Annotated in this window: 51 protein-coding genes (2 of these 51 cut by a window edge); 27 read left to right on the top strand and 24 right to left on the bottom strand. The window is 72.0% G+C overall.

Annotated features, from left to right (window positions below; all coding sequences use genetic code 11):
- Nucleotides 1-691, top strand: the 3' portion of a protein-coding gene (locus tag EXU48_RS01260; protein WP_133105759.1) for an HpcH/HpaI aldolase/citrate lyase family protein. 149 nt of this gene lie to the left of the window's left edge; only the last 691 of its 840 coding nucleotides appear in the window; its start codon lies off the left edge, out of view; its stop codon occupies nt 689-691.
- 54 nt (nt 692-745) lie between these two features.
- On the opposite strand, the gene EXU48_RS01255 is transcribed toward EXU48_RS01260, so the two are convergent.
- The gene (locus EXU48_RS01255; RefSeq protein ID WP_133105758.1) at nt 746-1,198 is read right to left on the bottom strand and encodes a SufE family protein; all 453 of its coding nucleotides are present in this window, start codon (nt 1,196-1,198) and stop codon (nt 746-748) included.
- Between the two features lie 61 nt (nt 1,199-1,259).
- Nucleotides 1,260-2,159 (bottom strand): sulfurtransferase, encoded by a 900-nt coding sequence (locus EXU48_RS01250; RefSeq protein WP_133106065.1) that lies wholly within the window; start codon nt 2,157-2,159, stop codon nt 1,260-1,262.
- Between the two features lie 417 nt (nt 2,160-2,576).
- Here EXU48_RS01250 and EXU48_RS01245 point away from each other — a divergent pair, with 417 nt between their 5' ends.
- The 7 genes from EXU48_RS01245 (at nt 2,577) to EXU48_RS01215 (ending at nt 8,808) form a co-directional block, all read left to right on the top strand.
- Nucleotides 2,577-3,290, top strand: coding sequence for an ABC transporter ATP-binding protein (locus EXU48_RS01245; RefSeq protein WP_133105757.1), 714 nt, complete (start codon nt 2,577-2,579; stop codon nt 3,288-3,290).
- The gene (locus EXU48_RS01240; RefSeq protein ID WP_133105756.1) at nt 3,290-4,159 is read left to right on the top strand and encodes a hypothetical protein; all 870 of its coding nucleotides are present in this window, start codon (nt 3,290-3,292) and stop codon (nt 4,157-4,159) included. The genes EXU48_RS01245 and EXU48_RS01240 overlap by 1 nt, the downstream gene beginning before the upstream one ends.
- A 45-nt stretch (nt 4,160-4,204) precedes the next feature.
- Nucleotides 4,205-5,467, top strand: coding sequence for a sensor histidine kinase (locus EXU48_RS01235; RefSeq protein ID WP_133105755.1), 1,263 nt, complete (start codon nt 4,205-4,207; stop codon nt 5,465-5,467).
- Nucleotides 5,464-6,120, top strand: coding sequence for a response regulator transcription factor (locus EXU48_RS01230; RefSeq protein ID WP_133105754.1), 657 nt, complete (start codon nt 5,464-5,466; stop codon nt 6,118-6,120). The genes EXU48_RS01235 and EXU48_RS01230 overlap by 4 nt, the downstream gene beginning before the upstream one ends.
- 306 nt (nt 6,121-6,426) lie before the next feature.
- Entirely contained in the window at nt 6,427-7,368 is a 942-nt protein-coding gene (locus EXU48_RS01225) for an ABC transporter ATP-binding protein (protein WP_133105753.1), read from the top strand.
- The gene (locus tag EXU48_RS01220; RefSeq protein ID WP_133105752.1) at nt 7,365-8,234 is read left to right on the top strand and encodes an ABC transporter permease subunit; all 870 of its coding nucleotides are present in this window, start codon (nt 7,365-7,367) and stop codon (nt 8,232-8,234) included. Before EXU48_RS01225 ends, EXU48_RS01220 begins: the two co-directional genes overlap by 4 nt.
- 91 nt (nt 8,235-8,325) lie before the next feature.
- Entirely contained in the window at nt 8,326-8,808 is a 483-nt protein-coding gene (locus EXU48_RS01215) for a nucleoside deaminase (RefSeq protein ID WP_133105751.1), read from the top strand.
- Between the two features lie 23 nt (nt 8,809-8,831).
- Here the strand turns inward: EXU48_RS01215 and EXU48_RS01210 are convergent, their stop codons facing one another.
- Both EXU48_RS01210 and EXU48_RS01205 read right to left on the bottom strand, forming a co-directional pair.
- Nucleotides 8,832-9,494, bottom strand: coding sequence for a response regulator (locus EXU48_RS01210; RefSeq protein WP_133105750.1), 663 nt, complete (start codon nt 9,492-9,494; stop codon nt 8,832-8,834).
- Nucleotides 9,491-10,645, bottom strand: coding sequence for a sensor histidine kinase (locus tag EXU48_RS01205; protein WP_133105749.1), 1,155 nt, complete (start codon nt 10,643-10,645; stop codon nt 9,491-9,493). The genes EXU48_RS01210 and EXU48_RS01205 overlap by 4 nt, the downstream gene beginning before the upstream one ends.
- Nucleotides 10,646-10,854: 209 nt before the next feature.
- Here EXU48_RS01205 and EXU48_RS01200 point away from each other — a divergent pair, with 209 nt between their 5' ends.
- The 4 genes from EXU48_RS01200 to EXU48_RS01185 all read left to right on the top strand — a co-directional run bounded on the left by EXU48_RS01200 (nt 10,855) and on the right by EXU48_RS01185 (nt 14,409).
- Nucleotides 10,855-11,787: an ABC transporter ATP-binding protein gene (locus EXU48_RS01200; RefSeq protein ID WP_133105748.1), complete on the top strand. Its 933-nt coding sequence runs from the start codon at nt 10,855-10,857 to the stop codon at nt 11,785-11,787.
- A gap of 12 nt (nt 11,788-11,799) precedes the next feature.
- Nucleotides 11,800-12,582 carry an ABC transporter permease gene (locus EXU48_RS01195; RefSeq protein ID WP_133105747.1) on the top strand — a complete coding sequence of 261 codons (783 nt, stop codon included), beginning with the start codon at nt 11,800-11,802 and terminating at the stop codon, nt 12,580-12,582.
- A 16-nt stretch (nt 12,583-12,598) separates the two neighbouring features.
- Entirely contained in the window at nt 12,599-13,207 is a 609-nt protein-coding gene (locus EXU48_RS01190) for a DUF998 domain-containing protein (RefSeq protein WP_207947568.1), read from the top strand.
- Nucleotides 13,208-13,422: 215 nt separating this feature from the next.
- Nucleotides 13,423-14,409 (top strand): DUF1266 domain-containing protein, encoded by a 987-nt coding sequence (locus EXU48_RS01185; RefSeq protein WP_133105746.1) that lies wholly within the window; start codon nt 13,423-13,425, stop codon nt 14,407-14,409.
- A 94-nt stretch (nt 14,410-14,503) separates the two neighbouring features.
- On the opposite strand, the gene EXU48_RS01180 is transcribed toward EXU48_RS01185, so the two are convergent.
- On the bottom strand, nt 14,504-15,379 hold the full coding sequence (locus tag EXU48_RS01180; RefSeq protein ID WP_133105745.1) for an SDR family oxidoreductase: 876 nt from the start codon (nt 15,377-15,379) through the stop codon (nt 14,504-14,506).
- Between the two features lie 199 nt (nt 15,380-15,578).
- Here EXU48_RS01180 and EXU48_RS01175 point away from each other — a divergent pair, with 199 nt between their 5' ends.
- The gene (locus tag EXU48_RS01175) at nt 15,579-15,992 is read left to right on the top strand and encodes a winged helix-turn-helix transcriptional regulator (protein ID WP_133105744.1); all 414 of its coding nucleotides are present in this window, start codon (nt 15,579-15,581) and stop codon (nt 15,990-15,992) included.
- A 32-nt stretch (nt 15,993-16,024) separates the two neighbouring features.
- Here the strand turns inward: EXU48_RS01175 and EXU48_RS01170 are convergent, their stop codons facing one another.
- A complete protein-coding gene (locus EXU48_RS01170) occupies nt 16,025-16,498 on the bottom strand; it encodes a VOC family protein (protein WP_133105743.1) in 474 nt (157 codons plus the stop codon).
- A 245-nt stretch (nt 16,499-16,743) separates the two neighbouring features.
- Between EXU48_RS01170 and EXU48_RS01165 the strand changes: the two genes are divergently transcribed.
- Nucleotides 16,744-19,104 (top strand): HelD family protein, encoded by a 2,361-nt coding sequence (locus EXU48_RS01165; protein WP_207947567.1) that lies wholly within the window; start codon nt 16,744-16,746, stop codon nt 19,102-19,104.
- A 217-nt stretch (nt 19,105-19,321) separates the two neighbouring features.
- Nucleotides 19,322-20,686: a PA2928 family protein gene (locus tag EXU48_RS24390; RefSeq protein WP_165962644.1), complete on the top strand. Its 1,365-nt coding sequence runs from the start codon at nt 19,322-19,324 to the stop codon at nt 20,684-20,686.
- 25 nt (nt 20,687-20,711) lie between these two features.
- Here EXU48_RS24390 and EXU48_RS01155 read toward each other — a convergent pair whose 3' ends face one another.
- From EXU48_RS01155 to EXU48_RS01130, 6 genes are all read right to left on the bottom strand, one after another.
- A complete protein-coding gene (locus tag EXU48_RS01155) occupies nt 20,712-21,317 on the bottom strand; it encodes a YdeI/OmpD-associated family protein (protein WP_133105742.1) in 606 nt (201 codons plus the stop codon).
- A gap of 47 nt (nt 21,318-21,364) precedes the next feature.
- On the bottom strand, nt 21,365-22,345 hold the full coding sequence (locus tag EXU48_RS01150) for a hypothetical protein (RefSeq protein WP_133105741.1): 981 nt from the start codon (nt 22,343-22,345) through the stop codon (nt 21,365-21,367).
- 57 nt (nt 22,346-22,402) lie between these two features.
- Nucleotides 22,403-23,194, bottom strand: a complete 792-nt coding sequence (locus EXU48_RS01145; RefSeq protein WP_133105740.1) for an ABC transporter ATP-binding protein — start codon at nt 23,192-23,194, stop codon at nt 22,403-22,405.
- The gene (locus EXU48_RS01140; protein ID WP_133105739.1) at nt 23,194-24,105 is read right to left on the bottom strand and encodes an ABC transporter permease; all 912 of its coding nucleotides are present in this window, start codon (nt 24,103-24,105) and stop codon (nt 23,194-23,196) included. Before EXU48_RS01140 ends, EXU48_RS01145 begins: the two co-directional genes overlap by 1 nt.
- 10 nt (nt 24,106-24,115) lie before the next feature.
- Complete coding sequence (locus tag EXU48_RS01135) at nt 24,116-25,108, bottom strand: ABC transporter substrate-binding protein (RefSeq protein WP_133105738.1); 993 nt, start codon at nt 25,106-25,108, stop codon at nt 24,116-24,118.
- A gap of 183 nt (nt 25,109-25,291) precedes the next feature.
- Nucleotides 25,292-25,936: a LysE family translocator gene (locus EXU48_RS01130; protein ID WP_133105737.1), complete on the bottom strand. Its 645-nt coding sequence runs from the start codon at nt 25,934-25,936 to the stop codon at nt 25,292-25,294.
- 63 nt (nt 25,937-25,999) lie between these two features.
- Here EXU48_RS01130 and EXU48_RS01125 point away from each other — a divergent pair, with 63 nt between their 5' ends.
- A complete protein-coding gene (locus EXU48_RS01125; RefSeq protein ID WP_133105736.1) occupies nt 26,000-26,809 on the top strand; it encodes an MBL fold metallo-hydrolase in 810 nt (269 codons plus the stop codon).
- A gap of 48 nt (nt 26,810-26,857) precedes the next feature.
- Here EXU48_RS01125 and EXU48_RS01120 read toward each other — a convergent pair whose 3' ends face one another.
- The 3 genes from EXU48_RS01120 to EXU48_RS01110 all read right to left on the bottom strand — a co-directional run bounded on the left by EXU48_RS01120 (nt 26,858) and on the right by EXU48_RS01110 (nt 31,530).
- A complete protein-coding gene (locus EXU48_RS01120; protein ID WP_133105735.1) occupies nt 26,858-28,681 on the bottom strand; it encodes a hypothetical protein in 1,824 nt (607 codons plus the stop codon).
- Nucleotides 28,682-28,839: 158 nt separating this feature from the next.
- Nucleotides 28,840-30,129 (bottom strand): APC family permease, encoded by a 1,290-nt coding sequence (locus EXU48_RS01115; protein ID WP_133105734.1) that lies wholly within the window; start codon nt 30,127-30,129, stop codon nt 28,840-28,842.
- A 276-nt stretch (nt 30,130-30,405) separates the two neighbouring features.
- Nucleotides 30,406-31,530 carry a substrate-binding domain-containing protein gene (locus tag EXU48_RS01110; RefSeq protein ID WP_133105733.1) on the bottom strand — a complete coding sequence of 375 codons (1,125 nt, stop codon included), beginning with the start codon at nt 31,528-31,530 and terminating at the stop codon, nt 30,406-30,408.
- 206 nt (nt 31,531-31,736) lie between these two features.
- Between EXU48_RS01110 and EXU48_RS01105 the strand changes: the two genes are divergently transcribed.
- The 6 genes from EXU48_RS01105 to EXU48_RS25265 all read left to right on the top strand — a co-directional run bounded on the left by EXU48_RS01105 (nt 31,737) and on the right by EXU48_RS25265 (nt 37,482).
- Nucleotides 31,737-32,747: a hydroxyacid dehydrogenase gene (locus tag EXU48_RS01105; RefSeq protein WP_235856770.1), complete on the top strand. Its 1,011-nt coding sequence runs from the start codon at nt 31,737-31,739 to the stop codon at nt 32,745-32,747.
- Between the two features lie 82 nt (nt 32,748-32,829).
- Entirely contained in the window at nt 32,830-34,134 is a 1,305-nt protein-coding gene (locus EXU48_RS01100; RefSeq protein WP_133105732.1) for an ABC transporter substrate-binding protein, read from the top strand.
- Between the two features lie 74 nt (nt 34,135-34,208).
- Complete coding sequence (locus EXU48_RS01095; RefSeq protein ID WP_133105731.1) at nt 34,209-35,138, top strand: carbohydrate ABC transporter permease; 930 nt, start codon at nt 34,209-34,211, stop codon at nt 35,136-35,138.
- A complete protein-coding gene (locus EXU48_RS01090; RefSeq protein ID WP_133105730.1) occupies nt 35,138-36,025 on the top strand; it encodes a carbohydrate ABC transporter permease in 888 nt (295 codons plus the stop codon). The genes EXU48_RS01095 and EXU48_RS01090 overlap by 1 nt, the downstream gene beginning before the upstream one ends.
- 5 nt (nt 36,026-36,030) lie before the next feature.
- Nucleotides 36,031-36,741, top strand: a complete 711-nt coding sequence (locus EXU48_RS01085; RefSeq protein ID WP_133105729.1) for a DUF624 domain-containing protein — start codon at nt 36,031-36,033, stop codon at nt 36,739-36,741.
- 150 nt (nt 36,742-36,891) lie between these two features.
- The gene (locus tag EXU48_RS25265) at nt 36,892-37,482 is read left to right on the top strand and encodes a TetR/AcrR family transcriptional regulator (RefSeq protein WP_133105728.1); all 591 of its coding nucleotides are present in this window, start codon (nt 36,892-36,894) and stop codon (nt 37,480-37,482) included.
- Between the two features lie 92 nt (nt 37,483-37,574).
- On the opposite strand, the gene EXU48_RS01075 is transcribed toward EXU48_RS25265, so the two are convergent.
- Together EXU48_RS01075 and EXU48_RS01070 are read right to left on the bottom strand one after the other, a co-directional pair.
- Nucleotides 37,575-38,138 carry a hypothetical protein gene (locus tag EXU48_RS01075; RefSeq protein WP_133105727.1) on the bottom strand — a complete coding sequence of 188 codons (564 nt, stop codon included), beginning with the start codon at nt 38,136-38,138 and terminating at the stop codon, nt 37,575-37,577.
- 58 nt (nt 38,139-38,196) lie between these two features.
- A complete protein-coding gene (locus EXU48_RS01070; RefSeq protein ID WP_133105726.1) occupies nt 38,197-38,913 on the bottom strand; it encodes an MFS transporter in 717 nt (238 codons plus the stop codon).
- A gap of 164 nt (nt 38,914-39,077) precedes the next feature.
- Between EXU48_RS01070 and EXU48_RS24385 the strand changes: the two genes are divergently transcribed.
- Nucleotides 39,078-39,221 (top strand): hypothetical protein, encoded by a 144-nt coding sequence (locus tag EXU48_RS24385; RefSeq protein ID WP_165962643.1) that lies wholly within the window; start codon nt 39,078-39,080, stop codon nt 39,219-39,221.
- Between the two features lie 126 nt (nt 39,222-39,347).
- Here EXU48_RS24385 and EXU48_RS01065 read toward each other — a convergent pair whose 3' ends face one another.
- From EXU48_RS01065 to EXU48_RS01055, 3 genes are all read right to left on the bottom strand, one after another.
- Nucleotides 39,348-40,247 (bottom strand): phosphotransferase enzyme family protein, encoded by a 900-nt coding sequence (locus EXU48_RS01065; protein ID WP_133105725.1) that lies wholly within the window; start codon nt 40,245-40,247, stop codon nt 39,348-39,350.
- 69 nt (nt 40,248-40,316) lie between these two features.
- Nucleotides 40,317-40,916 (bottom strand): potassium channel family protein, encoded by a 600-nt coding sequence (locus EXU48_RS01060; RefSeq protein WP_133105724.1) that lies wholly within the window; start codon nt 40,914-40,916, stop codon nt 40,317-40,319.
- Nucleotides 40,897-42,246, bottom strand: coding sequence for a hypothetical protein (locus EXU48_RS01055; RefSeq protein ID WP_133105723.1), 1,350 nt, complete (start codon nt 42,244-42,246; stop codon nt 40,897-40,899). Before EXU48_RS01055 ends, EXU48_RS01060 begins: the two co-directional genes overlap by 20 nt.
- A 384-nt stretch (nt 42,247-42,630) precedes the next feature.
- On the opposite strand from EXU48_RS01055, the gene EXU48_RS01050 reads away from it, so the two are divergent.
- Both EXU48_RS01050 and EXU48_RS01045 read left to right on the top strand, forming a co-directional pair.
- The gene (locus EXU48_RS01050) at nt 42,631-42,939 is read left to right on the top strand and encodes an ArsR/SmtB family transcription factor (protein WP_133106061.1); all 309 of its coding nucleotides are present in this window, start codon (nt 42,631-42,633) and stop codon (nt 42,937-42,939) included.
- Between the two features lies 1 nt (nt 42,940).
- Nucleotides 42,941-43,426, top strand: a complete 486-nt coding sequence (locus EXU48_RS01045; RefSeq protein ID WP_133105722.1) for an SRPBCC family protein — start codon at nt 42,941-42,943, stop codon at nt 43,424-43,426.
- Nucleotides 43,427-43,503: 77 nt separating this feature from the next.
- Here the strand turns inward: EXU48_RS01045 and EXU48_RS01040 are convergent, their stop codons facing one another.
- Nucleotides 43,504-45,867: an arylsulfatase gene (locus EXU48_RS01040; protein ID WP_133105721.1), complete on the bottom strand. Its 2,364-nt coding sequence runs from the start codon at nt 45,865-45,867 to the stop codon at nt 43,504-43,506.
- A gap of 239 nt (nt 45,868-46,106) precedes the next feature.
- Here EXU48_RS01040 and EXU48_RS01035 point away from each other — a divergent pair, with 239 nt between their 5' ends.
- Entirely contained in the window at nt 46,107-48,278 is a 2,172-nt protein-coding gene (locus EXU48_RS01035; RefSeq protein ID WP_235856769.1) for a LuxR C-terminal-related transcriptional regulator, read from the top strand.
- A 6-nt stretch (nt 48,279-48,284) separates the two neighbouring features.
- Here EXU48_RS01035 and EXU48_RS01030 read toward each other — a convergent pair whose 3' ends face one another.
- Nucleotides 48,285-48,602, bottom strand: a complete 318-nt coding sequence (locus EXU48_RS01030; RefSeq protein WP_133105719.1) for a carboxymuconolactone decarboxylase family protein — start codon at nt 48,600-48,602, stop codon at nt 48,285-48,287.
- A 198-nt stretch (nt 48,603-48,800) separates the two neighbouring features.
- Between EXU48_RS01030 and EXU48_RS01025 the strand changes: the two genes are divergently transcribed.
- Nucleotides 48,801-49,190 carry a hypothetical protein gene (locus EXU48_RS01025; RefSeq protein ID WP_133105718.1) on the top strand — a complete coding sequence of 130 codons (390 nt, stop codon included), beginning with the start codon at nt 48,801-48,803 and terminating at the stop codon, nt 49,188-49,190.
- Between the two features lie 16 nt (nt 49,191-49,206).
- Here EXU48_RS01025 and EXU48_RS01020 read toward each other — a convergent pair whose 3' ends face one another.
- Both EXU48_RS01020 and EXU48_RS01015 read right to left on the bottom strand, forming a co-directional pair.
- Entirely contained in the window at nt 49,207-51,741 is a 2,535-nt protein-coding gene (locus EXU48_RS01020; RefSeq protein WP_133105717.1) for a polysaccharide lyase family 8 super-sandwich domain-containing protein, read from the bottom strand.
- A gap of 109 nt (nt 51,742-51,850) precedes the next feature.
- On the bottom strand, nt 51,851-57,010 hold the 3' portion of the coding sequence (locus EXU48_RS01015; RefSeq protein WP_133105716.1) for a DUF5979 domain-containing protein. 2,169 nt of this gene lie beyond the right edge of the window; the window shows 5,160 of its 7,329 coding nt (coding positions 2,170-7,329); its start codon lies beyond the right edge, outside the window; its stop codon occupies nt 51,851-51,853.

Below are 57,010 nucleotides of genomic sequence, written 5' to 3'. Positions count from 1 at the left end.
GCGCAAGACCCAGGCCCGGGCAGCGCTTCGCGCCGAACCACTCGATCCGGCCGACACGATCGTGCGGGTCAACCCCGCCGGTGGTCCGGAGTTCGAGGCCGACCTCGAGGCCCTCGCCGGCACCGACTACCGCACGGTCATGCTGGCCAAGGCGGAATCGCCGGCGCAGGTCGCCCGCCTCGACGGCTTCGACGTGATCGCCCTGTGCGAGACCGCGCTCGGGGTGCTGGCCGCGCCAGTGCTGGCGGCCGCCCCAGCCGTGCACGCCCTGATGTGGGGCGCCGAGGACCTGCTGGCCTCCCTGGGCGGCACGACGAGTCGCGGCCCCGACGGCGCGTATCGGGACGTCGCTCGAACGGCCCGTTCCGCGGTGCTGCTCGCCGCGGGCGCGTATGGCAAGGCAGCGATCGACACGGTCCATCTGGACATCGCCGATCTCGACGGGCTCGCCCGGGAGGCCGAGGACGCCAACGCGAGCGGGTTCAGCGCGACGGCCTGCATCCATCCCGGGCAGGTCGAGACGATCCGCGCGGCGTATCGACCCGGCCCGGATCAGGTCGCGTGGGCCAGGGAAGTCCTCGCGGCCGCGGGGGCCCGACCGGGAGTGTTCCGGCACCGGGGCCGGATGGTCGACGAGCCGGTCCTGCGTCAGGCCCGCGCGATCCTCGACCGGATCCACACCCCGGACTGATCGAGGTCAGGGGCCCGCGGACTGCTCGGGCCCGATCCGCCGAACCAGCCGAGGTCAGATCCCGGACTTCTCCCGCACCTGCCGCTTGATCCGGCCGAGCATGCCGGCCATGCCGCGCAGGCGCAGCGGGCTGACGGCATCGGCGAGTGCGAGCCGGTCGGAGATGTCGTTCGGCACCGCCAGGGCGTCCGCGACGGAGAGCCCGTCCAGGCCCTCGTGCAGGATCCCGGCGAAGCCCCGGGTCGTCGGCGCTTCCGCCGGGGCCGAGAAGAACAGGTGCACCACCGCGTCCGGGCCGGAGCCGTCGACCTCGACGATCAGGAAGATCGGCGACTGGCACTCCGGCACGCCCTCGAGCAGCTCCGGGTGCGCCGCGTACCGTTCGGGCAGCTCGGGCAGACCGGTGGAGAACTCGAGCAGCAACTGCAACCGGTCCGCCGTCGTGAGCGCGTTGAAGTCGTCGACGATGCCCGCCAGGGCCGTGGGCAGGTCGGACGTATCGATCATGGAGCCAAGTCTGCCATCGCGGCCATCGGGCCGCGTCCGGCGCCGGTCCCCGCGGGGGCCGTCATCGAGCGTGGATCTCCCCGGGCTCGGTGCCGCGCGCGATCGGCACCCGCACGGAGTTGCCCCACTCGGTCCAGGAACCGTCGTAGTTGCGGACGTCCGGGAAGCCCAGCAGGTGCTGCAGGACGAACCAGGAGTGCGCGGAACGCTCCCCGATGCGGCAGTAGGCGATCACCGGCTCCGTCGGGGTGAGGCCCTTCTCCTGACGGTAGATCGCGTCCAGCTCGGCGCGGGAGCGGAACGTGCCGTCCTCGTTCGCGGCCCGGGCCCACGGCACCGATTGCGCACCGGGGATATGGCCGCCGCGCACGGTGCCCTCGTCCGGGTAGTCGGGCATGTGGGTGCGCTCGCCGGTGTACTCCGGGAGCGACCGGACGTCCACGAGCTGTCCACCGAGGAAGCCGAGCACGTCCTCCTTGAACGCACGCACGCCGTCGTCCTCGCGCGGGACCACCGGGTAGTCGACGGGCGCCGGGCTCGGCACGTCGGTGGTGAACTCGCGACCCTCGGCCACCCACTTGGCCCGGCCGCCGTCGAGCAGGCGCACGTCCGGGTGTCCGAACAGCGTGAACACCCACAGGGCGTAGGCGGCCCACCAGTTGTTCTTGTCCCCGTAGATCACGACGGTGGTGTCCCGGGAGATGCCCTTGCCGCCGAGGAGTCTCGCGAAGCCTTCGCCGTCCACGTAGTCGCGCGTGACCGGGTCGTTCAGGTCGAGGTGCCAGTCCACCTTCACCGCACCCGGGATGTGGCCCGTCTCGTACAGCAGCACGTCCTCGTCGCTCTCCACGACGGCCAGCCCGGGGTCGCCGAGGTGGTCGGCGAGCCACTGCGTGCTCACCAGCCGCTCCGGGTTGGCGTAGGCCGTGAACTTCGGGTCGTCGTCGTGGGGCAGCGCCATCGTGGTCTCCTTGCTCGGGGTTGTGTCCATCCTGACACCGGCCCTCGCCGGTGACCGAGCCGGAACACCGGTGTCCGGATGCTGGTCAGCGGTCGCGCCCGACGCCCTCACCGACCCGGTCGGGTATCCGGCGGATCCGGTGATACCTCCGGGTCGGTCGAGGGTCACGGTGGGACCTCCGGTTCAGCCCGCTGACCACACCCCCTCCGGTCGGGGACCGCAACGGACACCGCCCCGACCCGCCTCGGACCCGGTGTCCCGCACTCGGCAGCCGCGTCGTCCCGCGTCCACCACCCGCCCGTGTCCGCCCGCGTGTCCGCCAAAGGTTGGCGCCCAGGTTCCCCCCTGCGCCAGACGATTCCGCGCGCGGATCCGGACAGGCTGAACACGTCAACCCACCCATCGCCGGAGGAACCCATGCACGCGATCGAGATCACGGATCTCCACAAGTCGTACGGACCCGTCGAGGCCTTGCGCGGCGTCAGCTTCACGGCCGCGGAGGGGCGCGTCGTCGGGCTCCTCGGCCCGAACGGGGCCGGCAAGTCCACGAGCGTCAACATCCTGCTCGGGCTCGCCCGGGCCACGTCGGGCACCGCCGCGATCAACGGCCGCGCCTACGGAGACCTGGACCACCCGGCCGGCACCGTCGGCGCCCTGCTCGACACCGGCGGCCTGCACCCCGGCCGCACCGGCCGCGACCACCTGCGGGTCCTCGCCGCCGCCGCCCGACTGCCCGAGGCGACGGTCGCCGTCGTCCTCGAGAAGGTCGGGATGGCCCGCGCCGCGGACCGCCGCGTCGGCACCTACTCCCTCGGCATGCGCCAGCGCATCGGGCTCGCCGGCGCGCTGCTCGGCGACCCGCGGATCCTCGTCCTGGACGAGCCCGCGAACGGGCTCGACCCCGCGGGCATGGCCTGGCTGCGCGGCATGCTGCGCTCGTTCGCCGACGGCGGAGGCACCGTCCTGCTCGCCTCTCACGTTCTCGCCGAGGTCGCCCAGGTGGCCGACGACCTCGTGGTCATCGGTGAGGGGCGGGTGCTCGCCGACGGGCCGCTCGCCGACGTCATGGCGGGCGACACCCTCGAGCACGCCTACCTCGACCTGACCGCCGCCTCCGAAGGGATGCTCTGATGTACCGCTCCGAACTGCTCAAGCTCCGGACCACCCGGGCCGCCTGGATCATCGCCGCCGTCGCCTGGATCGGGATGATCGGGGTCCAGGGCCTGACCCTGGCCCTGCCGCGCCTGGTCACCTCCTTGGGCTCGGGAACCAGCGACCTGCCGCCGGAGGTCGCGGCCGAACTCGTCCCGGACCTGGCCACGCTCACCGACCTCGGCAGCCCCGCCCTGCAGCGCTCCCTGCTGGACCTGCTCGCGCTCGGCCCGGGCAGCTCGAGCGTCGGGCTCACCGTGATGGCCGTGCTGGTCCTCGGCGCCCTCGTCGCGACCACCGACCTGCGCACCGGCGGCATCGTGCCGACCGCGCTGATCACCCCGTCCCGCCCCCGGATCCTGGCCGCGAAGGCCGCCGCGGGCGCCACGGTCGCGGGCATCGTCGGGGTGGGGCTGGTGGTCCTGACTGCGCTCGGGCTGTTCCTCGCGGTCACCATCACCCCCGGTGCGGAACTCGCGCTGAGCCCGGGTGAGGTCCTCGGGATCTGGGGCCGCGGGCTCGCCGTCCTGGTCCTGTTCACCTGGCTCGGGCAGGCGATCGGCACCCTGATCCGCGGCCAGGTCGCCACCCTGATCACCGTCGGCGCCCTGATCGTCGCCGAGCCGATCCTGCGCGGCATCGTGAGCTTCATCGGCGGGGGTGGTCCTGCCGTCACCGACTGGCTGCCGCTCGGGCTCGGCTCGCTCGCCTCGGTGGGCCCGGGCGCCGGGATGCTCGCCGGCCCGGCCGGTCTCGGAGCCCTCGGCGGGCTCGTCGCGCTGGGCGCGTGGGTCCTGGTGCTCGGCTTCGGAGCGCTGGAGACCTTCCGGCGCCGCGACCTCGCATGACGCGGCTCACTACGCTGGGCCGAACGATGAACGAGGGGCGATGAGGTGACCGAACCGGTGCGGGCCCGGCTCACCACCCTGCGCCCGCGCACGACCACCGGCCGCGACACCGTCGTGGCCGGTGTGGTCGCGCTCCTCAATGTGATCGGCTTCGCCGGGCTCGAGGTCCTGGTCGCCGGCGGCATGGCCGAGGAGCTCGGCCTGGACGTCGAGGCCCTGTCCGGCACCCCTCGCGCCGTGGTGTACGCCCTGCTGGTGGCCCAGTCCGCGGCCCTGATCCTGCGCCGCCGGGCGCCGGTGCTCTGCTTCGGGCTCGCCGTCGGCGCCCAGATCCTGATGGCCCCGCTGCTGCCGGACCTGGTCAGCTTCCGGGGGCTCGCGACCCCCGTGGCCGCCTACGCCCTCGGCGCCTATGCGCCCCGGCGCACCGCCGCCGTCACGGTCGCCGCTGCTGCCGTGGCCGAGGCCCTGCTGAACGTCACCCTGGGCGGGCCGGAGGCGATTCCCGACGGCGGCCCGGTCGTCAACTTGTTGGGCTCGCTCGCGTCGGCGCTCGCCGTGTACGGCATCGCGTGCTTCGTCGGCGTGTACATCGGCACCCGTCGGCAGCTGCTCGCCTCGCTCCAGGCCCAGGTGGACGCGGCCGCGGCCGAGCAGCAGAGCCGGGCCGCGCAGGCCGTGGCCGCCGAGCGGTCCCGGATCGCCCGGGAACTGCACGACGTGGCCGCCCACCACCTCTCCGGGATCGTGGTGCAGGCGGCCGCGGCCGAACGCCTGATCGGCGCCGACCCGGCCCGGGCCCGCGAGTCGATGCGCTGGATCCGGACCCAGGGCCGCGAGACCCTCGACAACCTGCGCCTCGTCGTCGGGCTGCTCCGCGGCGAGGGTGGTGCCGAACAGACCCCTCAGCCGGGCCTCGCGGACGTCGACGACCTGATCGACGGCGCCCGGGCCGCGGGCGCGCGGGTCTCGGCCCGGGTGGACGGCGAGCCGTGGGACCTGGGCCCGACGGCGGAGCTCACCCTGTACCGGGTGCTGCAGGAGGCCCTCTCCAACGCGCGGCGCCACGCACCCGGCCGCGGCATCGACATCCGCCGCGAGTACACGCCCTCCGCCTGCGTGCTCACGGTGCGCAACCCGGCGACTCCGCCACCGCCCGCCGACGGCCGGCCGGCCGCCACGGGGCACGGCCTGGTCGGGATGCGCGAACGCGCCCAGATGCTCCACGGCGACCTCTCCGCCGGCCCGGTGGCCGGCGGAGCCTGGCAGGTCCAGCTGACCATCCCCCGACCGGGAGGAACCTCATGACCACCGTGGTGCTCGTCGACGACCAGGCCGTGGTGCGGGCCGGCTTCGAGGTGATCCTGCGCTCCGAGGGCATCGAGGTGGTCGGGCAGGCGTCCGGGGGTGTCGACGGTGTCCGGATCGCGCGGGAACTACGCCCGGATGTGGTCTGCATGGACGTGCGGATGCCCGGCGGTGACGGGATCACGGCGACCCGCGCGCTCGCCGGCCCGGACGTCGCCGATCCGATCCCGGTGCTGGTGGTGACCACGTTCGATCTGGACGACTACGTGTTCGGTGCACTCGAGGCCGGCGCGAGCGGGTTCCTGCTCAAGGACGCCGACCCCGACGTCCTGGTCGACGCCGTCCGGCGGGTCGCGTCCGGCGAAGGCCTGGTGGACCAGAGCCTGACCAGGCGGGTGCTGCGGGAGTTCGCCACGCGCCGGTCCGCGACACCGCGTGACGTCGCCGCGGCCCGGCTGCTGACGGCCCGCGAGCACGACATCCTCGGGCTGCTCTGTCGGGGCTCCTCGAACGCCGAGATCGCGGCCGCGCTGCACCTGGAGGCGAGCACCGTGAAGACGCACCTGTCTCGGATCATGACGAAGACCGACACCCGGGACCGGGTGCAGCTGGTGGTCTGGGCGTACGCGCGGGGCATCGCCGAACCCACCTGAGCAGCGGAGTGTGAACCCTGGCTCGATGAGCCTGCGCCTGTGCGCTCCGACCCACCGGCACCCTGACTCGCGCCGACACGCGGGTCAGGGTTCACCCCGGGCCGGGCGGTCGATTCTTCATCCGTTCGGTCGATGGTCCGGCTCTGTCGTTTCCGTCTCGAGCGCGATCCGCCCGCAAGGCCTGAGCCGTAGCGTCGACGGCAGCCGAGACCCGCGACAACCCTCGCATCGAGGTCCGGACGGCCCGTCGGGGGCGGACCCCACGTGGGCCTGCCACGACCGCTGACCACGAGAGAAGAGATCCCCATGATCGAGGCACACGAGCTCACCAAACGCTACGGCGACAAGACCGCCGTCCACGGCATCAGCTTCACGGTCCGGCCGGGCACCGTCACCGGCTTCCTCGGCCCGAACGGCGCCGGCAAGTCCACCACCATGCGCATGATCGTCGGACTCGACGCACCCACCTCCGGCCGGGTCACGGTCAACGGCAAGCGCTACGCCGAGCACCGCACCCCGCTGCGGGAGGTCGGCGCCCTGCTCGAGGCGAAGGCCGTGCACCCGGGCCGCTCCGCCCGGGCCCACCTCGCCGTGATGGCGGCGACCCACCACATCAGCCCGAAACGCGTGGACGACGTCATCGAGCTGACGGGCCTCGCCACGGTCGCGAACAAGCGTGTCGGCGGGTTCTCCCTCGGCATGGGCCAGCGGCTCGGTATCGCTTCCGCCCTGCTCGCCGACCCGCAGACCCTCATCCTCGACGAGCCCGTCAACGGCCTCGACCCCGAGGGTGTGCAGTGGGTCCGTACGCTCGTGCGCCAGCTCGCCGCGCAGGGCCGCACGGTGTTCCTCTCCTCGCACCTGATGAGCGAGATGGCCCAGACCGCCGACCAGCTGCTCGTGATCGGCAAGGGCCGGATCATCACGTCCGGTCCGGTGCAGGAGGTCATCGACGGGGTCTTGGACAGCACGGTCCGGGTGCGGTCGCCGCAGGCCACGGATCTCGCAGCGCTGCTCCGCGCGGCCGGTGGCACGATCACCTCACCGGAGCCGGGCGCGCTGGAGGTGCGTGGTCTGAGCGGGGAACTCATCGGCGACACCGCGGTGGCCCACCGCATCGCCGTGCACGAACTCGCCACTCAGCAAGCGTCGCTCGAAGCCGCCTACATGGCGCTCACGCAGGACGCCGTCGAGTACCGATCCGATACCACCGCACCCGAACCGATCCTCACCGGAGCGACCCGATGACCGCCATGACCAGCACCCCTCGACCCGCCACGCAGGTGGCGCAGTCCGTTCCCCGCGTGCGGCCGCTCGTGCCGGCACGGCTCGACTTCGCCGGCGTCCTGGGCGCCGAAGGCCGGAAGCTCTTCTCGCTCCGCTCCACGTGGTGGACGCTCGGCCTCACCGTCGCGCTGCTGGCGCTCATGGCCGTCGGCCAGGCTGCCGCGATCGCGGACAGTCTCGGCTCGCCCGAGGGCGCCGCGGCATTCGCGGACGTGCACGGCGCCGAGCTCGTCACCGGCGGCTACCAGTTCGGCATGCTCACGATCGCAGTGCTCGGCGCCCTGCTCATCACGAACGAGTACTCCTCCGGCATGATCCGCTCCACGTTCGCCGCCGTGCCTACCCGGCTGCCCGTGCTCGCGGCGAAGGCGATCGCGCTCGCCGGGGTCACGGTGGTCACGAGCGTCATCGGATTCGCGGCCTCCTACGCTGCGACGCTGCCGATCCTGCGCGAGCACGACCAGGTGCCGAGCCTGACCGACGGGACCACCTGGCAGATCGTCGGTGGCGCCACCGCCTTCCTCGTCGCGGCGGCGTTGTTCGCCCTCGGCGTCGGCACCCTCCTGCGCTCCACCGCCGCGTCCGTGACCGTCGCGCTCACCGTGCTGCTCCTGTTGCCTGGCATCCTGCAGTTCATCACCCTGGACTGGGTGCAGAACCTCGTGGAGTACCTGCCGCTGCCGGCCGCGACGGCCTTCGTCACCGTCAGTGACGCGTTCGGCGGGTCCGGTGGCTTCACGCCCTGGCAGGGCGCCGCGGTGGTCGCGGCCTGGGCACTTTTCCCGATGATCGCCGCGGCTGTCGCACTGCGGCGCCGCGACGCCTGAGCAGCCCCAGCACACCACCGGACGCCCGCGAGATGCGGGCGTCCGGTCCGGCGGTGCGGCTCGGGCCTCCCGGGCTGCCACCCTGGGAGGCATGATCTCCGCCGTCGACCTGGACCGCCTCCGGCGCTGCGTGGCGCTCGCCCGCACCGCCCTCGAAGCCGGGGACGAGCCGTTCGGCTCGATCCTGGTCGGTGCGGACGGCACCGAGTTGTTCGCCGACCACAACCAGGTCTCCGGCGGCGACCACACCCGCCATCCGGAGTTCGCGATCGCCCGCTGGGCGGTGGCGAACCTCGCACCCGCCGAGCGCCGCACGGCGGTCGTGTACACCTCCGGCGAGCACTGCCCGATGTGTGCCGCCGCCCACGGCTGGGTCGGGCTCGGCCGGATCGTCTACGCGGCCTCGTCCGCCCAGCTCGCCGGCTGGCTCGCCGAATGGGGCGTCGAGCCCGGACCGGTCGCCACGCTGCCGATCACGACAGTGGTGCCCGGCGCGCCCGTCGACGGCCCCGCCCCCGAGCTCACCGAGGAGATGCGGGCGCTCTACCGGCGGGCGTTCCGCCCGGCCCGCTGAGCCACGCGACCGCCGCCCGGTCCTCAGGAGCCGGGGGTGCTCAGCACGCCGAGATGGAGGGCGCGCAGCACGGCGCGGGTGCGGTCCTTGACGCCGAACTTCGCCAGGACCGTGGAGATGTAGTTCTTCACGGTGCCCTCCGCCAGGGAGAGTGCCTCGGCGATCTCGCGGTTGCTGAAGCCGCTGGCCAGCAGCCGGAGGATCTCGGTCTCGCGCGGGCTCAGCGGCTCGGGGGTGGGCAGGTGGGTGAAGTCGTCGGGCACGGGCAGTGAGCCCAGCCCCTGCAGCAAGCGTTCGGTGAGCGCGGGCTGGACCAGCGTGCCGCCGTCGGCCAGGGTCCGGATGGCACCCACCAGTTCCTCGAGCCTCACATCCTTGAGCAGGTAGCCCTTGGCGCCGGCGCGAAGCGCGCGCAGGACGAGTTCGTCGTCGTCGAAGGTCGTCAGGACCAGCACCGGCACCTCAAGGCCACGCCGGCGAAGCTCCTCGAGGGTGGCGATCCCGTCCCGGTTCGGCATCCGCAGGTCGAGCAGCAGCACGTCCGGGGCGAGGTCCGCGACCAGGGTCAACGCCTCGTCCCCGTCGGCCGCGTGCCCGATCACCTCCACCTCGCCGCTGATCGCGAGCAGACTCTCCAACCCCTCGCGCATCAGGGTCTGGTCGTCGGTGAGGACCACCCGGATCATGCCGGCACCCGCCGGCGGGCCGGAAGCTCCGCGAGCACCCGGAAGCCCGCAGACCCGTCGAGCGAGACCCGCCCTCCGAGCGACTCGACGCGTTCGCGAAGCCCGTTCAGGCCGTGCCCGGCGACGACGCGCGGCGCGCCCTGGCCGTCGTCGAGGGCGTCGAGGCGGACCGTGCCGTCGGCCGCGGTGAGGTCGATCCACAGGTTGTCCGCCCGGGAGTGACGGATGGTGTTGGTGGCGACCTCCTGGACGACGCGCACGATGACGGCGGCCCGCTCGTCGTCCACCACGAGCCCGGGTTCGATCGTCAGATGTACCCGCGGGTGCGGGACCTCCTCGGTCACGTCCGCCAGCGCGGCCGGGAGATCGAAGCGGCGGCGGCGTTCGGTCCCGACCACCGACCGCACGTCGGCGAGCACCTCGCGGGTGATCGCCCGGCCCCGCAGGACATGCTCGCGGCCCGGGCCGGCGACCTGGTGGGAGGCCACCTCCAGCTCGACGGACAGCACCGTGAGCTGGTGGCCGAGGACGTCGTGCAGTTCGCGGGAGATCCGCAACCGCTCCTGGGCCTGGCTGGACTCGGCCAGCAGCGCGCCCGTGCTGCGCAGTTCCACATGGGCCACGGTGAGGTCCTGGAGTGCCTCCTCGACACGCCGCTGGCTCCACATCATGGCGGCGCTGGCCGCCTGCAACACGGCGTAGAGCAACGTCGTGAGGAGGAGGTCCACCGGCCGGTTGGGCTCGGTCACCAGGGGCCCCAGAGCAGCGCCCTGGGCGAGCACGACTGCGGAGTTCCACCCGATGACGGTGGCGATGCCCCGCAGTTCCAGATGGATCGCGGCGGTGGCGGCGGTGAGCACCAGCAGGATGAGGTTGAGGCCGCCCCGGTTGGGGGAGAGCAGCACGACCGCGGTGCTGGCGAGCACCGGGACCGCCACGAGCAGCAGCCGCGCACCGGCCGTCGCCGGCAGGGGCCGGACGGCGAGGACGATCTCCCCCACCAGAAAGGTGCCGAACGCCACCAGCCACCCTGCGAAAAGAAGCCACGACCCGGCCGACAGGACCGTGGCTCCCTCGACCACGCCGACGAGCACACACAGCACGAGCATGCTCACGCCCGCCCAGATCTGGACCCGGCCCGTGCGTTCCATGCCCCCACCCTAGGGAACGGGCACCGCCGGGGGCAGGTGCCGGAAGTCATGCGCGGAACCGGTGACGACCGGCAGATGTGCTGGACCCTGCCGGATTCCTAGCGTGGAGGCACGCCGGTCGGAGGGCCGGCGTCCGGAGCCGTGGCGGCCGGGCACCCCGAGGGTGACCGGCGCGCGGCGACCGGGACCCAGAACCGAGGAGGAGCCCGATGGCAGTCGTCGAGATCGACCACCTGACCAAGGTCTACCGGGGCCGAGCGGTCGTCGACGACGTCAGCCTTGCCGTCGAGAGCGGTGAGATCTTCGGCCTCCTGGGCCGCAACGGCGCGGGGAAGTCGACCACGGTCGAGGCCGCGATCGGGCTACGCGAGCCCGACGGCGGGCGGGTCCGGGTGTTCGGGCTCGACCCCCGCAGGGAGCGGGCCCGGGTGCAGCAGGCCGTCGGGGTGCAGTTGCAGGCCACCCACCTGCACATGAGCCTGACCGTCACCGAACTGATCCGGATGTACCGCTCCTTCTACCACGACGGTCTCGACCCGGGTGAGCTCATCGAGCGGCTCGGACTCGGCACGGTACGCGACTCCCGCTACGACCAGCTCTCCGGCGGCGAGGGGCAGCGGCTGAGCATCGCACTCGCGCTCGTCGGCCGGCCCCGGCTCGCCGTGCTCGACGAGCTGACCACCGGGCTGGACTCCGTGGCCCGGCGCAGCATGTGGAGCCTCATCGAGGAGATGCGTGCGGACGGCATCACGATCGTGCTCGTCAGCCACTTCATGGAGGAGGTCGAGCGGCTCTGCGACCGGGTGGCCGTCCTCGACGCCGGGAAGGTGGTCGCCCTGGACACCCCCGCCGGGCTCGTCCGGCAGGTGTCCGGGGTCGGCGGCGTGAGCTTCCGTGCCCATGCGCCGCTCGATCCGTCCGTGCTCGCCGGGCTGCCCGGCGTCGAGGACGTCCTCATCGACGGCGACCAGGTGCGGGTCTCCGGTCGCGGCGACCTCGTCACCCAGGTCACCACCACCCTGGTCCGCCACGCGGTGCCCGCCACCGACTTCCGCACCACGACCGCCACGCTCGACGACGCGTTCCTCCAGCTCACCGGGCACGAGCTCGGCGAGCCGGAGCCGACGCGGGACCTGAGCTGACAGGAGCCGACGATGACCGACACGACCACCAGCCTGCCTCCCGCGCGCCGCCTGCCGGCGGCTGCCTGGGGCCAGATGTTCCTCGCCGAGTCGCGGATGATCGTCCGCGACACCTCGGGTCTCCTGATCCCGATCGGCCTGCCGCTGCTGCTCATGGTGATGAACGGCATCGGGGACGGCGGTGACGTGGTGCTGCCGGGCGGTGCCACGGTGATGAACGCGATCCTCATGCCGCTGACCATCACCATGGTGGTGACCCTCGTGGGTGTGGTGAACATGCCCTCGTTCCTGGCCTCCTACCGCAAGTACGGGATCCTGAAGCGGCTCGCGGTCACTCCGGCTCGGCCGGCGATGATCCTGGTCGCGCAGATGCTCGTGAGCCTGGTGCAGGTGCTCCTCGGCGTCGCGCTGATGATGGGCGTCGCTGCGGCGTTCTTCGGGGTGACCCAGCCGCAGAGTCTCGGCTGGGCGCTGCTCGCCGGAGGGCTCCTGCTCGCCGCGATGTACGGGGTCGGCATCCTGATCGCTGCGCTCGCCCCGACGACGAACGCCGCCCTGGCGATCGGCCTGGGCGCGTTCTTCGTGATGCTCGCCCTCGGCGGCGGCTTCGGACAGGTCAGCGCCCTGCCGGACGTGCTGCAGGCGATCGGTGCAGCGCTGCCGTTCGGCGCCGGCAACGCCGCGCTGTCGGCAGCCTGGGTCGGCGCGGTGCCAGAGGCCCGACACCTCCTGGCGCTCGGTGCCTGGGCCGTCGTCACGGGCGGCCTGGCGGCCAAGTTCTTCCGCTGGACCTGAGGCGGAGGACACGATCGTGACCGACCCATCGGCCCTGCTCCTCGCGGGCAGCGCCGGGACCGCGCTGTTCATCCTCGTCCTCCTCGTCGACGGGGCGACCCGACCTGGCTACAGCCCCGTCCGGCAGCCCGTCAGCGCCCTCGCGCTCGGGCCGAGGGGCTGGCTGCAGACGAGCAACTTCCTCGTCAGCGGCCTGCTCGTCGCCGTGTCGGCGCTCGGCGTCCACCAGACGACGAGGAGCGGGTGGCTGGCGGCGCTGCTCGCGGTGTTCGGGCTCGCCGTCGTGGCATCCGGGGTGTTCCCCATGGACGCCATGCGTGGCTACCCGCCGGGCACGCCGGACACCACGCCGGCGGCGACGAGCCTGCGGCACCGGCTGCACGACTGGGCCGGCATGGTGGTGTTCTCCGCGCTGCCGGTGGCCGCGGTCGTCGCCGCGCTGGTGCTCGACGATCCCGTCTGGGTCGTCTACTCCGGCGTCACGGCGGCCACCTCCGGCGGGCTGTTCCTGTACTTCGGCAACGCCTGGGAGGCCGACCACCCGCGGGTGGGTCTCATCCAGCGCGCCACGATCGTCGTGGGCTGGAGCTGGCTGGGGCTGTTCTGCTGGCACCTGGTCCCGTGAGCACGCAGGACCCGACCCGGCTGGGCCGGTGCGTGAGTCCGGCGACCGAGGCGCTCGACGGCGACGACGAGCCGTTCGGCTCCTCCTGGTGAGATCGCCGCGGCACCGAGCGGTTCGCCGACCACAACCACGTCGCCCACGCTCCCGGTCGCGCCCGTGGTCCCGGCCGCACCGGCGGGTTGCTCGCGGTCCGGCCGTTCTGCTGAGATGGTCGCGTGGAGCCCGCCTACCTCGCCGGAATCCTGGTCGTCGTTGTCGTGATCATCGCCGGGCGGCTCGCCATGAACCGCCTGTTCGACCGGGCACACGCACGAGCGCACCGGCAACGCGCGCGCAGAGAGGTACGCAGGGACGTCGCCTCCCACCATCAGTCGCGGTTCCTGGTCGGCCCGCACGCCGTCGCCACCCATCCGGCGGGCTGGCAGCTCGCCGCCTCCTCCTGGTACGCCCTCGCGGCCGGAGAGCCGTTGGACACCTTCGGCTACACCGACACCCGGCACAGCCTCGCCATCCTCGCGGAGGCCTGGGCGGTGCGCTCCCGCGAGGACCTGCACCGGCAATTGCTGTCCCTGCTCGTGTCCGGGCACCGCACCGACTTCGGCGCCGAGCGCGCGCAGTGGCTGGCGATGCCGCCCGCGGACCAGCGCGCGCTCGCGTCCGGGCTGCACCGGGATGCGAAGCACTCCGGCACCGCCGCGCAGACCGAACTGCGCCTGCACCGGGTCCTCAAGGACGTCCGCGGCGCCCGCACCGTCGACCTCACGGCGTGGGACCTGGTCCGCACGATCATGCTGGCCCGCGCGGGCGTCGGCGCCGGGTACCTCAGTGAGGCCGAGGCGATCGACACCGGATGGATCGCCGCCGCGGGTCTGCGCGCCTCCTACCGCGACTGGGCCGACCTCCACGACCACTTCGCCCGTGGGCGCTGGTACTGGGAGGGTGTCGACGGCGCCGGTGAGGCTGCCTCGGACGAGCAGGCGCGGCAGTTCCTTGCGGTCCTGAACGGTCCTGCTGGGCCGCTGTCCGTGGTGCCGTGGGACGCCCCGCTGCGCCAGAGCTCGTTCGGCTTCGTCGGCGACCTCGGTTCGGCAGGACTGCTGCCGCACCTCCCGCCGACCCCGGCGCGGCCGTGGCAGTCCGGCCTGTGGGGCGCGGTCCGCTCCGCCGGAGTCGGCGGGCACCATCGGCCGCAGGGGCCGTAGAGGCCGCGAGGGCCGCAGGGGCCGCAGAGGCCGCAAAGGGACTGAGGCCCGCCCGCTCCGATCGGGAGCCGCGCAGTGGCGCGCCCGTGCTCGATCAGACCCTCGAGGTCGCGAGCGCCGCGCTCAGACCCTCCCGTAGCGGCGTGGTCGGGCGCCCAATCAGCCGGGCGAGGTCGCCACTGGTCCCGGCGAGGAGGCCGTCGCGGATGTTCGCGTCCAGGCCGGCGACGAACGCGGCGGTCCCTTCGTCCAGGCCCGCGCCGGTCAGGATCGCCTCGTGCTCGGCCGTGGTCACGTCCCGGTAGGCGACGGGTCGCCCGATGACCTGCCCGACGGCGTCCGCGAGGGTCGCGTAGTCCCACGCCTCGTCGCCACTCAGTTCGTACACGCCGGCCTGCTCAGGGTTCGCGGCGGCGTTGATGGCGGCGACTGCCGCGGCCTCGGCGAAGTCCGCGCGGCTGGCCGCGGCAACCCGCCCGGCGCCGACGCTGCCCAGGATCTCGCTGCTCTCACGCGCCTGCTCGAGGTTGGCCACATAGTTCTCCGTATACCAACCGTTGCGCAGCAGCGTGGCGGGGATCCCGGCGGCTGCGATCAGTTCCTCGGTCGCCCTGTGCTCCGGGGCGAGCAGCAGCGGGGTCGTGTCCGCGTGCAGCACACTCGTGTAGAGCAGGTGCTTCACCCCCGCGGACTTTGCGGCGTCGATCGCTGCGCCGTGCTGGCGGACCCGCTCACCCACTGCATTCCCGGAGACGAGAACGAGCACGTCCACTCCGGCGAACGCGGGAGCCAGCGTCTCCGGCCGGTCGTAGTCGGCCTCCCGGACGTTCACGCCGCGGTCGGCCAGATCGTCGGCCCTGGCCGGCGTCCGTACGGCGGCGATCACCTGGGACGGCTCGACGCCGCGGCGCAGCAGTGCTTGGACGATGAGCCGGCCGAGGTGGCCAGTGACTCCGGTGACGGCGATCATGTGGGAATCCTCCTGGGACGCGGGTGTGGTGGCCCTGACCTGGATCGGGGCAGCGCCGGGGTCTCGGCCCGGCGCACTCGACGGTCGGACCGATCGGGCACCCGCATCCTTGCACTTACTTTTCGATAGTGCAATGGATTCGATAGTGCGGCGTATTTCACAGTGCTGGGTCACCGGCGCCGGACTACGCTTGACGCCCATGGCCACCCAGCCCGATTCCGGACCGTCCGCGGAGATCATCGCCGACGTCTTCCAGCGTGGCTGCACCTCCCGTCAGGCGCTCGAGACCGTCACCGGCCGTTGGGGCGTGCTGACCGTCGCCGGTCTGCGCGACGGGGCGATCCGGTTCAACGCGCTGCGCCGCCGCATCGACGGGGTGAGCGAGAAGATGCTCGCCCAGACGCTGCAGGCACTCGAGCGCGACGGGATCGTGATCCGGGAGGCCAGGGCCACGCTTCCGCCGCATGTCGAGTACCGGCTCAGCGGGCTCGGCGAGCGCGTGGCGGACCGGCTGATCGGCCTCATCGAGGTGCTCGAGGACTCCGTGCCCGAGGTGTCGGCGGCGCAACGGGCCTACGACCGCCGCGACCGAGCCCAACCGAAGGTGGACTGAGCCGAACCGAGCCGAACCGAGCCGGTCGAGGCTCAGCCGTCGGCCGCGCGCTCCACGGCCGCGATGTCGATCTTGCGCATCAGCAGCATGGCCTCCATGGCCCGGCCGGCCCGCTCGGGATCGGGGTCGCCGAGCAACTCCATCAGGCGCCGCGGCACCACCTGCCAGGAGACCCCGAACCGGTCCTTGAGCCACGCGCACTGACTCTCCTGGCCGCCGTCGGCCGTGAGCGCGTCCCAGTAGTGGTCCACCTCCGCCTGGTCGGCGCACTCGATGATGAACGAGACCGCCTCGGTGAACGCGAACGCCGGACCCCCGTTCAGACCCACGAACGGCGTGCCGTCGAGGGAGAACGCGACCGTCATCACGGTGCCCTCCGGCAGCGGCGCCCCGGGCCCGTAACGCTCCAGGTGGTCGATCCTCGAGTTCGGGAAGATCGACGTGTACAGGGTCGCCGCCTCCTCGGCCTGGGTGTCGAACCAGAGGTTCGCAGTGATGCTGGGCATGGCGGGCGTCCTCACTGTGGTGCCGGCAGCGCGCCGCCGCGACGGCGTCGGCGCGCAGGAGCGGGTTCGCTCACCGGGGACAGACCGGGCACCTCGGCCGAACTCATCGGCGCCGCTCGGCGCCGGCCCGGGAGGACGTCGAGCGCGCCAGGCCCGCCACCACCACCCGGGTGCCGCCGTCGGGAACAAACCGCATCCCGCCGTCGTTCTCCACGAGTTCCACCCGACTGACCCGAAGGGGATCCGTGCCGGACGCAGCGATCAGGCTCGAACAGCAGTACCTGGACGGGCTCTACGCCCGAGTGGAGGAGTTGCGCGAGGAGACCGAGGCCGCGCTGGCGGCCACGAACCGGGCCGGTGCCGACGGCGCTGACGGCCCGCGCGGTCTCGTGGACCGCGACGCCCAGGCGAGCCGGCTGAGCGAGCGTCGCGCGAATCTGGACCGGGCCGAGCACGGCCTGTGCTTCGGGCGTCTGGACCGGCGGGACGGCTCGGCGACCTACATCGGCCGGATGGGGCTGCGGGACGCCGACCTGAACCCGCTGCTCGTCGACTGGCGCGCACCGGTCGCCTCCGACTTCTACACGGCGACCGCCGCCTCCGGCACCGACGTCCAGCGACGCCGGCACATCCGCACCCAGGGTCGCACCGTGGTCGGCGTGAACGACGAGCTGCTCGATCTGGACCGCGCCCCCGACAACGACCTGGTGGGCGAGGGGGCGCTCATGGAGGCCCTCACCGCGCACCGGACCGGGCGCATGGGCGAGATCGTCGCGACCCTCCAGGGCGAGCAGGACGAGGTCATCCGCGCCGACGCCGACGGCATCCTCGTGGTCCAGGGCGGGCCGGGGACCGGCAAGACCGCGGTCGCGCTGCACCGGGCGGCCTACCTGCTCTATACCTACCCGCGGATCGCCGAGCAGGGTGTCCTCGTGGTCGGACCGAGCCCCGTGTTCCTCGCCTACATCGAGCAGGTGCTGCCCTCGCTCGGCGAGACCCAGGTGGTGCTCGCGACCCCGGACACCCTGCTGCCGGGCACTGCCGTGACCCGGGCCGAGTCCCCGGACGCGGCCCGCGTGAAGGGCGACATCACGATGGCGGGGGTGCTCGGCTCCGCCGTACGGGCACGGCAGGAGATGCCCGACGGCGTCGACGTCACCTTCGCCGGAGACGTGCTCCGGGTGGCCGGTCCCGTGCTGGTCGACGCGGCCGAGCGCGCCCGGCGCACCGGCCTCGCGCACAACCCTGCCAGGCGGGTGTTCGCCGAAGGCCTCTGGTCGCACCTGACCGAGCTCGTGCGCGACCGGGACCGGCAGCTGCTCGAGGACACCGAGAAGGGCTTCGAGAAGGAGCTGCGCAGCGCCGACGCCGCGATCGCCAGGCAGGCCGACCAGCTGCCGTCCGCCGTGGAGGGTGGCGGGACCGAAGTCACCGGCACGGCCGGGGAGCACGAGGTGACGCACGTGCGCCGCGAGCTCGAGCAGGACCCGATCGTGGCCGCCGTCGTGGACGGGCTCTGGCCGGCGCTCACGCCGGAGGGCCTGCTCGAGGACCTGTTCGGGCAGGTCGCGGACCGGCCCGAACTCGCGCCGGACCTGAGCGCGGCGGACCGGCGGGCACTGGCGCGCGCGTCCGGCGCCGGCTGGAGTGCAGCCGACGTGCCGCTCCTGGACGAGGCCGCCGAGCTCCTCGGCGTCGACGACACCCTCGCCGACGCCCGGCTGGACGCCCGGCGTCGCGAGGAGCTGCGGTACGCGCAGCGCGTGCTCGCGGCATCCGGGGTGCAGGGGGTCTCGGCCGAGGACCTGGCCCAGCGGTTCGCCGAGCGGGACTCCCGCTCGCTGGCCGAGCGGGCCTCGGCGGACCGGACCTGGGCCTACGGGCACCTGATCGTCGACGAGGCGCAGGAGCTGTCCCCGATGCAGTGGCGGATGCTGTTGCGCCGGGTGCCCTCGGGATCGCTGACGGTGGTCGGCGACGTCCACCAGACGGCCGCCGCGGCCGGCACCACCTCCTGGGACACGCTGGTGGCCGCCCATCCCCGACGGCGCTGGCGGCGGGTGGACCTGAGCGTCAGCTACCGCACCCCGCAGGCCGTGCTGGACGCCGCGGCGCCGGTCCTGCGCGCCCTGGATCCGCAGGCGCCCGCCCCGGTCGCCGCGCGCGAGGGCGGGGAGGCGCCGTGGCGGGTGGCCTCGACGCCGGGCACGGTGACGGCGGACGTCGTCGACCTCGCGCGCACGGAGGTGGCCGCCCTCGACGGTGGACACCTCGCCGTGATCGCACCGGCCGGCCGTGTCACCGAGCTGGGCGGTGCGCTCGCGGCCGCGCTCGGTGGGACCGGCGTCTCGTTCGGCGTCGATCCCGACCTGACCGCCGAGGTGGTGGTGCTCACCCCGGAGCAGGCCAAGGGCCTGGAGTTCGACGGCGTGCTGGTGGCCGACGTGGAGGAGGTCGCCTCGGGTCCACGTGGGCTCGGCGCCCTGTACGTGGCGATGACCCGGCCGACGACCCGGCTCGGCATGATCCACCTCGGGCCGGTCCCGGACGTCCTCGCCGACCTACCACTCCGATCCCCCGCGCCCGGACCCGACCCCACCCCCTGACGTTGTCCCCCTGACGCTCCCCCACCACCGCCCGCGCTGACCTAGTACCTGCCGCGTTGACCTCGGACCCGGCCAGGTCCAATGTCAGCGCGGCTGGTCCGAGGTCGGCCACGGACGAGGGACAACCTGAGATCGGTTGCGACTCCCGACGCGGTTGGGTCGTCCTCGTGGACGGCCGGGCATCGGGCCCGGCCGCTGCGGGACGTGAGGAGGCACGATGTCGTTCCAGGTAGGCGGAGTCAGCCAGAGCCCGCTCAACCAGAGCCCGCAGGCGCCGATGCCCGGCTGGGACACCGCGGGCACCCGGGGCGGCTGGTCCGGGGCGAGCGGTGCGGCCGGGTACCCCTCGCCGTCGAGCAGTTTCGGTGCGGCCGCATCGCCGGCCACGTCGGTCCCGACGTCCGCCGCCGGGCTGGGCGGCTTCGGCGAGCCGGTGCCGCCCCGCCGGCGGCGTCGGTTCCGGTTCGGCTGGCTCGGCGCGCTGCTGCCGATCCTGTTCGTCGGCTTCATGGTGCTCGGCGTGCCCCGGCTGGCCATGTCCCAGGGCAGCTCGACCGAACTCCTGCCGGTGGGCGCCTTCACCCAGGTCGACGGTGATGACGTGGTCCTGATGCCGTACGAGGCCGACGGTGTCTGGCTCTGGGACGATACGTTCCAGATCCGCCTGGCGGCGGTGGACGTGGTCGCCGGCGAGCCGATCTGGGACGTCCAACTGAACGACGACCTGATCGGCGCCGCCGGCGTTCTCGCCGCCGGCGCCCAGTACCTGTACGTCGTCACCGACTACGGCCTGGAGATCCGGTCCGTGACCGACGGCCGCCGGGTGGCCGGTCCGGATGACATCGAGGGACTCGGGGCGGACTACCTGGCTGCGTACGCCGCCTACGGTTACGACCCGAACCTCAACGCGATCGTGATGATCACCAGCCTGGGCGAGTACCGCACCCTGCCGGTGGACGGCCTCACCGCAACCGAGTCCGACGTGCCGACCATCAACGCCTGGCAGTCGTCGGTGTTCGCGGACGCCAGCGGCGCCTGGATGTACCTGGACTCGGGCTGGGACGAGACCACCGACGCCGTGGTCGTGGGCGAGAGCCGGTTCGACTACGGCCCGCTGTCGCCCGGGGTGCCCGGCGGCACCGTGCGTCTGACCGGCCCGGAGGGCACCGTGGACCTGCCCGGCCCCGTCTACAACGGTGAGTTCCTGCTGGAGGTGACGAAGACCCCGCCCGGACTCCTCAGCCCGGAGGAGCGAGCGCAGGGGTCGACCTCGGGCGACGCGTACTACCTGAGCGCGGCTCCCGCCGGCGCCGCGTCCGGACTCGTGCTGCTGCAGAGCACGATCACGGCGAACGGGGACGACTTCCGGCTGGACGTCCTCGACGCCACCACGGGCACGGTGGTCGGCACCACCCCGATGGGCGACGCGGTGACGCGGGCGATGACGGCGCCCGGCGGCACGGTCGTCCTGGTCGCCTCGGGCACCGACTACTACGCCGACTCGTTCGTGCTGGTTGCGCCGGACGGGTCGGTGAGGGTCGTCGAGGTCGGCGTGCCGGACCTGTTCGGGCGTCGGGCCTGACCCTCGGGTCCGCCGCCGCCCGGGCTCACCCGAGCGGCTCGGGCGGGCGGCGCTTCTGCGGGTAGAAGGTCTCGCCGCGGGCGAGCATCGCCACGAACTCACCGATCTTGCGGGTCCTGGTCTCCTCGCGCTTGACCGCACCGAGCCGGTGGATCAGGGCGAACCGGTTGCCGGAGGTGAGCACGTCGAACATGGCTTGGGCGTCCGGGTCCGCCGCGATGGCCGCGGCCAGGTCGGCCGGGACCTCCGCGGTGGCGGGGCCGGCGTACGCGGCCTCCCAGCGACCGTCCGCCTTCGCGGCCTCGACGGCGGCACGGCCGGCTGGGTGCATCCGGCCCTCCTCCTCGAGCCGGGCCACCCGCGCCACATTCACCGCGGACCACCGGCTGCGCGAGGTCCTCGGGGTCATCCGCTGTGCCGAGGTGGCCTCGTCACGTCGCGCCGCCTGTCCGTCGATCCAGCCGAAGCACAACGCCTCCTCGACGGCGGTGGCGTACGTCAGCAAGGTGACGTCGCCGCCCTTCTTCCCGAGGATCAACCAGACCCCGGGCGAGGAGCCGTGGTGCTCGGCCAACCAGTCGTGCCAGGCCGCGGCGTCGGGGAGCAGGAGGTCGGGGAGTTCGGTGGCCATGGGGTCCTTCCTCGTGCGGGTGTCGGTTCTGGGGGCCCGGCCGGCGGCTACCCGGCCGTGGGTCGGCGGCGCTCGTCCGGTGAGCCGGGATCGGTGAGCGAGTCCGCGGCCGGGCCGGGCGTGACATCCCCGAGGTCGAGCGGGCTGCTCGCGCCACCCGAGGGTGCCGCGTCGAGGGCTCCCGCGATCCGCAGCTCCATCGCGTCCGTGGCCGCGTCCGGAAGCACGATCAGTCCCTCGAGCTCACTCTTGGCGCGCCGGTAGGCGACCTGCCGCTCGGCATGGGTAGCGCCGTTGTCGTCCGCGATGGCGATCAGGTTCCGTGCCCGAGCGAGCGCCGAGCGCTCGGACTCGGTGAAGTCGGAGCGACGGCGGCGCTTGGCCTCCCGTTCGGCAGCATCGAAGGCGACCTCGAACGTGCGCACGGCCTCGCGGTACTCCGCGAGCCGGGCCGGGTCCCTGAGCTCCTCGGGTGCGCTCGGGTCCTCCGGTCGGAGGAAGTCCGCGTCGCGCTTGGCCTTGTGGAAGTCGACGGTCAGCGGCTCACGCATGTCCGAGATGAGCGGGAAGTCGATGAGCTTGGCGACGTCGAGCTCGTAGTCGAGCCAGCGCCGGTTCACCTCGTCGTGAGCCGCGACGATCCGGCCCACGTCGCGCTGGAACAGCGCGGCGGCGTTGACCTTGCCGGCGCCGGCCGCTGTGCCGTGCTGACCCGGCTGACCCGGCTGACCCGGCTGACCTGGCACTGCGACACCCGGTCCGTGGAAGCCGTGGCCCTGACCGTGCGGCCCCTGCCCCGCCTGACCCGGCTGGTTCGTCTGGTTCGGCACAGTCGGACCGGACCGGCTCTGCCCGCCCGGTCCCACCTGGCCGTGGCGGATCCGCTCGAGCTCGAGTTCCTGCTGGTAGCGGTCGTGGCGACGCTTCTCGTCCCACTTCTGGGCACCCTTGACCCAGCCGCCCACGATGCCGGCCAGGGGGAAGGCCAACCACCAGAACGAGCCGATGAAGTCCCAGAACGGTTCCACCCGCTCAAGCCTACTTGTCGGGCGCCGTGCTGGGCGCGGGTCGCCCTCCCCGCAGCCCTACTGCAGCAGGGTGCGGTCGTCGAACCCGGCGCCCTTGACCTTCTCGAACGCACCGAGCAGGTCCGCCACGGTCGCCCTCTGCTTCTGCTCGCCGGCGACGTCCACGACGATCCGGCCCTCGTGCATCATGATCAGCCGGGTACCCAGCCGCAGCGCCTGCTCCATGTTGTGGGTCACCATCAGGGTGGTCAGGTGATGCCGCTCGACCGCGTCCGCGGTGAGCCGGGTGACCAGTTCCGCCCGGGACGGGTCGAGGGCCGCGGTGTGCTCGTCGAGGAGCAGGATCCTCGGCTCGCTGAACGTCGCCATGAGCAGCGAGAGGGCCTGCCGCTGGCCACCCGAGAGCAGCCCGACGACCGTCTTGAGCCGGTCCTCCAGTCCGAGCTCCAGGGACGCGAGCTCGGCCTGGAAGAACTCCCGCTTCGACCGGGTGACCCCCAGCCGCAGACCCCGGCTGCGCCCGCGGGAGAGCGCGATCGCGAGATTCTCCTCGATCGTCATGGTGGGCGCCGTGCCGGCCATCGGGTCCTGGAACACCCGGCCGATGTAGGCCGCTCGTCGGTGGTCGGGCAGCCGGGTCACGACCGAGCCGTCGATCACGATGCTCCCGGAGTCCGGGGTGAGCGAGCCGGCCACGAGGTTCAGCAGCGTCGACTTGCCCGCACCGTTGGAGCCGATCACCGTCGTGAACTCCGCAGGCGCCAGCGAGAGCGACACGTCGGTGAGCGCGCGGCGCTCGTTGACGGTGCCGGGGAAGAAGGTCTTGGAGACCGAGGTGAGGTCCAGCATCACCGATCACCCGCCGTCGGCTCGACCGCAGCGGAGCGGCGGATGGACCGGATCGAGGGCACCCGGCGCAGCACGGACCATTTCGGCAGCACGAGCGCGAGCACCACGAGCACGGCCGAGACGAGCTTCATGTCGTTGGGGTCGAGCCCGACCTCCAGCGCGATCTGGATCGCGACCCGGTACAGGACCGAGCCCGCGATCACGGCCGCGGTGGCGACCACGATGATCCGGGGCGGGATGATCGCCTGCCCGAGGATCACCGACGCGAGCCCCGCGATGATGAGTCCGATGCCCATCGAGATGTCCGCGAAGCCCTGGTACTGGGCGATCAGCGCGCCGCACAGGGCCACGAGTCCGTTGGACAGCGCCAGCCCGAGGATCTTCGTGCGGTGCGTGTTCACCCCGAAGCTGCGGATCATCGCCGGGTTGTCCCCGGTGGCCTGGATCGCGAGCCCGAGGTCGGTGTTCAGGAACCAGTCCATCACCACCTTGATCACCAGGGCGAGCGCCGCGAAGATCAGGATCGAGACCCAGGTGCCGAGCACCTCGGCGTCCCGCAGCGGCGTGATCAGGGTCTCCTGGCGCAGCAGCGGCACGTTCGCGCCGTCCATGATCCGCAGGTTGATCGAGTACAGCCCGATCTGGGTCAGGATCCCGGCGAGCAGCGGGTTGATGCCGCCCTTGGTGTGCAGCAGCCCCGTGATCGTGCCCGCCACCAGGCCGGCGGCGGCTCCGGCGGCGGTCGCCGCGAACGGGTTCACGCCGTTGACGATCAGGATCGCAGCCGTCGCCCCGCCGGCCGTGAAGCTCCCGTCGACGGTGAGGTCGGGGAAGTCGAGGATGCGGAAGGTGAGGTACACCCCCAGCGCCATCACGGCGTAGATGAGGCCCAGTTCGACCGCGCCGGTCATGACGGGTTCGTCACTCGACGACGGTGTCCGCGGACTCGAGGAGCTCGGCCGGGACCTCCACGCCCATCCGCTCCGCCGCGGCCGTGTTGATCACCAGGGAGAGCTCGGTCTGGGTCTCGATCGGCATCTGCGCCGGGTCCGCGCCCTCGGTGAGGATCTGCACGGCCATCTCGCCGGTCTGGTACCCGAGTTCGGTGTAGTCGAGACCGTAGGTGGCCAGCGCGCCGCGCTCCACGCTGTCGCCCTCCGCGGCGATCACCGGGACCGAGCGGGACTCCGCGACCTGCAGCAGCGACTCCAGCGCGGAGACGACGGTGTTGTCCGTCGGCACGTAGTAGGCGTCCACGTCGAGGGAGTCCGCCGCCTGCTGCACCTCACCGGAGTTGGTCACCGTCGCGACCTCGACGGTCAGGCCCAGGGCCTCCGCCGCCTCCTGCGCGAGCGCCACCTGGATCTCGGAGTTCACCTCGCCGGAGCTGTACACGATGCCGACGCTCTGCGCATCCGGCGCCAGGTCCTGGATCAGGCCGAGCTGCTCCTCGACCGGGTTCAGGTCGCTGGTCCCGGTGAGGTTCCCGCCGGGTGCCTCCCAGCTGTCCACGAGGCCTGCCTCGAGCGGGTCGGTGACGGCCGTGATCAGGATCGGCACGTCCGTGATCGCCTGGGCGGTCGCCTGTGCGGTGGGTGTGGCGACGGCCAGGATCAGGTCGTGGTCCGCGCTGGCGAACGTGGTCGCGATCGAGGTCGCGGTGGCCTGGTCGCCCTGCGCGTTCTGCTCGTCGTAGGTCACCTCGAGACCCGCGTCGGCGAGGGCCGCCTTGAAGCCCTCCCGGGCGGCGTCCAGGGACGGGTGCGAGACGATCTGCGTGATGCCGATGGAGTAGGAGTCCTGGGCCCCGTCGCCGCCGTCGTCACCACCGCCGTCACCGTTGCCGCACGCGGCCAGGACGAGCGCGGAGGCGGCGAGCGTGGCGCCTGCCGCCAGGTGTGATGAACGCTTCATGGGGGGATCCTTTCGCCACCGACGATCGCATCGAGGCTACACACAATGGCCGGACCGTGAGCATTCGCGTCTCAGGAGTCGGGCACGTCCCGTCGCCGGTCGCGGCGTACAGGACCGTTTCAGGCCGGTTCTGGCCGGTGCAGGGCGGTTCAGGGCTGTGTTGGCCGGTTCAGGCGGGCCGGTTCAGGCGTGCGCGGGTGCCGGTGCGTCCAGGGCGAGCCTCACCCCGACCGCCCCCAGCAGGGTGCCGGTCACCCGGCGCTGCCACGCCATCCACCGCGGCCGGCCGGCGAGGAACGCCGCGATGCCGCCGGCTGCGAGCACGATCCCGGCGTTCACGAGCGCGCTGACCGTGATCTGCACGCCCCCCAGCAGGAAGCCCTGCGCCATCGCGCCACCACGGGCGGGGTCGACGAACTGCGGGATGAGCGCCAGGTACATGATCGCCGCCTTGGGGTTCAGCAGGTTCGTGACCAGACCCATCCGGAACAGCTTCGCCCGGGAGTCCCTCGGCAGTGCCACCGTCTCGAACGGGGTACGCCCGCCCGGGCGCAGCGTCCGCCAGGCCAGGTGGAGCAGGTATGCGGCGCCGACCACCTTCACGGCGACGAACAGGCCGGGCACCAGGAGGAACACCGCGGACAGCCCCACGTTGGCCATCGTCATGTAGACCACGAACCCGGCCATCGTCCCGGCGAGAGACACCATGCCGGCCCGCCACCCCTGCCCGACGCTGCGCGAGACGAGGTAGATCATGTTCGGACCCGGCGTGAGTACCATGCCGAGTGCCACCAGGGCCATGCCGAGAACCGCGGTCGTGGTCACCACCGGGCAAGAGTAGATCGGCCCGATCACGAGCGGAAGGCCGGTCCCGATCGGAAGAGGAACGCCATGGTGATCTGCGGGACGTGCGCGGTCGAGTACGACGAGCCGACCCCCGAGGTCTGCCCCATCTGCGCGGACGAGCGCCAGTGGGTGCCGGCCGACGGCCAGCACTGGACCAGCCTCGCCGAGCTGGCCGCCGCCGGCCAGCACCTGACCTGGACCGAGACCGAGCCCGGGCTGGTCAGCGTCACGACCGACCCGAGCGTGGGCATCGGGCAGACCGCACAACTGGTCACCACGCCCCAGGGCTCGCTGCTCTGGGACCCCACCGGCTACCTGGACGAGGCCACGGTGACGCGGGTCCGCGAGCGCGGCCCGGTCCTGGCGGTCGCGGCGAGCCACCCGCACATGTTCGGGGTGCAGGTCGAGTGGGCCCGGGCCCTGGACGCTCCGGTCCTGGTCAACGAGGCGGACGCGCAGTGGCTCGGTCGCACCGACGAGCGGATCGAGTTCTGGTCCGGCCGGCATGCGATCACGCACGCGCTCGCGCTGCACCAGGTCGGCGGCCACTTCGCCGGAAGCGCGGTGGCCCTCTGGTCCGACGGCGCCGACGGGCGCGGGGTCCTGCTCACCGGGGACTCGGTGTTCCCGAACCCGGACCGCACCTCGATCGGGTTCCTGCGCAGCTATCCGAACAAGATCCCACTCTCGGGCGCGGTCGTGGAACGGGTCACGAGCACGCTGGAGGCGCTCACGTTCGACCGGCTCATCGGCAACTTCGACAACCGCATCGACACCGACGCCCGGGCGGTCCTGCGCCGCAGCGCGGACCGGCACATCGCCTGGGTGCGCGGCGACCACGACCACCTCACCTGAGGAGCCCGACCCCCGCCGTCGGGTGGTTGCCGTGCACGGTGGGCCCGCCTACAGGCCTGACGCCACGGCCGCCCCGGCGCGCAGCCACGCGCGCTGGGTGGCCGGCGCGAGTGCGTCGAAGCGCAGCACCGACTCCACCATGGCCCGGTCGTACGGGATCGTGACCGTCTCGCGGACCCAGCCGCCGAAGCCCTTCGCGATGTCGACGGCCGCGGGTTTGTGATCCTTCTCCCGGGCCTGGGAGACCACGACCACCGCGCCACGGGCGAGGTCGGCGGACCGGCCCCCGCGGGCGACGAGCTCCTCGAGCAGGAGCGCCCCGGCCTCGGCGTGCTCGGGCTTGGCGATGCTGGCGACCACCAGCTGGTCGGCCTTGTCGATCATCCGGAGCCAGTTCTCGGCCGACTCGTCGTTCCCGGAGTCGACGAACACGAGCCGGTAGTAGCGCCCGGCCACGTCATGGATCGCGTCCACGTCGGCGGCGCTGATCCGGGTCGCGGAGGACAGCAGGTTCGGGTTCGAGCGGAGCACGTCGTACTTGTCCGCGGCCTGGTGGTGCACGTAGTGCGAGATGTCCCCCGCCTTGGCGCCCGGGGAGAGCAGGTTGTCCACCTCGGGCAGCAGGTCCAGGACGGTCGCCTCGTGAGTGCCCTGATCCGTGCGCCAGCCGAGCGTGCCGCGGGTGACGTTGTTGTCCCAGGCGAGCGTGGCCGCGCCCGAGTTGCGGGCGAACACGGCGGCGAGCAACGCCGTGGTGGGGGTCTTGTTCGCCCCGCCCTTGCCGTTCACGACGGCGATCGTGCGCACTCCGGGCCAATGCTGGGAGACGGTGTTGCGGTCGGCCCGCTCGGAGCGTTCGGACGCGCTGGGCGCCGTCTTGATGCCCGCGCGGGCGAGGACTCCGCGCAGCCCGGTGGTGGCGGGTGCCTCGACCTGCTCCTGGGTCAGGAACGACTCGCGCAGTTCGCGCCGGGTCGGCGCGGGACCACCTGGCCCCACCGGATTCGCCGCGGTGCTCGGCGCCGACGGGGACGGTGAGAACGGCGGCCCTGACGGCGGCGGTGGCGGCACCGAAGATGGCACGGAGGACGGCATGGACGACGGCGGCTGTTGCGGAGCAGGGAACGGCACCACGGTCGTGGGGTGCGTCGGGCCGGCGGCCGGACCGGGATGGGTCCGGTGCGCGACGGGAACCGACTGCGGCGCGACGGGCCCCTGCTCCGGACGCAGCGTCGCCGCACCCCCGGGCGACGCGACCCCGGGTGCAGCCGGTCGCGGCGGCGGCGCCCAGTGGTCCGGCGTGGCCGGTTGCCCCTGCGGCGCCGAGAACGTCTGCGGCTCGGCCGCCTGCGGTCCCACCGCAGACTCCGGACGCGGCTCTGGCGCGCTCGGTCCGACCGCGGGCTCAGAGCCCGGGTCGACCGCCGGCTGCTCCGGCCCTCGCACGGACTCGGACGGCTCCGACGGACGCTCGGGCACGAACGGCGCTTCCGGCCCCGCCGGCGCTGATGGCATCGCCTGCCCTGCCGGCACTTCCGGCGGCCGGGACCGGGTCATCACCGTTGCCTCCGGGTCGGCGGCACCGGCCGCCGGCTCGCCCACCGGCTCGTGGCTCGGCCGCTCATCCACCTTGCCGTCCGGGTGCACAGCCAGCTCGAAGCGGCCCTCCGGTTCGCTCACGTGCACCAGCACCGCCCGGCCGAGGACCTCCCGGGCACGTTGCGCGACGTAGACCGTCATGTCCCGACGGGCTCCGGGCAGCGAGCCGCTGCGCAGGTAGTGGGGCACACCGTCGAAGATCACCTCGGCCGCACCGTCAGGCTCGATCCTCGCCGACACCCTGGGGTGCGGCGGGACGTTGTCGAAACTCATCGGTGCTCCTCGGCGGTCGTTCTCTCCCAACTGCCAGGATCCGCGGGTCCCGTCAGCCGGTCATTCGGCTCCCACCCTAGGGACCTTCGCCGCCCCGCGCCGCATCAGAGCGCCTGAGCCGCTGGGCTGGGTCCGGCCGAACGAGCACGCGGTCCGGGTCAGGCGCCTCGCCGTGATCGCCCGAGGACCCGGCGCCGGAGCAGCCGGTAGCCGAGGCCGACGGCCAACACGCCCACCCCGACCGCGATCGTGACCGGCGGCAATGTGGCCACCAGGACCGCGCACCCGGCGATGCCCAGGCCCTGCAACCATCGCGGGTAGCGGCGGTCGGCACCGGTCTGGGTCCAGGCGGACAGGTTCGCGATCAGGTAGTACAGCAGCACCCCGAACGAGGAGAACCCGATCGCCTCCCGCAGGTCCACGGTGAGCACCAGCGCGCCCACCACGACGGCAAGTACCGCCTCGGCGCGGTGCGGCACCCGGTGGACGGGATGGACCGCGGCGAGCCACCGGGGCAGGTCGTCGCGGCGGGCCATCGCCAGCGTGGTCCGGCCGACCCCGGTGAGCAGCGCCAGCAGGGCGCCGAGCGCCGCGACGGCGGCGCCCGCGCGCACGAGCGGCACCGCCCAGTCCCACGGCCCGACCCCCACCGCGGCGGCGAGCGGCGCGACCGAGGAGGCGACGCCGTCGGGTCCCAGGACGGTCAACACCGCGACCGCGACGAGCGCATACAACCCGACGGCGATCCCGAGCGCCCCGAGGATCGCCCGCGGGATGGTGTGGGTGGGGTCCCGGACCTCCTCCCCGAGCGTCGCGATCCGGGCGTAGCCGGCGAACGCGAAGAACAGCAGGCCGGCGGACTGGAGCACGCCGTACCAGCCCGCGGACGGCGTCGCCCATCCGTCGAGGTGCGCCGGGTCCGGGTCGCCGGCGCCGAGCGTGGCCGCCAGGATGAGGACGAGCACCGCGAGGACCGCGAGGACGATCACCCGCGCGGCCCGCATGGTCTTCGTGATCCCGCGGTAGTTGAGGGCTGCGAGCGCCAGCACAGCCCCGAGTGCGACCGGCTTGCGCCACGCCTCTGGCGCGGCGTACTCGGCGACGGCGAGCGCCATGGCGGCGCAACTGGCGGTCTTGCCGATCACGAACGCCCAGCCCGCACCGAAGCCCCACCACGCCCCGAGCCGCTCGCGACCGTAGACGTAGGTGCCGCCCGAGGTCGGGTACACCGCCGCCAGCTGGGCCGAGGAGGTCGCGTTCGCGAGCGCGACGGCGGCCGCGATACCCAGGCCGATGAGGAGCCCGGCCCCGGCGGCCTGCGCCGCCGGCGCGAACACGGTGAACACGCCGGCGCCGACCATCGACGCCAGGCCGATCAGGATCGCGTCACCGGTGCCGAGCCTGCGCTCGAGGGCGGGCGGCGTGGCCCCCGTGGAATCCGTACCCATCACCGCTCCAGACCGAGCGGACGGGTGCCGCTCGGGCCGAGCCTCACCTGCGGCGACCCCGGGGTCAAGCGGTCATCCCGGGTTCAATCGCTGTTCACCCCAGGTTCGCGAACAGGTCGTCCAGGGCCTCGGTGCGCACCCTTCCGTGAGCCCGACGTCCACTCTCAAATGCTTCAACTCGCGGTTGAAACGTTTGAGGATGGACCTCGGCGACGGCGGTTCTGGCCGGAGGGGCGGGTTCCCGCGGGTTCGGCCGGCAGGGGCAGTCGGGCTCCGCTACGCCGCCGAGCGGGGTGGGCCGCTGGAGGAGCGCACCTTGAGGGTCGGACTGACCTGTACCCGGTGCACCGGCCGGCCCGGGTCGGCCAGCCGGGCCGTCAGCAGCGCGATCGCGGTGCGCCCGATCGTCCGCCGCGGCGGGCGTACGGCCGACAGTGCCGGCGTCGCCAGCGGCGCCACCTGGTCGTCATAGGCGAGCACCGAGAGGTCGCCGGGCACGCGCAGGCCCCGCTCCGCGGCCCGCTGTACCACCCGAAGCGCCTCGGGGTCGGAGTGCACGATCAGCGCCGTGGTCCCGGTCTCCAGCACGGCGTCCACGACGGCCTCGATGCCGGCGGCGAAGCCGGGATCGGGCCGGTCCGGCATGGACACGTCCACCACGTCGGCGGTGCCGAGCCCGAGCTCGGTGCAGGCGGCGTGCCAGCCGGCGTGGAGCTGACCGGCGTGCGGGGAGTGCCGACTGAGGGCCACGCCGATCCGGCGGTGACCGAGGCTGGTGAAGTGGTGCACCGCCATCGCGATGCCGCCGTGGTGGTCGGTGATCACGGACTCCACGGCTCGCCGTTCGTCGCCGACGACGGCGTTGCGCTCCATGAGCACGACCGGCACGTCGGTCTCGGCGAGCCACGCCCGCATCAGTTCCCCGCCCATCCCGGTGAGCGTCGGCGCGAGGAGCAGCCCGGAGGCGCCCGCCTCGATGAGCCGCTGCACGTCGGCGCGCTCGTCCGTGGCCTCGTAGACCGAGCCGCGCAACGTCATCCGCATACCGAGCGCCCGGGCCTCCTCCTCGACCCCGCGGGCGACGTCCGGCCAGTAGTAGTCGAGCGAGGGCACGAGCATGCCGACCGTGCCGCCGACCGCCGACGCCTGTCGAGCCGAGGCGGACGCGCGCCGCGACGAGGCCGCCGAGCCGCCGTCGATCGCCGTTGCCCCGCCGTGGACGCGGCGGACCAGTCCGGCCTCGGCGAGCTCGGCGACGTCCCGGCGCACGGTGACCGGGGTGACGCCGAGCTCGCGGGCGAGGTCGGTCACGCGGATCATCCCGCGTTCGGCCACCGCCGCAAGGACCTCGGCGCGGCGTGAACCGGGGACCGGCCCGCCGTGCTGCCCGACTGCGTCCATGTGTGGAATCCCCTTCGATGCGTCAGCAGAGTAGATCACATTTCGATCACGCACGCGTCCCTGCCGCGTCCGTGTTGGCGAGGCTGACCTGCCACGACGTCCGCGTGTTGACATTCGCACCAACCGAACTTACTGTTTTCGATCGTAACGCACTTTCGATCACGAATCGATCAGTGCTCGAGCATTCCGACAAGGGAGTTGCCTCCGTGACGACGACGCCGCGCGTGCTGCTGGCGATGGACATGGCGACCTTCGGGCTGCAGTTCGGCCCCGACGAGCTCGCCCGCCTCGCCGGACTCGCCACGCTCGGCGACCCGGTCGTCGTGACCGGCCTGGACGCCGTCGACCCCGACCGGCTGGGCGAGACCGAGGTGCTCATCACGTCGTGGGGCTGCCCCCCGATCACCACCGCCCACCTGGACGCGGCGCCGCGACTGCGCGCGCTCCTGCACGCCGCGGGGAGCGTGCGCCACCTCGTGCCGCCGGACATCCACGACCGCGGTGTGCTGGTCGCCTCGGCCGCGGAGATGAACGCCGTGCCGGTCGCCGAGTACACGCTCGCCGCGATCATCCTCGCCGGCAAGCGCGCGCTGCCGCTCGCCCACGTCGGCCGGACGCAGCCGGCCGGGTGGCAGAACTCGTTCGCGACCCGGAACCTGTCCAACCTGGGGCGCACCATCGGGATCGTCGGGTTCTCCACGATCGGTCGCCGGGTGCTCGATCTGCTCCGGGTCCTCGAGACCGGCCCGATCCTCGTGGCCGACCCGTTCGCCGATCCCGAGCGGGTGCGGGCCGCCGGCGGTGAGTTGCTCCCACTGCCCGAGGTGCTAGCCCGCGCCGAGATCCTCTCGCTGCACGCGCCTCTGCTGCCCAGCACCCACCACATGATCGGCCGCGCCGAGCTCGCGCACCTGCGGGACGGGGCGACGCTGATCAACACCGCGCGCGGCGCGATCGTCGACCACGAGGCGCTGCTGGCCGAGTGCGGGAGCGGCCGTCTGGACGCGATCCTCGACGTCACCGACCCGGAGCCGCTGCCCGCCGGGCATCCCCTGCTGGCGCTGTCCAACGTGACGGTCACCCCCCACCTGGCCGGCTCGCTCGGGAACGAGACGCGCCGTCTGTCCCACTTCGCCCTCGACGGACTGGCCGCGTACCGCGCGGGCGGCCCGCTGCCGGGCGCCGTGAACCCGGAGGCGAGCGAACTGAGCGCCTGAACCTCCGCCGTCGCCCCCCCGCGGCCGACCCGATTACCCGAAAACCCGCCCTTTGGGCACGACCCTCGAGAGGGAGAACGCAATGAAGCGCACCATTATGATGAGCGCGGCGGCCGTGGCCGCCGCGACGCTCGTCCTGGCCGGCTGCAGCAGCGGCACGGACACCGATCCCGGCGGTGACGGCGAGGTCACCGGCGAGGTCACGATCACCCTCGCCGGGTGGAGCCTGAGCACCACCCCGGAGTTCCAGATCCTCGCGGACGCCTTCCACGAGCAGAGCCCGAACGTCACCGTCGAGCTGGTGGAGTACGACGCCACCGAGTACGACACCCAGATGATCGCGGACCTCGCCGCCGGCACGGCACCCGACATGTACGTGCAGAAGAACCTCAAGAACTTCGTCACGTACCAGGACGGCGGCCAGCTCCTGGACGTCTCCAGCGTCGCCGCGGAGCTCGGCGACGACGTCGACGGCGTGGACGCCTACACGGTCGACGGCGTGACCTACGCGATCCCGTACCGCCAGGACGCGTGGTACCTCTACTACAACAAGGACCTGTTCGACGCGGCCGGCATCGCCTACCCGGACGGATCCTGGACCTGGGACGACTACGCCACCGCCGCCGAGGACTTGACCGCCGGCCTGACCACGGCGGGCAGCGATGCCAAGGGTACCTACCAGCACGGCTGGCAGTCCGTGGTGCAGGGCTTCGCGAACGCCCAGTCCGACGGCGCCGACCTGCTCTCCGGCGACTGGGAGTACCTGGTTCCCTACTACGAGCGTGCGGTCGCGCTGCAGGACGCCGGTGCGCAGGTCGACTTCGGGACCCTGACCACGAACTCGCTCACCTACCAGTCGCAGTTCGGCACCCAGCAGGCCGCGATGATGCCGATGGGCTCCTGGTACGTCGCGACCCTGCTCGCACAGCAGGCCTCGGGCGAGGCGGAGACGTTCAACTGGGGCTTCGCCCCGGCACCGCAGTTCGACGACTCCACGACCGACGAGCCGGTCACGTTCGCGGACCCGACCGGGATCGGCATCAACCCCGCCGTCGATGACGACGTGGCCGCGGCCGCCATGGAGTTCCTGACGTTCGTCGGCAGCGAGGACGCCGCCTCGGCCCTGGCCGAGATCGGCATCACGCCGGCCATCACGAACGAGGCCGTGACCGAGACGTTCTTCGGCATCGAGGGCGTGCCCACCGACGAACTCTCCCAGTTCGCGTTCTCCACGCACGACGTCCGCCCGGAGAACCCGGTCGACGTCAACACGGTCGCGCTGCAGAACATCCTCGGCGACGCCCACACCGCGATCATGTCCGGGAGCGTCTCCCCGGCGGACGGGATCGCCGAGGCGATGGACCGCGCCGCCGCCGAGGTCGGCTGACCCGAACCCGCACCCTGCGTCCCGGTGCCGGCCGCCACGGCCGGCACCGGGGCTCACTTCGACGAGGAGAACCCATGGCGACCACCGCCGTGCCGGCCCCCACCCGGGCGCCACGCCAGCGCCCACCCGGCAGCCGGCTGAAGCTCCGGAACTCGCTCATCGGCTGGACGTTCATCCTGCCGAACTTCATCGGCTTCGCCGTGCTGACCCTGGTGCCGGTGTTGATCCTGTTCTACCTGGCGTTCACGTCCTGGAACGTGTTCGGCGCCGCCGAATGGGTGGGCCTGGAGAACTTCGAGAAGCTGCTCGGCGACCGCACGTTCCACACCGCCCTGCGGAACACCGGCTACTACGCGCTCATGCACATCCCGCTGACGCTCGCGGTGTCCCTCGGCCTGGCCATGCTGCTGAACACCAAGCTCCGCGGCGTCGCGTTCTTCCGCACGGTCGCGTTCTTCCCCTACATCACCTCGATCGTCGCGATCGCCGTGGTCTGGAACATGCTGTTCTCCCCCGAGTCCGGCCCGGTCAACCAGATCCTGATGGCACTCGGTATCGACAACCCGCCCGGCTGGACCACCTCGACCACCTGGGCCATGCCCGCCGTGGCACTGGTGAGCACCTGGCGGGACATGGGCTACTACATGCTGCTGTTCCTCGCCGGTCTGCAGGCGATCCCGGGCGAGCTCTACGAGGCCGCGCGGGTGGACGGGGCGAACAAGCTCCAACGGTTCTGGAACGTGACGATCCCGAGCCTGCGGCCGACCACGTTCTTCGTCACCGTCATGCTGACGATCGCCAGTTTCAAGATCTTCGACCTGATCCTGGTGATGACCGACGGCGGTCCCGGCACCTCCACGCTCGTGCTGTCCCAGTACATCTACCGCAAGGGCTTCGAGGAGCAGCAGTTCGGCTACGCCTCCGCCGTGGCGATCGTCCTGTTCGCGATCTGCATCACCGTCACCGTGGTGCAGTTCCTCGTCAACAAGCGGAGGAACGCCTGATGGCCACGCTCACCCTGGACCGCCCGCAGGCGACCACCCCCCGGCCCGAGCGGGACGCCCGCAACCGCCGCAGCCTGGTCGGCAAGGTCGTCCTGTACGCGGTGCTGATCGCGGCCGCGGCCGTGATCATGCTGCCGTTCTTCTGGATGGTCACGTCCTCGCTGAAGTCGAACAACCAGGTGTTCACCGTCCCGATCCAGTGGTTCCCGGACCCGGTGGTCTGGAGCAACTACGTGGACATCTGGTCCAAGTCGGACATGACCACGTGGCTGAAGAACACCCTGATCCTGTCCGTGACCGTGACGTTCCTGCAGGTGTTCACCGGCAGCTTCGCCGCCTACGGCTTCTCGAAGATGCGCTTCCGCGGCCGCGACGTGCTGTTCCTGGCCTACATCGGCACGATCGCGGTGCCGTGGCAGGCGTACATGATCCCGCAGTTCATCCTGATGTCGCGGTTCGGGCTCTCGAACACGCTCTGGGCGATCATCGCGCTGCAGGCGTTCGGTGCGTTCGGGGTGTTCCTGATGAAGCAGTACTACGACTCGATCCCCGAGGAGCTCTCCGAGGCGGCCCGGATCGACGGCCTGTCCGAGTACTCGATCTGGCGCCGGATCGTGTTGCCGTTGTCGGGGCCGGCCGTCGCCACGCTCACCCTGCTGACGTTCGTGAACACCTGGAACGACTACCTCGGCCCACTGATCTACCTGCGTGACCGGGACCTGTGGACGATCCAGATCGGGCTCAAGACGTTCGTGTCCCAGTACAACGCCGAGTACGCGCTGATCATGACCGGGTCGGTGCTCTCCGTGCTGCCGATCGCGATCATCTTCATGCTCGGCCAGCGCTACTTCGTGCAGGGCATCGCCACCGCCGGACTGAAGGGCTGAGGACCATGCCGCAGACACCCGGCCCACAGCACCGGACCCGCCTCCCACGCTTGTCCGCGGACACCTGGGAGACCGTCTTCGGCGTCGCCTACCTGGTCGTCATGACGAACGTGGCGCTCGTCCTCGGCTCGCTGCCCCTGGTGGTCCTGCTGGTCACGACCGACCCGGTCTCCTCCTGGCCGGTGCTCGCGGTCGCGGCGGTCGCGGCGACGCCCGCGGTCACGGCCGCGTTCGCCGTCTTCCGCCAGTACACCCTGACCCGGGGCGTCGAGGTGGTGCGAACGTTCTGTCGGGCGTGGGTGCGGCACCTGCGGCGCTCGCTCGCCGTCGGGACGCTGCTGTGCACGACGGCGGTGGTGCTCGGGGTGGACGTCGTCGCCATCTCCGGCACTCGCCTGGGCGCGGTGGCGACCCCGCTGCTGGTGGTGTTGTGCGTGCTCGCCACCCTCACGGCGCTGCTCACGCTGGTGGCGAGCGTCGAGCGGCCGGACGCCCGGCTGCGGGACGTGCTGAAGGCGAGCCTGTACCTGGGCGTGCGCCGCTGGTACCTCACCCTCGTCTCGCTGGTCGTGCTCGGCCTGCTCGCCACCCTGTTCGCCCTGCACCCCGCGGTCGCGCTCGGCCTGGCCTCGACCCCGCTGTTGTACGCGGCCTGGGCGAACTCGCGGTACACGCTGTCCCCGGTGCTCCCCCGCGGAGCCACCGTCGCCGTCTGACCCCCGACCCCCGGCCCCCGCCTCCGCCCGAACGCGCCGTTCCCCCGGGTCCACGCGACCGGCGCCGGGGGCAACCGCGCGTTCGGCGGCCTGAGAGCCACTGGACCGATACCCGACACCCCGCGGTGGGGGCGGTCCTACACTGCGCCTGTGGCCACGCAGCAGTCGGCCGCCTCGCCCCGGGCCAACCGCGGGCCGGCGGCGGGACCTGACAACCGCCGGGCGCTGATCGCCGCGGCCCGGCAGATCTACGCGGACGCCGGCATGGACGCCCCGTTCAGTGCCGTCGCCAAGCGCGCGGGCGTGGGACAGGGCAGTCTGTACCGGCACTTCCCCGACCGCACGGCCCTGGCCGTGGCGGTCTACGAGGAGAACCTCGCCGAGCTCGAGGCGTTCGCCCAGCCTGCGGACGTCACCCTCGACGACCTGTTCGACCGGGTGATCGCGCAGGCGACGAGCTCGGTGGGGTTCCTGGAGCTGATCGACCGGCATCGCCACGACGCTCGCGTCGAGGCCCTGGGCGCCCGCTTCTTCGAGGTCGTCCAACGGCTGGTCGAGCGCGAGCAGGCAGCGGGACGCGTCGGCGACCACGTGGACCCGGGGCACATCACGCTCGCGACCGGCATGCTCGCCAGCGAGATCTCCCGCACCGATCCGGACCAGCGCGACGCCGTGGCCCGGCGCATCCTGACGATCTTCGGGGACGCGTTCGCACCGGGGGCGGGCCGGCCGAGCCCCTGACGGCGGTCGATCTTCGAAGAGACCCACGGACTGCGGGCGTTCGGGTTCGTGGCCGGCAAGGTTCCTGAACCGCCCGGTTCTTCAGGGGCGCGTCAGCGTGTGCCGTCGACGTGTTCCGCGATGACGGCCATGAGTTCCTGCTGGGCCCGCATGGACTCCTCCCAGTCGGACGGGACGAGGATGCTGTGGTCGGCGTCGCCGATGGTCTTGAGGACGGCGCGTGTCGTCAGGGTGGCGGCGGGGGCCCACATCGGATCGACGGTGCCTCCTATCGCGAGGTGGCTCGGCCCGGCGCGGGCCAGGGCATCGATCACGGTGGGGTCGGTGAGTACCGGGGTCAGCCAGACTCCAGGGACGCCTTCCCGGATCGACCACGGGAGCGCGTGGCTTCCCAGCGATTTGGCGACGACGAGGTCCGGGGTTCCGCCGACTGCGGCAATGACCGCGTCGAGTTCCGCCTCGACGTGGTGACGAGGGTCCGCTGCCGAGGAGACCTCCGGCGGCCAGACGACCCCGATCACTCGCCACCCTCGTTGGAGCAGCACCTCGGCGCACCAGTAGAGCAGCGGACCCTGGACGGAGTAGAGGCCACCAGGAAGCATGACGGCAGTCGGCGCGTCGTCATCGCCCGGCGGCCCCCACTCGAAGTGCCCCATCTCGTGAACCTAGGGCCTCTCGCGCCTCGCCTTCAAGAACCGGCCGTCATCGGCGCGGTCAACGCATGACGAACTGTTCCTCCACGGCTGCCACACCCTCGCTGTCCTCGGACCCCGCCCGACGGCAGGCCCGCTCGTGCCGCCCGTGGACGAGCTCGTACAGTCCGAGGGAGACCAGGGCGACGCCGGCCGGCGCGAGATACATCGTGTCGAACCCGAACACACCCAGACCGAGGCCGAGCAGCACCGGCCCGAGCCCGATGCCCAGGTCGACCATGAAGTAGTGCGTCGAGATCGCGACACCCACCCGCCGCATCGGCACCTTCGAGACCGCGACTGCCTGCAGCGCACCTAGCAGCGACCCGAAGCCCAGGCCCATCGCCACTCCGGCGACGATGAGGAGTGCGTCGCTGCCGGCCGGCCCCAGCAGCGCCAGCCCGACGGCGAACGCAAGCACCGCTATGACGATCACGACATTGTCGCCGCGCCGATCCTGCAGCCGTCCCATGATCGTCGGGGTGAGCAGCATCGACACCGCGTAGACGAGGAAGAAGACGCTCGCACCGCCGGCCGGCCCGGCCTTGGCGGCGTACGGCTGCAGGTAGGTGAGTACGCCGGAGTAGCAGATCGCGAGGACGAGCATGAAGCTCGCGACCGGCAGCACGGCCGGGTGCAGCATGTCCGCGGGCCGGAACCGCAGCAGCCGCGCCCGGGCCTCCCGCTCGGGCGCAACGCTCCTCGTGCGCAGGAACAGGGCGATGACGAGCGCCAGCACCGATGCAACGGTCGAGCCCGGCGGACAGTGCACCGTAGCCGACGTGGTGCACCAGTAGCAGGCCGAGCAGCGGGCCGACCGCCGTCGCCAGTGTCATGCTCAGCGTGAAGTAGCCGGTCCCCTCACCCTGCCGTGCGCGCGGGATCACGGACTGGGCCAGTTTCATGGCAGCGGTCGAGGCCAGGAAGAAGTTCACGATCCACGCGAGTACGAACTCGCGGCTCCAGAGCTTCTCGGTCGACGTCGCGACCGGTTCCTGGGTCGGCTGGTGGGTCGAGACTGGGCTGTTTCCGGGCGCAGGCACGTGAGCCACGCGGGCACCGTCCATTTCGACCGCCCGTTGGACGGCCTCCCTCGGTTGTGCCACCCAAACGCACGATTTGCCGTCCATGATCCGCTCACACTTTCGTGGTCGGCTCCCCCTGGCCGCCGGGTCACGGCTCGTCGATCACCCCGAGCACGACCAGGCCGCGCCGCGCATCGTCCAAGCCTTTGTGGTTGCCGGCGGGGTCCGTGAGGCCGGTCCGATCGGAGCCTGTCAGGCGCTCCGCGAAGTAGGCAGCCTGGACCGCGAACCGGTACCGGCGCATGGCGTCCAGGTGGGTCAGGTCCGCATCGGCGGGGAGGTGGTAGGACCGTAGGAAGGGGTCCGCCCGGCGCCGCCCGCCGAGGTACATGACGGCGGACGCCACGTCGTAGAGCACCGGGCCGTCGGTGGCTCCGGTCCAGTCGATCAGCCCGGGGCGGTCGCCCTCGACGAGGAACGCCTCGGGCGCCGGGTCGGTGTGCAGGGTCGCCCACGGCTGCGGACCGAGCGCCGCGTACTCGGCGAGCACCTGCCCGACGGCGGTGCGGACCCACGGTTCGACGTCGAGATGCGGGCCGTGCCAGAGGGCGGCCGGGAGGAACTCGCCCCGGCGGTCACCGCGGGAGGTCGCGCCGTGGACGGCGCAGAGCACGTCCGCCATCACCTCCTGCTCGGCCGCCGCCTCGCCGTCGAGCGGAGCGCCGCCCACCTCGTGCAGCAGACTCAGCCAGCCGCCGTGGGCTGCCACGACGAGGTCGCCGGCACTGGTCGGCACCGGGGGCCCGGTCCGGATCCCGGTCGCGGACTGCACCCGGAGCGCGTGCTCGCCACCGAGCCGGAGGGCCTCGCGGTGACCGTCCGGCACCCATTTGGCCACGTACCGCCCGCCGGCCACCCGGACGTGCGCGGTGGCCGAGTTCATGCCACCGCCGAGTGGCGCCACCATCGCTGGGGCGAGTTCCGGCCAGTGTGTCGACAGTGCACGGCGCAGCAGCACGTCGAGGTCGTCGTCGGTGAGGGTGGCCATCCTCCTCGGAACCTAGTGCACGCCTCGTGCGTCGAGCGAGCGGATTGCCTCACACCGAAGGCGTCGTGCTCACCCCGGCGCCGGGTTGTGCTCGTCGGGCACCGCCGGCTCGCTCGCCTCGCTCGACTCTCTCGGAGCACGGCTCAGTCCCACCCGCACGGCGCCGAGGACGAGTTTCAGCACCCCTCCGAGCAGCACCATGCCCGTGAGCATCTGGACCATCACGGCGATGCGCGCCACCTCGGCGACCGGCGCGATGTCCCCGAACCCGACCGTGGCGAACACGGTCACGGTGAAGTAGAGGGCGTCGGTCCGGTCGAGGGCTTCCGAGAACGATGCCGGGGCGCTGCGGGACATCCCGACGTACAGGGCCGCGAACATGACGAGGAAGAACGGCACCGCCGTGGCCAGCGCCTCGATCGCCCGCAGGCCCGGCCGACGTGAACGGGCGATGGCCCGGATCTGCCAGGTCAGCATCCCGCCGAGCGCGATCAGGCCGAGGCCCAGCAGGATCAGCGTTCCGGCCGAGGTCCGCCCCAGGGGCAGTGCGTAGTAGACGACGAGCACCGCGGCCGCGGACAGCGCCGGCCGCACCAGGACCCACGGGCTCGTGCCCCGGACGCGCGCCGCGTCGGCACCGCGGGCGCGCTCAGGTGGAGGCTCGCGCATCTGCGTCGCCCTCGACGCCGGGCTCGGTACGACTCAGGAGTTCGAGGAGCACGAGCAGTACGACGGCCACGACCGCCACCCAGATGATGAGGGCCGGGGTCGGGCTTCCGGCGAGCAGGATCACCAGCGCAGCGATGATGACGACGGCCGCGCGCAGGACGCCCTTGTAGCGACCGAGCCACAGGCCCACGGGGCCGGTGGACACGCCGCGACCCTCGCCGTAGGCGCGGGTCCGGTCCAGACCCCGGCCCACACCGGCTCGCAGTGCCCGGGCGGACGAAGTCGAGCCGCCCAGGTAGGCCGCGATCGCGACCACGAGGCCGAGCACTCCCACCGTGCGCAGCGTCAGCCGGAGGAAGGACACCACCTGGTCGAAGACGATCTCGGCCGCGTCCAGGCGCAGCACGACGCCGATGAGCGCGTCGAGGTACAGCCCGCGAGCGATGGTGAGCCCCAGCCCGAGCACCACCATGGATCCGGCCAGCGCGAGCCCCGCCACCATCAGCGTTCGCAACCGGTGGCTCGCCACCAGAACGCCCCCGGCGAGCAGGATCAACGCGACCCAGGGCAGCCAGGTGCCGAGCGCCACCACCTGGGCGTACCGGTTCTGGACCTCGACGAGTTGGGAGGTCTGCATGATCGTGAAGGAGGCGTTCACCTGGGGGATGTTCCCCGCGATGCCGAGCCCGGCCTCGACCAGGCGCTCCTTGACCAGGTCGATCATCGGTGCCAGCTGGATCGTGAGCTGGCCGTCCCGACCGATCTGCAGGAGGGTGTCGTCCGCGCCCTGCATCACCGCGACCATCTGCTCGTGGGCCGTCCGGTTCGCCTGCTCCCAGACCGTCTCGAACTGGTCGCTCTGGACGACCCGGTCGGCCGCCTCCCGGACGAAGGACTGCACGCCGTTCGTCAGCGGCGCCTCCAGGGCGCCGAGCGCAGCGGAGGCACGCGGCGCGATCCCGTTCTCGTCCATGGCCGTGGAGACCTCCTCGAGGAGGGCCCCGACATCGATCTGCTCCATCACCAGGCCGGTCAGCCGGCCGGCCAGGGCCGACTGCAGCACCGGGTGCTCGGCGAGCGGTGCCACCGTCGCGACGTAGCGGTCGGTGTCGGTCAGGGTCCGCTCCACCCACGCGGCCACGACCGCGACGGGGGCCAGCAGCGCACCCAGCGCGATCAGCACCACCGCGGCCGCGGCCCGCAGGCGGATGCCCGCCCGCCCCGACGACGCCACGGTGGGCGCCGGCGTCCCGGGCAGCTCGACCGCGGTCTCGAGCCGCCGCCGCAGGGACGCGTTCTCCGCCTCCAACGTCCGGAGCCGCTCGGTCAACGCGGCGGAGGCGCCGTCGTCCGGGCCGACACCCGACGCCTGGTCGGATGAATAGTCGGATGGCTGGTCCGATTGCTGGTCAGAGTGCTGGTCCGTCGGATCCGACGACCGATCCGACGGTGGACCCGAACGGGCCTGATCCTCGTCCATCCCTTGCCCCTCTCCGTGCGCTCGGCACAGCCGACGCGGTCCGCGCTGCCGGACGACCCGGCGACTGGAACCCCGACCGATACCAGGACGCTAGTCCCGACGGCCTCGGCAAGCCCCACCCGTTCTGGGTGAAGAGAGCCGGTTCGAACAGGACCTTGACAACCTACAACCGTTTGGTTGTATGTTGTTCCCGTGACCACGACCGAGGACCAGAACGAGGACCGGGCTGATGCCATGTTCCACGCGCTGGCCGACCGGACGCGGCGGGACATCCTGCGCCGCGTGCTGGCCGGGGAACACTCGGTCTCGGCGCTCGCGGCGAGGTACGACATGAGCTTCGCCGCGGTACAGAAGCACGTCGCCGTCCTGGAGCGGGCCGGCCTGATCACCAAGCGGCGCGTGGGCCGGGAGGCCCTCGCCAGTGGCGACGTGGAGGCGGTCCGGTCGGTGGGCTCGATGCTCACCGACCTCGAGTCACTCTGGCGCGGCCGGATCGCCCGCATCGACGAACTGATCGCAACACCAACCGAGAGGAACGAGTGACATGCCTGTCACCGACGTCAAGCACGACATGGACAACCTGACCCTGACCATCGTGGCCGAGTTCGCCGCGCCGGTCTCCCGCGTCTGGGACGTGTACGCCGACCCGCGCCAGCTCGAGCGGGTCTTCGGTCCGCCCACGTACCCGGCCACCTTCGTGGACCACTCGCTGACCCCGGGCAGCCGGTCGACGTACTACATGACCAGCCCGGAGGGTGAGAAGCACGCCGGCGTCTGGGACATCACGACCGTGGCCGAGCCGTCCGGCTTCACGTTCGAGGACGCGTTCGCCGACGCCGACTTCAATGTCACGACGGACCTGCCGGTGAGCCAGAACTCCTACGCGTTCGCGGCCACCGACGGCGGGACCCGGGCCACCTACGTCTCGACCTACGCGACTGCCGACGCGTTGCAGCAGGTGCTCGACATGGGGGTCGTCGAGGGCGCCACCTCCGCCATCAACCAGATCGACGACCTGCTCGCCGCCTGAGCACCGAGGGGCTGGACCGGCCGGCGCACGTGCGCCGGCCGGCGGCCGCGGCGCCGATGATCGGACGTCCGCCGGCCCTACTGCCGCGCCACGGCGACCCGGAGGCGTTCCTCCGGACTGATGAAGTGATCATGGTCGTCCGCCCCGACATCGAGCTGGACCCAGTGGATCCGCCCCGTGAATGCACTCTCCTTGGCGCTGTAGTCGGGCGAGACCGGGGTACCCGACTCGTATCCGATGTCCGTCGTCTCGTCGGCCGAGAAGACGAGCGGCTGGGTGAACTCGATCCGGCCCGTCCCGACGGCGGTCCCGTCGTGGTAGAGGGTGACCTCGCCGCCCTTGCCCAACCCACCGCCGTCGTACCCGAACTCCATCCGCACCTGGTGCGTCCCGGACGGGATCGGGTCATCCGCGGCCGTGGTGTAGAGATGGATCCCGAGCACGTTGTAGGCGAAGGCGAGCCGCCCGTCGCGCGCGAACAGGCTCCATCCGCCGAAGCGGCCACCCTGCGCGATGATCACCCCGTGCACGCCGGACGCCGGTACCTCGATCTCCGCGGTGAGCGAGAAGGACCGGTTCTTCATGCTGACCACGCTGTTCTCGCTCAGCCTGCCCATGCCCGGGTAGAAGAGTTGCGAGGTCCCCTGCACCAGCGTCGGCCGCCCGGCCAGGCCCGGCTCGACCCGCTCGGCGGTGCGGTCGTCCATGGGCAGCACGTTGTACTTGGTGGCCTCGATGAGCCAGAGGCGCTGGAGCCGGGCGAGCACCTCCGGGTGCTCCGCGGCCAGGTCATGGGCCTGGCTGAAGTCGGTCGCACCGTCGTAGAGCTCCCACACGTCGTCGTCGAACGGCGGTGCGGCGCCGACCATCTGCCAGGGGGTCCGGTGCTTGGTGACGGCGCTCCAGCCGCGGTGGTAGAGGCCGCGGTTGCCGAACATCTCGAAGTACTGCAGGTCGTGACGCTCGGGAGCGTCGGCGTCCTTCAGCGCGTACAGCATCGAGGTGCCCTCCATCGGGGACTGCTGCACCCCGTTGACCGAGACCGGTTCCGGGATCCCGGCCACCTCGAGGATGGTGGGCGCGACGTCGATCACGTGGGTGAACTGCGAGCGCACGCCGCCCGCCCCCTCGAGCCCGCGCGGCCAGTGCACGATCGTCCCGTTCCGGGTACCGCCCCAGTGCGAGGCGACCTGCTTCGTCCACTGCAGGGGTGTGTCCATCGCCCACGCCCAGCCCACCGAGTAGTGGTTGTAGGAGGCCGGCGAGCCGAACTCGTCCATCTTGCTGCGCATGAACTCGGTAGTCTCGAGCGCGGCCATCCCGTTGAAGTTCGCCATCTCGTTGAAAGCGCCGTTGATGGTGCCCTCCGCGGAGGCGCCGTTGTCACCGACGATGTAGTAGACGAGCGTGTCCTCGAGGATCCCCAGGTCCTCGAGGGCGTCGATGAGCCGGCCGACCTGGGCGTCCGTGTGCTCGAGGAACCCGGCGTACGTCTCCATCTGCCGGGCCAGGACCGGCTTGAGGTCGTCGGGCATCTCGTCCCAGGCCGGGATCTCCTCGTGCCGGGTCGTGAGGTCCGCGTCGGGCGGCACCACCCCCAGGTCCCGCTGGCGCGCGAACGTGCGTTCGCGCTGCACGTCCCACCCGTCATCGAAGCGTCCCCGGTACTTCTCGATCCACTCGGGTGCGACGTGGTGCGGAGCGTGCGTGGCGCCGGGGGCGAAGTAGAGGAAGAACGGCCGGTCCGGCATCAGTGCCTTCTGCTGCCTGACCCAGGAGCAGGCGTGATCGGCGAGGTCCTCCGTGAGGTGGTAGCCCTCCTCCGCGGTGGCCGGAGGTTCGATGGGCGTGGTGCCGTCGTACAGCGCGGGATCCCACTGGTTGTTCTCACCCCCGATGAATCCGTAGAACTTCTCGAAGCCGCCGCCGCCCGTCGGCCACGCGTCGAAGGGTCCCATCGGCGAGGTCTGCCAGACCGGGACCTCATGGCACTTGCCGAACTGCGCCGTCGAGTACCCGTTCAGCCGTAGCGTCAGCGCGAGCGGCGCCTTGGTGTTCGGCCGCAGTGAGCTGTTGCCCGGAGCCGACGTGGCGGTCTCGGTGATGCTGCCCATGCCGACCGAGTGGTGGTTGCGACCGGTGAGCAAGGCCTGCCGGGTGGGCGCACAGAGCGCCGTCGTATGGAAGCGGTTGAGGCGCAGGCCGTCTGCGGCGAGGCGCTCCGCGGTGGGCGTGTGACAGGGGCCACCGAAGGCGCTGGATGCGCCGAACCCGACGTCGTCGAGCAGAATCACGAGCACGTTCGGGGCACCCTCGGGTGGAAGCAACGGCTCGATCGGTGGGTACGACGTCTCCGGATCCTTCGCGTCGTAGGTGGTCAGGCCCGTCGCCGGCCGGTCCGGGATCGGGAGCATCGTTCGGGCATGCCGGTCGGGGCGCATCGGTTTCCTCCGCTGAGGTCGGCGTGGACGTCGGTGACCATTGCGACGCTAGGAGGCTCGGGCGGGGCTGCCATCACGCGGACCGCGTGAAATGGGGGCGACCCTCGACCGATCCGGACGTCAAAGCACCCCCGCTCGGCCCGGCACGGCCCTATCGTTTCCCTGTGGTGAGCCACATGCCGATCACGGCGGCGGCGACTGGGGGGCTAGCCCGCCGACTCCATGATGCGAAGTTCGACGTGCCGGGCCTACGGCCGAACGCGGTCAGTCGGGCGGGGCTGATCGACACGAGCATCCGGAGCGGCCAACGCGTCGTCGGACTGACCGCGCCTGCCGGGTACGGCAAGTCGAGCCTGTTGACGCAGTGGGCGCATCGGGACACCCGCGCCGTGCTGTGGATCTCACTCGACCGCTGGGACGACGACCCGCTCAGCCTCCTCACCGTCATCGCCTCGGCATTCGCCGGGCTGGACGGCACCGGCCACGACCTACCCCGGGACATGGTCACGGCCGGCCCGTCGATGCTCGGCCGCGCCGCGCCGCGGCTGGCGTCCGCGATCGCGGGCATCGACACGCCCTTCGTGCTCCTGCTCGACGACCTGCAGGAGGTCCGCTCCACCGCCTGCCATGACGTTCTGGCCCTGGTCCTCGGGGCGATCCCGGCCGGATCCCAGGTCGTCATCGCGAGCCGGTCCGAGCAACCCCACCTACCCAGGCTCCGCGCCGAGGGCCGGGCACTCGAGATCGTCGCCGACGATCTGACCCTCGACGTCGAGGGCGCCCGGCAGATCTTCGCCGCCTCCCAGGTGGTCGTCACGCCCGACACGCTCGAGGCGGTCACCGATCGGACCGAGGGCTGGCCTGCCGGGATCTACCTCGCCGCGTTGATCGCCGGGCACGACGCCGGCGACGCCGCCATGATGTCCGGAGCGGATCCGTACGTCGCCGACTACCTGCAACGCGAGGCCTATCTACGGCTCCCCGCCGAGATGCGGCGCTTCCTTCGCCGGACCGCGTTGCTCGAACAGGTGTCCGCGCCCCTGTGCGACGCCGTGCTCGGAGGGCAGGATGCGAAGCGGATGCTGCGCCGGGTGGAGGGCTCGAGCCTCTTCCTGATCCCCCTCGACCGGCACCGCGAGTGGTTCCGATACCACGCGCTCTTCCGCGAGTTCCTGCTCGGTGAGCTCATGACGCGTGAGCCGGGGCTCAGCGACGACCTCCGGGTTCGTGCGGCCGACTGGTACGAGGCACACGACCTGCCCCGTCGCGCCGTCGAGATGCTCCTGCCCACGCCGCACCGGGACCGATGCGTGCGCCTCATCACCCGGATCGTGATGACCTCGGTCCAGTCCGGGCGGATCGCAACGGTCGACCGCTGGCTGCATGCACTCGGCGACGCCGCCATCGCGGGCTATCCGCCGCTCGCAGTCCTGGCCGGGTACGTGGCGGCCTATCAAGGACACGCCACTGCGGCGGAGCATTGGGGATCGATCGTCGACCGCTCCTCCTTCGACGGTGCGGGCCTCGACGGCTCCGCCTCGTACGCCTCGGCGCAGGCCATGTTCCGCGCGCTCCGGTGTCCGGAGGGGCCGGACCGGATGCTCGCCGACACCCGGCTCGCCATGGCGAGCGAGAAACCGCTGAGCGTCTGGCGGGACACCGCGCACGCCCTCGGCGGCGACGCCGCCCTGCTCGACGGCGACGTGCCGGCAGCGACACGTCACTTCAGGTCCGCTATCGCCGCCGCGCATGACGTCGGCCACGGCGACACCCTGATCTTCAGCGAGGCCCAACTTGCCCAGCTCGAGATGGACGGCGGCCGCTGGGAGGGCGCTCGAACCCGGATCCAGCGAGCCGTCGACGCGGTCGCGAGGCACCGGATGGAGGACTACCCGCCGAGTGCCCTGGCGTTCGCCGCGGCGGCACGCCTCGCGCTGCACGACGGTGACCTCGCGTCGGCCCAGCAACACCTGCGCAGCGGCATGCGGGTCCGGGTGTTCTGTACGTATGCGTTCCCGAGCCTGGCCGTGCGGGCACGGCTCCATCTCGCGCGCACGAGCTGGGCCATCGGCGATCACGTCACGGTGCGCCACCTGCTGCGCGAGATCGACGACGTGCTGGAGCGGCGGCCGAACCTGGGAACCCTCGGTGAGGAGGTCACCGCCCTTCGGGAGCGGCTCGACTCGGGTCCGGACCGGGCGGGCCCGGGGACGCCGCCGCTCTCCCCGGCCGAGCTGCGCCTCCTGCCCTATCTCCAGACCTACCTCACGATCCGGGAGATCGCCGAGCGGCTGTACGTGTCCAGGAACACCGCGAGCACCGAGATCGGGTCGATCTACCGCAAGCTCGGCGTCACCTCCCGCGGCGCGGCCGTGCGCCGGGCCATCGCCAGGGGGCTGCTCGGCGACTGAGCACCCTCACTCGCGCGGGTCGGGGCCGAACGGGTCGAGGCCGAGCGCCAGGGCCACCTTCGACCCGGCCGAGACCACGGTGGGGAGCCCGACGATCGGGGCGACCGTCGCGAGGACATCGACGATCTCGGTCGTCGTCACCCCCGCCGAGATCGCCTCGTCGACCTCGCTGCCGTAGCTCGGCTCGGCTCCCCCGATGGCGACCAGGGCGGCCAGACGCACCAGTGCGTGCACCCGGGGCTCCAGCGAGGTCGGCTCGAGTTCGAGCTCCGCCTCCAGGTGCGCGTCGTTGAGGGCGATCCGGCGCAACCGGTCGTAGCTCACGTTGTCATCCCTCGGTGGTGGTGGACCCGAACGCTCGCGGGCCGTGCACGAATTGAGCCACATGGCGACGGCTCGCGCATCACGTCGTTCAGATGAACCGGGTGCCCCACCCGGAACTTCACGTGTTCTGCGTGACGACACCCCGGCCGGTACGGCCGATTCTTTCCTCACGCGACAACCCCGAGGAAGGGTGCTCTCATGAACAGTTTCATGGACTGGTTCTGGCTGATGATCTGGTGGTTCGCGTTCGTGATGTACCTCGTGATCCTGTTCCAGATCGTCGCGGACATCTTCCGGGACCGGCAACTCAGCGGCTGGTTGAAGGCGCTGTGGGTGATCGCGCTGGTGGTCGTGCCGTTCATCTCGGCCTTCATCTACATCATCGCGCGGGGCCGGAGCATGGGGAACCGCCAGGCCGAGCAGATGACCCAGGCCCGCGCCGAGACCGACGCCTACATCCGCAGCGTCGCCGCCGGCGCGCCGGCCTCGACGCCGGCCGCCCAGATCAGCGATGCCAAGGCCCTGCTCGACAGCGGCGCGATCGACGAACGCGAGTTCGCCGCACTGAAGGCCAAGGCGCTCGCCTGACGGACGTCCGCGGCGCTCAGACCTCCAGGACGGCGGTGAAGGTGCGCCCGTAGGCCTGCGCGGTGTTCACCACGATCGAGGTGCCACCGGTCACCTGGCCGACCGTGACGCCGTCGTCGGCGCTCAGCAGGCCCCGGTTACGGCCACGGATCACCAGCGTGACCTCCTCGCGGCCCATGGTCGGGTCGCTGACGCCGATCTCCAGCCGGCGTCCCTGCTGACGTAGGACCACGGCGGCCGGACCGTCGACGGTCAGGCGCTCGGCCTGATGGCGGCCGTCGGTGAAGGTGTTCGCGGCGACGATGCCGAGTTGCGCCTGCTTGATCGCCTGGATGTCGGTCGTGTTCGCGAGGACCTGCAGCGGGCCGCCCGAATAGCCGGCCAGCTGGTCGGGGCCGGCGTTCGGCACCAGGGCGTAGGCGAGCGCATGCGCGCCGTCGGCCGCATGGTCCACCGACACCGAGAACACGTCCTTGGTGACCGAGGTGTTCGGGTTCGAGGCGCGCACCACGCGGCGGCTGCGGGTGACCCGCTCCAGTTCGACGGTCACCTCCTGGGAATCGAGCAGGACGTAGCCGACGGCGGCCTGCTCGCCCGGGTTCTCCCACCGCACCCAGGCCAGCGGCGCCACGCCGTCGCCCGTCCACGCGGCCCCGTCCGCGAGCGCACCGGTGACCTCGACGCCGTCGGCGGGGTCCGCGATGCGGCTGTCGAGCGTGGTGACGGCGCCACGCCCCGCCCCACCGGCGATGCCGGCGGCCAACACCACGATCTCGTCGTCGAGCATGAACCACGACTTCGTCGCGCGGGCGTTCGGGTATGTGACGAAGTCCTCGGGCAGGACCCCGGCCTGCTTGTCGACGTGCGCGACGTCGTCGGAGAGCACGAGGGCGGCGGTGCCGTAGGCGCCCAGGCTCGCTCCCCCGGACACCTGGTTCGTCCCGCGCGGGAAGTACACGTAGGTGTTCTGCGACTCCGAGGAGGACGTGAAGGCGAGCGGGTGGTCCGGGTTCTCGTACCAGAACTGCCCGTACAGGTCCGGGATCGTGCGGCGCTCCCCGTCGGGAGCGGTCACGCCGGACAGCCGGTACGGGGAGACGGCGGTGAAGTAGTCGACGCCGAACGCCCGAGTCTGGTCCTGGCCGGCCAGGTAGAGGTAGTGCGCGCCGTCGCCCTGGAACCAGGGCATCAGGTTCTCGCCGTTCATGTATTCGTACTTGCTGATCCGGTCCGAGGACCGGGCGAGGGCGAACGCGTAGCCGGGGCGGCGGTGCACCGTCTTGTCCATGGCGTTGAACGCGACGTTGCGCGCGGCGGCGTTCAGGTCCGCGGCGGGGACGGTCTCGTCCGCGACGATGTCCGCGAACCGGACCACACTCACGGGCGAGGCGAACGAGTCCGGGTTCAGCGAGACCGGCGAGGAGTCGTTCAGGAACTTCACGTAGCCCTTGATGGCCGTCGCATCGTCGCCGACGGCGTAGCCGGCGAGGTCGACGACCGCTTCCGCGACGGCGCGCACGTCGACGTACCCGGTGGTCGTCCGCGAGACGGCGCGGCCCTTGACGACCTCCATCATCCAGCCCTCGAAGATCAACGGGGCGAAGCCGTTCGTCACCCAGGCCTGCACGACCGCGACGAGAGCGTCGCCGCCGGCGGAGGTGGCGCCGTCGAGCATCTTGATCGTCTGCGCGATCCGCCCGAGCAGGACCTTGCCGTAGGAGCCGGTGTAGGCGACCGAGTGGTGCTGGATGAATGAACCATCGGCGTAGTAGCCGTCGGTGTTGCCGTGCTCGAGGTGATACGGATCGATGGTCGCGAACACCGTCGACTGGTCCGCGATGGCCTTGCTGATCCGGGCGTCGTCGCCGAGCAGGGCGCCCTGCAGGAAGCGGTTCGTGGTGATGTCGGCGAGGTTCGCCCCGGTGTGGAAGCGGGAGTCGAGATCCACGTCCCCGTCGATGCCGTTGCGCAGGTATGCGTCCATCGTCGCGACGTAGGTCCCGACCAGGTCGGGCCGGTACGAGGCCACCTGGTCGGCGAGCAGCACGAGGGTGCGGGTGGCGTGGGAGGGGAACCCGATCTCCCAGTTGTGCCAGTTGCCGTAGTAGCCCGCCGCCTGGTCCCCGACGTAGTTCTCGTGCAGCCAGTCCAGGCCGTCGATGACGCGGCGCTGCACGTCGGTGTTCCCGACGAGTTCGGACTCCACCCCGTCGGTCCGGGTCGCCACCGCGATCTGGAGCAGCCGGTTGTAGGACTGGGTGATGTTGGCGTCGTTCTCCCCGAGCGGCACGCCCGCGAACAGTTCGGAGGGGCCGGCCTGGTCCATCTGGGTGAGGTAGGCCCGCGCCGTGTCCTGGATCGCGGCGAGCTTCACGGCCGCCTCCGGCCGCTGGTTCACCTCGGCGGTGCCGGCCAGGATGGCCACGGTGTTCGTGAGCAGCCGGGCCCGATCGGCCTGCTCATCGGCGAGCGCGCGCAGCGGCAGGCCCACGGTCAGCAGGCCGGTGGCCGGGATCAGGGCGAGGACGTGACGGCGGGACAACTCAGGCATAGGGGTCTGCTCCAGACATCGAGTCGTCCGAGCAGTCAACCAGGCTCAGCCGCGAGCGTCGAGTGCGGCTGAGCCGGCAGCCCTTCCGGATCAGGCGTGCAGCATCACCTCAGGCGTTCCGGCGGCGGCGGATCACCAGGTACACGCCGGTCCCGATCAATAGCGCGGCGACCGCCGCGAGCAGGCCCGCCTCCACGCCGGTGACCGGGATGCCCGCACCGGCCTGGCCGGCGGCGCCGGGACCGATCGGCACCGGGTCGTAGGTGTTGGTGACCGTCGCCAGGGCCTGGCCGGACCCGGTGGTGCTCGAGAGCGGCACGTCCGCCGTCGCCGTCTCGGTGGTCACGGAGTCGGTCCCGTCGATCGCCACCGTGATCGACACGGAGTCCGCCGAGCCGGTGACGGACTCGGTGAGCACACAGTCCGCGCCGACCGGCAGGTCGGCGAACTCGGCCGTCAGGTCGTCCGGGGCCCGGAGCACCCGAACCGCACCGCCGGGGATCTCGATCGCGGTCTCGACGCCGTCGACGGGCCAGGTGCACTGGAGCGCCACCTCGAACCGTCCGTCCGAACCGTTGCCGGCCCAGTCGCCGTCGATCACCTTCACGACGGCCAGGGAGGTCACGTCGAAGACGTTCGTCAGGGTGACGGTCGCGACCTCGGCCTCGTCATCGCCGGATGCGGCCGGATCGAGGATCGTGACGAGCCCGTCGGTGGGAGCGAGCATGGTGCTGGTCGCGCCGCCGGTGGCGGTCTCGGTGACCACGCACTCACTACCCACGAGAAGGTTGTCGACCGTGACCGAGTAGCCGTTCGCCGCGCTGAGCGTCACGATGCCCTCGTTCGCGAGGTCGATCATGACCGGCTCGCCGTCCCGGTCCCAGGTGCAGAGCACCTGGGCGGTGAACGGGCCGGAGCCCCAGAGCTCCGCACCGTCACCCTCGACGACCTTGACGATCTCGAGGGCGCCGAGCACGAACGTGTTCGTGGCGGTCACCACGGCCTCACCGACGCCGTCGGGTCCCGAGATGATCGTGGTGGCCCCGTCGGCCGGGTCGAGGGTGGTGGCGTTCGCGCCGCCGGTGGCGGTCTCGGTGACCACGCACTCGGTGCCGGCCGGGTAGGTCCCGAACGTGCGGTCACTGTTCGCGTCGAGGACGAACTCGGCGTCGAGCAGCACCTGGTCGCCCGCGTACGTGCACACGGCCGTGAAGGTGAACGGGCCGGCGCCGTAGAGGCCTGCGCCGTCGCCGTCGACCACCTTGACCACGCGCAGGATGCCCGCGTCGTAGCCGTTGGTGAAGGTGACCTCACCGGCGGTGGTGCCGATCTCGACCTCTGCGCTGCCGTCACCGTTGTCGGTGACGTCGGTGCCGACGATCACGATGCCGTCGGCGAGGTCGCTGTCCACCTCGGTGACGGTGCACAGCGCACCGGCCGGGACGGTGTTCTCGGGGGCGACCCAGGTCGCGCCGTCGGCGAGGCTGAACGTGACCTCGGTGGCATCGCCGTCGAAGGTCACCGGGGTGCCCAGTGCGCTCGCACACGTCAGGGTGAAGTCGAACGGGCCGAACTCGCCCTCGGTCGCCTCGGTGGCCACGAGCTTGGTGACCGACAGTCCGGTGAACCGGTAGTCGTTCGTGATCGTCGCGAGCTGGGCGGCGGGGACGTCCTGCCCGACGGCGGTGGGCTCGGTGACCGTGAGCGTCACCGGGGAGCCGGTGCGGCTGGTCTCGCCGAAGCTGCCCAGTTCCCCCGTCTCGGTGACGGTGCAGGCCGCACCGACCGGGATGCCGTCGACACGCTGGGTGTAGCCGTTCGACTCGTCCAGCTCCAGCACGTCGTGCTCGCCCAGACCGAGCTGGACGCCCTCGATGGTGCAGACCAGGTCGGCCGTGAACGCGGTCGGGGCGTAGCCGACGGCCGGGCCGGTGACGACCTTGTCGATCTCGATCGCGCCGGCCATCAGGTGCACGCCGACCCGCGACGGGGCGACCTTGCCGTAAGCGCTCGTCCCGGTGTTGCGGAACTTCACCCCGAACTGGTTCCAGGCGAAGGAGTCCGCGGCGGGCACGTCGGAGGGTGCGCCGCCCGGCAGCTCGGCCGAGGCCGGCATGTTCACCGAGGAGTAGGTCACGTCCACGAACTGACCCGGGGTGAGGACACCGGCAGCGGTGGTCGAGAAGTCCACGGTGATCCGCAGCCCGGTGACGGCGGCCCAGTCGGTGGCGTCACCTGCGGGCTCCCACTGTTCACCGTTCTGCTCGCAGACCTCCTGGGCGGCCAGGTTCCCCCAGGTGCCTACGCAGACCCCGGCGCTGGTGGTGACCTCCACGGTGGTGGTGGCCCCCTCCGGCGCGGTGACGAGCAGGTCGCCGATCAGTTCGGGGCGGTACACCGAGCCGCGGCCGGAGCCGGAGATCAGCTGCTGGTCGCCGGCCGTGGGCAGCTGCTCGAAGATCGTCAGCTCGTCCACGGTCACGGTGCCCGCGTTGAGGGTGCGCAGCACCCACTGGTCCGTGCCGCCGATCAGGCTGTTGGCGGCGCACGGGGTGCGGAAGTAGTCGCCGCCGGTCGCGGTCAGGTTCTGGCGGCACTCCATCTGGGGCATCGCCGGGTTGATCGCGCCGGCGAGCTCGCCCCGGACGCCCTTGATCGTGTACAGGTTCGGGCCGGGTGCCGGCGCCACGTGGTCCGTGGTGCCGCAGGTCGTGTCATCCTGCGCCCAGGCGTTCGTGATGGCGCCGCCCGGCACGATGTTGGCGCACGAGGTGAGGTTCTCCTCGGTCCGCACCGTCATCGTGTTCTCAGCGGTCTGGCCCGCGGACAGCCCCGGCTGCAGCTCCAGCAGGAGCCGGATCGTGATCGTCTCGCCCGGGGCCATCCGGTTGCCGTCGGCCGGCCACGTGAAGACCAGGTCCTGCCCCTCCTCGACCACGGTCACCGCACCCGGGAGCAGACCGTCGGGGTCCGGGGTGACGACCGGCTCGTCGCCGAGGTAGACGAGTGAGGCCGGGAGGGTGTCCCGCAGCTCGGTCACCGTGAGGTACCCGGTACCGGTGTTGGTGAAGGACAGGTCCCAGGGCACCAGGGCGCCCGGGCTGGCGAACCGGTTGCCGTCGTTCGCCAGTTTCTGCACGGTGATCTCGTGGGTGCCTGCCGACAGACCGATCACCGCGTCGGCGGTGCGCTCGGGTGAGACCTCACCGTTGCGACGGTCGCTGACGGCGGTCACCGTGTTGATGATGGTGCCCTCGAGGGCGACCGGGTCGTCGGTCCCGTAGTGCTGCTCGCGCAGCTGCACGGTGAACGCGGCGGTCGCCGACCACGTCGGCGCCGGGAGCGCGCTGGAGAAGAAGGCGCCGTCCGCGCGGGAGAAGGCGAACGCGATGCCCTGCACGTCGGCGTAGGCGTCGGCTGCCACCGGCAGTTCGGCGTCGGCGACCGCCGTGGGTTCGCCGTCCACCCAGGCGGACTCGCCGTCGGCCCCGAAGGGTCCGAGGACGCTCACGCGGACCTGGTCGGCGCCCGCCGGTGCGGCGATGTCGGCGAGGCCGGTGAGCGCGAACGCGCTCCAGAACTCCGGCGACGTGGTGACGTCGTCGGTGACCCGGACCTCGGCGGGCGGCAGGGTCGACGCCGGGGATACGCCCTGGTTCGCGCCGAGGGTGACCGTGACCGGGGTGTCCCGGGTCGGCGCGGTGAGGGCGTCCGGGGTCACCGACTTCGTCGGGCCCACGTTGATGTCGCCACCGCTGAGCTGCACGCTCGCCGCGGCCTGGTCGCCGGTGACGACGCCGTCGCTGAGGATCGGGTCGTAGGACTGGGCGAACACGCGGTTCGTGACGTCCACCCGCTGCCCGGCGCCGACCACCTGGTCCGCGCCGGTGCTGCGCACGGTGGTGCGCGCCTGCGCGTCCAGGCTCACCGTGAGCCGATTGGCCGCGGTGATCGTGCCACCGGTCGTGGCCGGGTCGCTGCCCTGGAAGGTCACCGAGATCCCGACGACGTCCGCGAGGTCCGCCCGGTCCGTCGCGTTCACCGCGGCGGCCGTGCTCTGCTCGGTCGAGTAGGTGCCGGCGTCGTAGCGCAGCAGCCAGACGGGGCTCGCGGCCAGGTCGACCTCGGCGGGGATGCTCGCGCCGATCCGCACCGCGGTGAGGTCGAAGCGGTCGAACGGGTTCCCGATACCGCCCGCGGTGAGCCACTCGACGTCGGCCGTGAACGGGTCCCCGATGGCACCGGCCGCCGTGCCGGCGCTCTGGCACAGGGACACCTCGCCGGCGTCGGTGCACGCCGGCGGATCGGTGACGCGCACGTAGGAGGCCCGCGCGACCGAGTCGCTGTTCGCGGTCATGGTGAAGGTGGTGGTGGGGTAGTTCTGCGCCGGGGTACCCGCGACCGGGATGTACAGGTCGGTGGTCGGGTCCGCGGACTTGGTGACCTCGACGCCGGGCCCGAAGTCCTGCACGATGATCGTGTCGTCGGCGGTGTCCGTGGCCGGCTCACCGCCACCGGTGGGGGTCGCCTCGAGCAGCGCGGTGTTGTTGACGCCGCCGGCGTCGGGCGTGTTGTAGAGCGCCTCGCCGGTGACCCAGTCCCCGCTCGGGCGCATCTGGTCGCGCAACTGCCAGGTCATCGAGAACTGCCGGTCGGGACCGGCGAAGCCGACACCGGAGCCGACGGCGGGGGCGTACGGGTCGTAGGCCGGTCCGGTCTGCGTCGCGGCGAGCCGGGCCGCCTCGTTCTCGGCGAGGGTGATCCGGACACCGGTGGTGTCGGCGCGCTCGGGGTCGCTGAGTCCGTAGCCGGCGAAGGCGCCGTTCTGGATCCAGCCGCCGGCGGGGGCGCTCGCCTCGACCCACGCCCCACCGCTGTACAGCTCGACGGCGGTGATCAGGTCGTAGCGCAGGTGCCATCCGTTGCTGTACGGGTCGGCGTCGGCGCCGATGCCCTCCACGCGGACCAGGTCGAACGCCTCGAACACCGAGTCGGCCGGGGCGTCCGGGTTGGTCGGGTCGCTGATCTGCACGCCCTCGTAGCCGCTGCCGACCGACCAGCTCAGGGTGGTGGAACGCTGCTCACTGGTCTGGGCGGGGACGGAGGGCTGGTTCCAGGCCTTCTCGATGCCGACCGGGCCGATGCCGGGGTTCGGCTCGACCGTGGCGGACCCGTCGCCGGTGTCCGCGTCGTTGATCTCGGTGCCGTCCTCGGTCTCACCGGAACCGGCCGCGGTGGCGACGTTCTGGTAGGCCGTGGCGGTCTCGGG

Source organism: Occultella glacieicola (assembly GCF_004353825.1).
In the GTDB taxonomy this organism is placed as follows: domain Bacteria; phylum Actinomycetota; class Actinomycetes; order Actinomycetales; family Beutenbergiaceae; genus Occultella; species Occultella glacieicola.
The sequence above is the reverse complement of the archived record's forward strand: the minus strand, read 5'-3'. Positions and strand labels throughout refer to the sequence as shown.

Coding starts and splice junctions, on each gene's coding strand:
- EXU48_RS01170 (WP_133105743.1), bottom strand. CDS start 16,498: ATGCCCAGCATCACTGCGAACCTCTGGTTCGACACCCAGGCCGAGGAG.
- EXU48_RS01180 (WP_133105745.1), bottom strand. CDS start 15,379: ATGATCGCCGTCACCGGAGTCACTGGCCACCTCGGCCGGCTCATCGTC.
- EXU48_RS24385 (WP_165962643.1), top strand. CDS start 39,078: ATGGCAGCGGTCGAGGCCAGGAAGAAGTTCACGATCCACGCGAGTACG.
- EXU48_RS01210 (WP_133105750.1), bottom strand. CDS start 9,494: ATGATCCGGGTGGTCCTCACCGACGACCAGACCCTGATGCGCGAGGGG.
- EXU48_RS01145 (WP_133105740.1), bottom strand. CDS start 23,194: ATGCTGGACCTCACCTCGGTCTCCAAGACCTTCTTCCCCGGCACCGTC.
- EXU48_RS01195 (WP_133105747.1), top strand. CDS start 11,800: ATGACCGACACGACCACCAGCCTGCCTCCCGCGCGCCGCCTGCCGGCG.
- EXU48_RS01215 (WP_133105751.1), top strand. CDS start 8,326: ATGATCTCCGCCGTCGACCTGGACCGCCTCCGGCGCTGCGTGGCGCTC.
- EXU48_RS24390 (WP_165962644.1), top strand. CDS start 19,322: ATGTCGTTCCAGGTAGGCGGAGTCAGCCAGAGCCCGCTCAACCAGAGC.
- EXU48_RS01100 (WP_133105732.1), top strand. CDS start 32,830: ATGAAGCGCACCATTATGATGAGCGCGGCGGCCGTGGCCGCCGCGACG.
- EXU48_RS01020 (WP_133105717.1), bottom strand. CDS start 51,741: ATGCCTGAGTTGTCCCGCCGTCACGTCCTCGCCCTGATCCCGGCCACC.
- EXU48_RS01120 (WP_133105735.1), bottom strand. CDS start 28,681: ATGAGTTTCGACAACGTCCCGCCGCACCCCAGGGTGTCGGCGAGGATC.
- EXU48_RS01135 (WP_133105738.1), bottom strand. CDS start 25,108: ATGAAGCGTTCATCACACCTGGCGGCAGGCGCCACGCTCGCCGCCTCC.
- EXU48_RS01050 (WP_133106061.1), top strand. CDS start 42,631: ATGTTCCACGCGCTGGCCGACCGGACGCGGCGGGACATCCTGCGCCGC.
- EXU48_RS01230 (WP_133105754.1), top strand. CDS start 5,464: ATGACCACCGTGGTGCTCGTCGACGACCAGGCCGTGGTGCGGGCCGGC.
- EXU48_RS01025 (WP_133105718.1), top strand. CDS start 48,801: ATGAACAGTTTCATGGACTGGTTCTGGCTGATGATCTGGTGGTTCGCG.
- EXU48_RS01075 (WP_133105727.1), bottom strand. CDS start 38,138: ATGGGGCACTTCGAGTGGGGGCCGCCGGGCGATGACGACGCGCCGACT.
- EXU48_RS01125 (WP_133105736.1), top strand. CDS start 26,000: ATGGTGATCTGCGGGACGTGCGCGGTCGAGTACGACGAGCCGACCCCC.
- EXU48_RS01110 (WP_133105733.1), bottom strand. CDS start 31,530: ATGGACGCAGTCGGGCAGCACGGCGGGCCGGTCCCCGGTTCACGCCGC.
- EXU48_RS01225 (WP_133105753.1), top strand. CDS start 6,427: ATGATCGAGGCACACGAGCTCACCAAACGCTACGGCGACAAGACCGCC.
- EXU48_RS01085 (WP_133105729.1), top strand. CDS start 36,031: ATGCCGCAGACACCCGGCCCACAGCACCGGACCCGCCTCCCACGCTTG.
- EXU48_RS01040 (WP_133105721.1), bottom strand. CDS start 45,867: ATGCGCCCCGACCGGCATGCCCGAACGATGCTCCCGATCCCGGACCGG.
- EXU48_RS01090 (WP_133105730.1), top strand. CDS start 35,138: ATGGCCACGCTCACCCTGGACCGCCCGCAGGCGACCACCCCCCGGCCC.
- EXU48_RS01250 (WP_133106065.1), bottom strand. CDS start 2,159: ATGGCGCTGCCCCACGACGACGACCCGAAGTTCACGGCCTACGCCAAC.
- EXU48_RS01045 (WP_133105722.1), top strand. CDS start 42,941: ATGCCTGTCACCGACGTCAAGCACGACATGGACAACCTGACCCTGACC.
- EXU48_RS01220 (WP_133105752.1), top strand. CDS start 7,365: ATGACCGCCATGACCAGCACCCCTCGACCCGCCACGCAGGTGGCGCAG.
- EXU48_RS01200 (WP_133105748.1), top strand. CDS start 10,855: ATGGCAGTCGTCGAGATCGACCACCTGACCAAGGTCTACCGGGGCCGA.
- EXU48_RS01065 (WP_133105725.1), bottom strand. CDS start 40,247: ATGGCCACCCTCACCGACGACGACCTCGACGTGCTGCTGCGCCGTGCA.
- EXU48_RS01115 (WP_133105734.1), bottom strand. CDS start 30,129: ATGGGTACGGATTCCACGGGGGCCACGCCGCCCGCCCTCGAGCGCAGG.
- EXU48_RS01095 (WP_133105731.1), top strand. CDS start 34,209: ATGGCGACCACCGCCGTGCCGGCCCCCACCCGGGCGCCACGCCAGCGC.
- EXU48_RS01205 (WP_133105749.1), bottom strand. CDS start 10,645: ATGGAACGCACGGGCCGGGTCCAGATCTGGGCGGGCGTGAGCATGCTC.
- EXU48_RS01245 (WP_133105757.1), top strand. CDS start 2,577: ATGCACGCGATCGAGATCACGGATCTCCACAAGTCGTACGGACCCGTC.
- EXU48_RS01175 (WP_133105744.1), top strand. CDS start 15,579: ATGGCCACCCAGCCCGATTCCGGACCGTCCGCGGAGATCATCGCCGAC.
- EXU48_RS01140 (WP_133105739.1), bottom strand. CDS start 24,105: ATGACCGGCGCGGTCGAACTGGGCCTCATCTACGCCGTGATGGCGCTG.
- EXU48_RS01240 (WP_133105756.1), top strand. CDS start 3,290: ATGTACCGCTCCGAACTGCTCAAGCTCCGGACCACCCGGGCCGCCTGG.
- EXU48_RS01255 (WP_133105758.1), bottom strand. CDS start 1,198: ATGATCGATACGTCCGACCTGCCCACGGCCCTGGCGGGCATCGTCGAC.
- EXU48_RS01060 (WP_133105724.1), bottom strand. CDS start 40,916: ATGCGCGAGCCTCCACCTGAGCGCGCCCGCGGTGCCGACGCGGCGCGC.
- EXU48_RS01155 (WP_133105742.1), bottom strand. CDS start 21,317: ATGGCCACCGAACTCCCCGACCTCCTGCTCCCCGACGCCGCGGCCTGG.